The 57671-nt window shown below is 71.6% G+C and carries 49 protein-coding genes (1 of these 49 running past the window's edge); 18 read left to right on the top strand and 31 right to left on the bottom strand.

Features of this window, described 5'->3' with window-relative positions; all coding sequences use genetic code 11:
- Positions 1-959: LLM class flavin-dependent oxidoreductase (locus D8Y23_RS06100; protein WP_164878153.1), on the top strand; the 959-nt coding region annotated here is incomplete at its 5' end.
- Between the two features lie 12 nt (positions 960-971).
- Here D8Y23_RS06100 and pheA read toward each other — a convergent pair.
- Together pheA and D8Y23_RS06110 are read right to left on the bottom strand one after the other, a co-directional pair.
- Positions 972-1934, bottom strand: a complete 963-nt coding sequence (pheA, locus tag D8Y23_RS06105; protein ID WP_128217274.1) for a prephenate dehydratase — start codon at positions 1932-1934, stop codon at positions 972-974.
- A gap of 9 nt (positions 1935-1943) precedes the next feature.
- Entirely contained in the window at positions 1944-2906 is a 963-nt protein-coding gene (locus tag D8Y23_RS06110) for an EamA family transporter (protein ID WP_128217275.1), read from the bottom strand.
- 72 nt (positions 2907-2978) lie between these two features.
- On the opposite strand from D8Y23_RS06110, the gene D8Y23_RS06115 reads away from it, so the two are divergent.
- Positions 2979-3896, top strand: coding sequence for a LysR family transcriptional regulator (locus D8Y23_RS06115; RefSeq protein ID WP_128217276.1), 918 nt, complete (start codon positions 2979-2981; stop codon positions 3894-3896).
- Between the two features lie 96 nt (positions 3897-3992).
- Positions 3993-5636 carry a phosphoglucomutase (alpha-D-glucose-1,6-bisphosphate-dependent) gene (gene pgm / locus D8Y23_RS06120; protein WP_128217277.1) on the top strand — a complete coding sequence of 548 codons (1644 nt, stop codon included), beginning with the start codon at positions 3993-3995 and terminating at the stop codon, positions 5634-5636.
- Between the two features lie 234 nt (positions 5637-5870).
- Here pgm and D8Y23_RS06125 read toward each other — a convergent pair whose 3' ends face one another.
- Complete coding sequence (locus tag D8Y23_RS06125; protein WP_128217278.1) at positions 5871-6911, bottom strand: NAD(P)-dependent alcohol dehydrogenase; 1041 nt, start codon at positions 6909-6911, stop codon at positions 5871-5873.
- A 173-nt stretch (positions 6912-7084) separates the two neighbouring features.
- Here D8Y23_RS06125 and D8Y23_RS06130 point away from each other — a divergent pair, with 173 nt between their 5' ends.
- Positions 7085-8551, top strand: coding sequence for an alanine/glycine:cation symporter family protein (locus tag D8Y23_RS06130; RefSeq protein WP_128217279.1), 1467 nt, complete (start codon positions 7085-7087; stop codon positions 8549-8551).
- Positions 8552-8684: 133 nt separating this feature from the next.
- Here the strand turns inward: D8Y23_RS06130 and D8Y23_RS06135 are convergent, their stop codons facing one another.
- Complete coding sequence (locus D8Y23_RS06135) at positions 8685-9641, bottom strand: LacI family DNA-binding transcriptional regulator (RefSeq protein WP_240663811.1); 957 nt, start codon at positions 9639-9641, stop codon at positions 8685-8687.
- Between the two features lie 49 nt (positions 9642-9690).
- On the opposite strand from D8Y23_RS06135, the gene galT reads away from it, so the two are divergent.
- From galT to D8Y23_RS06155, 4 genes are all read left to right on the top strand, one after another.
- Positions 9691-10866, top strand: a complete 1176-nt coding sequence (gene galT, locus D8Y23_RS06140; RefSeq protein WP_128217280.1) for a galactose-1-phosphate uridylyltransferase — start codon at positions 9691-9693, stop codon at positions 10864-10866.
- Complete coding sequence (gene galK / locus D8Y23_RS06145; RefSeq protein ID WP_128217281.1) at positions 10863-12014, top strand: galactokinase; 1152 nt, start codon at positions 10863-10865, stop codon at positions 12012-12014. The genes galT and galK overlap by 4 nt, the downstream gene beginning before the upstream one ends.
- Positions 12015-12060: 46 nt before the next feature.
- Positions 12061-13023, top strand: a complete 963-nt coding sequence (locus D8Y23_RS06150; RefSeq protein ID WP_128217282.1) for a squalene cyclase — start codon at positions 12061-12063, stop codon at positions 13021-13023.
- A gap of 82 nt (positions 13024-13105) precedes the next feature.
- Positions 13106-14566 (top strand): carboxylesterase/lipase family protein, encoded by a 1461-nt coding sequence (locus D8Y23_RS06155; RefSeq protein ID WP_128217283.1) that lies wholly within the window; start codon positions 13106-13108, stop codon positions 14564-14566.
- 69 nt (positions 14567-14635) lie between these two features.
- On the opposite strand, the gene D8Y23_RS06160 is transcribed toward D8Y23_RS06155, so the two are convergent.
- The 6 genes from D8Y23_RS06160 to D8Y23_RS06185 form a co-directional block, all read right to left on the bottom strand.
- The gene (locus D8Y23_RS06160; RefSeq protein WP_128217284.1) at positions 14636-15619 is read right to left on the bottom strand and encodes an LLM class F420-dependent oxidoreductase; all 984 of its coding nucleotides are present in this window, start codon (positions 15617-15619) and stop codon (positions 14636-14638) included.
- Positions 15620-15749: 130 nt separating this feature from the next.
- On the bottom strand, positions 15750-16991 hold the full coding sequence (locus tag D8Y23_RS06165; protein WP_128217285.1) for a hypothetical protein: 1242 nt from the start codon (positions 16989-16991) through the stop codon (positions 15750-15752).
- Entirely contained in the window at positions 16988-18169 is a 1182-nt protein-coding gene (locus D8Y23_RS06170) for a hypothetical protein (RefSeq protein WP_128217286.1), read from the bottom strand. Before D8Y23_RS06170 ends, D8Y23_RS06165 begins: the two co-directional genes overlap by 4 nt.
- The gene (locus D8Y23_RS06175; RefSeq protein ID WP_128217287.1) at positions 18166-18999 is read right to left on the bottom strand and encodes a heme ABC transporter ATP-binding protein; all 834 of its coding nucleotides are present in this window, start codon (positions 18997-18999) and stop codon (positions 18166-18168) included. Before D8Y23_RS06175 ends, D8Y23_RS06170 begins: the two co-directional genes overlap by 4 nt.
- On the bottom strand, positions 18996-20114 hold the full coding sequence (locus tag D8Y23_RS06180) for a FecCD family ABC transporter permease (RefSeq protein ID WP_128217288.1): 1119 nt from the start codon (positions 20112-20114) through the stop codon (positions 18996-18998). The genes D8Y23_RS06175 and D8Y23_RS06180 overlap by 4 nt, the downstream gene beginning before the upstream one ends.
- Positions 20111-21208 (bottom strand): heme/hemin ABC transporter substrate-binding protein, encoded by a 1098-nt coding sequence (locus D8Y23_RS06185; protein ID WP_128217289.1) that lies wholly within the window; start codon positions 21206-21208, stop codon positions 20111-20113. Before D8Y23_RS06185 ends, D8Y23_RS06180 begins: the two co-directional genes overlap by 4 nt.
- Before the next feature lie 151 nt (positions 21209-21359).
- On the opposite strand from D8Y23_RS06185, the gene D8Y23_RS06190 reads away from it, so the two are divergent.
- Both D8Y23_RS06190 and D8Y23_RS06195 read left to right on the top strand, forming a co-directional pair.
- The gene (locus D8Y23_RS06190) at positions 21360-23180 is read left to right on the top strand and encodes a hypothetical protein (RefSeq protein WP_128217290.1); all 1821 of its coding nucleotides are present in this window, start codon (positions 21360-21362) and stop codon (positions 23178-23180) included.
- Between the two features lie 68 nt (positions 23181-23248).
- The gene (locus tag D8Y23_RS06195) at positions 23249-24250 is read left to right on the top strand and encodes a DUF916 domain-containing protein (RefSeq protein WP_128217291.1); all 1002 of its coding nucleotides are present in this window, start codon (positions 23249-23251) and stop codon (positions 24248-24250) included.
- Here the strand turns inward: D8Y23_RS06195 and D8Y23_RS06200 are convergent.
- From D8Y23_RS06200 to D8Y23_RS06220, 5 genes are all read right to left on the bottom strand, one after another.
- Entirely contained in the window at positions 24238-24891 is a 654-nt protein-coding gene (locus D8Y23_RS06200; protein ID WP_128217292.1) for a heme oxygenase (biliverdin-producing), read from the bottom strand. The genes D8Y23_RS06195 and D8Y23_RS06200 overlap by 13 nt on opposite strands.
- 53 nt (positions 24892-24944) lie before the next feature.
- Entirely contained in the window at positions 24945-25244 is a 300-nt protein-coding gene (locus D8Y23_RS06205) for a DUF2470 domain-containing protein (protein WP_128217293.1), read from the bottom strand.
- Positions 25245-25297: 53 nt separating this feature from the next.
- Positions 25298-26260, bottom strand: coding sequence for a DNA-methyltransferase (locus D8Y23_RS06210; protein ID WP_240663812.1), 963 nt, complete (start codon positions 26258-26260; stop codon positions 25298-25300).
- Positions 26257-27306 (bottom strand): lipoate--protein ligase family protein, encoded by a 1050-nt coding sequence (locus tag D8Y23_RS06215; RefSeq protein ID WP_128217294.1) that lies wholly within the window; start codon positions 27304-27306, stop codon positions 26257-26259. The genes D8Y23_RS06210 and D8Y23_RS06215 overlap by 4 nt, the downstream gene beginning before the upstream one ends.
- A 139-nt stretch (positions 27307-27445) precedes the next feature.
- Positions 27446-28294: an alpha/beta fold hydrolase gene (locus tag D8Y23_RS06220; protein ID WP_128217295.1), complete on the bottom strand. Its 849-nt coding sequence runs from the start codon at positions 28292-28294 to the stop codon at positions 27446-27448.
- Between the two features lie 86 nt (positions 28295-28380).
- Here D8Y23_RS06220 and D8Y23_RS06225 point away from each other — a divergent pair, with 86 nt between their 5' ends.
- Both D8Y23_RS06225 and D8Y23_RS06230 read left to right on the top strand, forming a co-directional pair.
- Positions 28381-28842 carry a MarR family winged helix-turn-helix transcriptional regulator gene (locus D8Y23_RS06225; RefSeq protein WP_128217296.1) on the top strand — a complete coding sequence of 154 codons (462 nt, stop codon included), beginning with the start codon at positions 28381-28383 and terminating at the stop codon, positions 28840-28842.
- Positions 28839-30233, top strand: a complete 1395-nt coding sequence (locus D8Y23_RS06230; RefSeq protein WP_240663813.1) for an MFS transporter — start codon at positions 28839-28841, stop codon at positions 30231-30233. Before D8Y23_RS06225 ends, D8Y23_RS06230 begins: the two co-directional genes overlap by 4 nt.
- A 12-nt stretch (positions 30234-30245) precedes the next feature.
- Here D8Y23_RS06230 and D8Y23_RS17075 read toward each other — a convergent pair whose 3' ends face one another.
- The 5 genes from D8Y23_RS17075 to rhaI all read right to left on the bottom strand — a co-directional run bounded on the left by D8Y23_RS17075 (position 30246) and on the right by rhaI (position 37975).
- The gene (locus D8Y23_RS17075; protein ID WP_128217297.1) at positions 30246-31694 is read right to left on the bottom strand and encodes a helix-turn-helix transcriptional regulator; all 1449 of its coding nucleotides are present in this window, start codon (positions 31692-31694) and stop codon (positions 30246-30248) included.
- 202 nt (positions 31695-31896) lie between these two features.
- Positions 31897-33153: an alpha-hydroxy acid oxidase gene (locus tag D8Y23_RS06240; RefSeq protein ID WP_128217298.1), complete on the bottom strand. Its 1257-nt coding sequence runs from the start codon at positions 33151-33153 to the stop codon at positions 31897-31899.
- 56 nt (positions 33154-33209) lie between these two features.
- Entirely contained in the window at positions 33210-34610 is a 1401-nt protein-coding gene (locus D8Y23_RS06245) for a rhamnulokinase (protein WP_128217299.1), read from the bottom strand.
- Positions 34607-36643: a bifunctional aldolase/short-chain dehydrogenase gene (locus tag D8Y23_RS06250; protein WP_128217300.1), complete on the bottom strand. Its 2037-nt coding sequence runs from the start codon at positions 36641-36643 to the stop codon at positions 34607-34609. The genes D8Y23_RS06245 and D8Y23_RS06250 overlap by 4 nt, the downstream gene beginning before the upstream one ends.
- A gap of 165 nt (positions 36644-36808) precedes the next feature.
- Positions 36809-37975 carry an L-rhamnose isomerase gene (gene rhaI, locus D8Y23_RS06255; protein WP_128217301.1) on the bottom strand — a complete coding sequence of 389 codons (1167 nt, stop codon included), beginning with the start codon at positions 37973-37975 and terminating at the stop codon, positions 36809-36811.
- A 115-nt stretch (positions 37976-38090) separates the two neighbouring features.
- Here rhaI and D8Y23_RS06260 point away from each other — a divergent pair, with 115 nt between their 5' ends.
- Entirely contained in the window at positions 38091-39074 is a 984-nt protein-coding gene (locus tag D8Y23_RS06260; protein WP_128217302.1) for a LacI family DNA-binding transcriptional regulator, read from the top strand.
- A 227-nt stretch (positions 39075-39301) separates the two neighbouring features.
- Here D8Y23_RS06260 and D8Y23_RS06265 read toward each other — a convergent pair whose 3' ends face one another.
- From D8Y23_RS06265 to D8Y23_RS06275, 3 genes are read right to left on the bottom strand one after another with little or no spacing between them, the layout of a single operon-like run.
- A complete protein-coding gene (locus D8Y23_RS06265; protein WP_128217303.1) occupies positions 39302-40147 on the bottom strand; it encodes a transglutaminase family protein in 846 nt (281 codons plus the stop codon).
- Positions 40144-41076, bottom strand: coding sequence for an alpha-E domain-containing protein (locus D8Y23_RS06270; protein ID WP_128217304.1), 933 nt, complete (start codon positions 41074-41076; stop codon positions 40144-40146). Before D8Y23_RS06270 ends, D8Y23_RS06265 begins: the two co-directional genes overlap by 4 nt.
- The gene (locus tag D8Y23_RS06275; RefSeq protein ID WP_128217305.1) at positions 41070-42797 is read right to left on the bottom strand and encodes a circularly permuted type 2 ATP-grasp protein; all 1728 of its coding nucleotides are present in this window, start codon (positions 42795-42797) and stop codon (positions 41070-41072) included. Before D8Y23_RS06275 ends, D8Y23_RS06270 begins: the two co-directional genes overlap by 7 nt.
- A gap of 104 nt (positions 42798-42901) precedes the next feature.
- Between D8Y23_RS06275 and D8Y23_RS06280 the strand changes: the two genes are divergently transcribed.
- Positions 42902-44125, top strand: coding sequence for a carbamoyl-phosphate synthase large subunit (locus D8Y23_RS06280; protein WP_128217306.1), 1224 nt, complete (start codon positions 42902-42904; stop codon positions 44123-44125).
- 72 nt (positions 44126-44197) lie between these two features.
- Here D8Y23_RS06280 and D8Y23_RS06285 read toward each other — a convergent pair whose 3' ends face one another.
- The 6 genes from D8Y23_RS06285 to D8Y23_RS06310 form a co-directional block, all read right to left on the bottom strand.
- On the bottom strand, positions 44198-45373 hold the full coding sequence (locus tag D8Y23_RS06285) for an alcohol dehydrogenase catalytic domain-containing protein (RefSeq protein WP_128217307.1): 1176 nt from the start codon (positions 45371-45373) through the stop codon (positions 44198-44200).
- 94 nt (positions 45374-45467) lie between these two features.
- A complete protein-coding gene (locus D8Y23_RS06290) occupies positions 45468-46187 on the bottom strand; it encodes a glycosyltransferase (RefSeq protein WP_128217308.1) in 720 nt (239 codons plus the stop codon).
- Positions 46184-47581: a PIG-L family deacetylase gene (locus tag D8Y23_RS06295; RefSeq protein WP_128217309.1), complete on the bottom strand. Its 1398-nt coding sequence runs from the start codon at positions 47579-47581 to the stop codon at positions 46184-46186. Before D8Y23_RS06295 ends, D8Y23_RS06290 begins: the two co-directional genes overlap by 4 nt.
- The gene (locus D8Y23_RS06300; protein WP_240663814.1) at positions 47575-48618 is read right to left on the bottom strand and encodes an acyl-CoA dehydrogenase; all 1044 of its coding nucleotides are present in this window, start codon (positions 48616-48618) and stop codon (positions 47575-47577) included. Before D8Y23_RS06300 ends, D8Y23_RS06295 begins: the two co-directional genes overlap by 7 nt.
- A 78-nt stretch (positions 48619-48696) precedes the next feature.
- Complete coding sequence (locus D8Y23_RS06305) at positions 48697-49863, bottom strand: alpha/beta fold hydrolase (protein ID WP_128217310.1); 1167 nt, start codon at positions 49861-49863, stop codon at positions 48697-48699.
- 103 nt (positions 49864-49966) lie between these two features.
- Positions 49967-50806, bottom strand: a complete 840-nt coding sequence (locus D8Y23_RS06310; protein ID WP_128217311.1) for a helix-turn-helix transcriptional regulator — start codon at positions 50804-50806, stop codon at positions 49967-49969.
- 145 nt (positions 50807-50951) lie between these two features.
- Between D8Y23_RS06310 and D8Y23_RS06315 the strand changes: the two genes are divergently transcribed.
- From D8Y23_RS06315 to D8Y23_RS06325, 3 genes are all read left to right on the top strand, one after another.
- On the top strand, positions 50952-51887 hold the full coding sequence (locus tag D8Y23_RS06315; RefSeq protein ID WP_128217312.1) for an SDR family oxidoreductase: 936 nt from the start codon (positions 50952-50954) through the stop codon (positions 51885-51887).
- Between the two features lie 135 nt (positions 51888-52022).
- Positions 52023-52871: an ATP-grasp fold amidoligase family protein gene (locus D8Y23_RS06320; protein WP_128217322.1), complete on the top strand. Its 849-nt coding sequence runs from the start codon at positions 52023-52025 to the stop codon at positions 52869-52871.
- A 143-nt stretch (positions 52872-53014) separates the two neighbouring features.
- A complete protein-coding gene (locus D8Y23_RS06325) occupies positions 53015-54550 on the top strand; it encodes a molybdopterin-dependent oxidoreductase (RefSeq protein WP_128217313.1) in 1536 nt (511 codons plus the stop codon).
- A 60-nt stretch (positions 54551-54610) separates the two neighbouring features.
- Here the strand turns inward: D8Y23_RS06325 and rocD are convergent, their stop codons facing one another.
- Complete coding sequence (rocD, locus tag D8Y23_RS06330; RefSeq protein ID WP_128217314.1) at positions 54611-55825, bottom strand: ornithine--oxo-acid transaminase; 1215 nt, start codon at positions 55823-55825, stop codon at positions 54611-54613.
- Complete coding sequence (gene ddaH / locus D8Y23_RS06335) at positions 55822-56706, bottom strand: dimethylargininase (RefSeq protein WP_128217315.1); 885 nt, start codon at positions 56704-56706, stop codon at positions 55822-55824. Before ddaH ends, rocD begins: the two co-directional genes overlap by 4 nt.
- Before the next feature lie 309 nt (positions 56707-57015).
- On the opposite strand from ddaH, the gene D8Y23_RS06340 reads away from it, so the two are divergent.
- On the top strand, positions 57016-57671 hold the 5' portion of the coding sequence (locus tag D8Y23_RS06340) for a methylthioribose-1-phosphate isomerase (protein ID WP_128217316.1). Its footprint extends 514 nt past the window's final position; only the first 656 of its 1170 coding nucleotides appear in the window; its start codon is at positions 57016-57018; its stop codon lies beyond the right edge, outside the window.

The following is a 57671-nucleotide window of genomic DNA, read 5'->3' on the forward strand; positions in this document are numbered from 1 at the left end:
AGCGCGCCGACCGGCTCGGCTACCGCCGCTACTGGTTCGCCGAGCACCACAACATGCCCGCGGTCGCCTCGACGACTCCGCCGGTGCTCATCGCGGCCGCCGCGGCCCGCACCGAGCGCATCCGCGTCGGCTCCGGCGGCGTCATGCTCCCCAACCACTCCCCGCTCATCGTGGCCGAGCAGTTCGCCGCCCTGGAGGCACTCGCGCCGGGCAGGATCGACCTCGGTATCGGCCGCGCTCCGGGCAGCGACCCCGTGATCACGCAACTCCTGCACCGCTCCGGTGCGACGAGCGACGTCTCGCGCTTCCCCGACCACGTGACCGACATCCTCGCGCTCACCTCCCCCGACGGGGCGACCGTGCGGTTCACCTCCGGCACCGAATACCAGGTGAAGGCGACACCGCTGGCATCCGGGATGCCGCAGGTGTGGCTGCTCGGCTCGAGCGACTACTCCGCCCAGCTCGCGGCGAGCTTCGGTCTGCCCTACGTCTTCGCGAACCACTTCGCCGGCGAGGGCCTCGAGCACGCGCTGCGGCTGTACCGGGACCAGTTCCAGCCGAACGAGTCCGGCGACGGGCCCCGCACCTTCGTGACGGCGAACGTCGTGGCCGCCCCGACCGCCGAGGAAGCGGAGGAGCGCGCCCTGCCGCAGCTGCGGATGATGGCGCGGTTGCGCACGAACCGTCCCCTCGTGCCCCTCGAGACGGTCGAGCAGGCGAAGGCCGACCCGTTCGACGCGATGGCGGAGTCGATCATGGCATCCAGCCGCCAGAAGTGGTTCGTCGGGACCGGCGACGACGTGCGGGCTCAGCTCGCGGCCTTCGCGACGCAGTACGACGTCGACGAGATCATGCTGTCGCCGGTCGCCGGGTCGTACGACGGGGAACCGCTGGACTCGGCCGGTGGGCGCGCCCAGACCCTGGAGCTCGTCGCCGCCGGGGCGGCCGTCGCGGCCTGAGCCCCGCGCCGGCTAGGACTCGGGCTCGCCGCTCAGCAGGCCCCGCAGCCAGTCGCGCGCCTCGACGAAGACGTCGTCGGAGTAGCGCTGCGGGTAGCGGATGATCGCGCGATCGGCGCGAGCGTACGACCCGAGGAAGATCACCTTCGGGCTGAACCGGCGGAGGCCGAGGAGGGCGTCGGCCATGCGCTCGTCCTGGACGTGCCCGTCCGCGTCGATGACGAAGCGGTACCGCCCGAGCGCGTCACCGATCGGTCGGGATGCCAGCAGGCTCAGGTTGATCCCCCGGGTGGCGAACTGCTCGAGCAGTTCCAACAGCGCGCCGGGGTGGTCCTCGGGCAGCTCGACCATGAGAGAGGTCTTGTCGGCGCCGGTCGGCGGGGCGGGAGCGACCGTCCGGCTGACGAGCACGAAGCGCGTGACCGCGTTCGGGTTGTCGCCGATCTCCTCCGCCAGGACCTCGAGATCGTGGTGCGCGACGATCCCGGGCGCCGCGATCGCGGCATCCGCCCCGCTCGATCCGTCCAGCACGCCGAGCGCGCTCGCGACGTTGCTGGCCGCGGGCAGGTGCGCGTGGGTGGGCACGTGTTCGCGGAGCCACCGCAGGCACTGGCCGTACGCGACGGGGTGGGCGGCCACGAGTGAGACGTCCGCGAGCGTCATTCCCGGACGGCCGACCAGCACGAAGTTCACCGGCACCAGGTACTCGCCCACGATGCGCAGACCCGGAACGGTGGCCAGGGCGTCCTGCGCCGTCGAGACGCCACCGTCGACGGAGTTCTCGATCGCGATCATCGCGGCATCCGACCGGCCCTCGATCACGTCGGCGAGAGCCTCGGCGACGTTGCGCACCGGCCGCCAGATCTGGTCGCGCGCTTCGGGGACCTGGGCCAGGGCCGCCTCGGTGAACGTCCCGGCCGGCCCCAGGTAGCTGTAGGTACGGCGGGCGGACGCGGAGTCGGTGTCGGGCAGCACCGGCTCAGCCTAGTCCTCCCGTCCGGCCGGACGAGGTTCGTCGTCGCCGACGGGTACGGCCACCTTCCCCGTCGCCGGGTGTGCGGTCCGCGCCTTCCAGCGGTCCCGAGCACCGACCGAGGTCACCAGCACACCGACGACGAGCAGCACGCCCCCGATGGCTTCGGCGGGCGCCGGTACCTGACCGAGCAGAGCGGCGGCCGCGACCATCGCGACGACGGGTGCCAGGAGAACCCACGGAACGACCGCCGCGGAGGGGTTCCGCGCGAGAAGGCCGTTGAAGATCGCGTAACCCACGAGCGTGCACAGCCCGGCGGTGTACAGCGTCGACAGGGCGGCCGGCCACCCGAATGCGCCCAGACCGGAGGCGATCGCGGACGGCCCCTCGACGACGAAGGCGAGCGCCAGCGCCGGAACCGGTACCACCAGCGCCGACCACACCGTGAGCGACAGCGCACCGAGTGGCCCACGCCCCGCGACGACACCGGCGCGCCGCGAGATGACGTTGCCGACGGCCCAGGACAGCGCGGCGGCGAGCGCGAGCACCACGGCGAGCGCGGGGGCATCGCCACCCCGGCCGAGCGCGACCGCCGCCAGGCCGACGACCCCGATCGTGACGCCCACGGTCTGCCCGAGCGTGGGTCGTTCACGCAGCACCCCGGCCGCGATCACCACGGTGAACACCGCCTGCGCCTGCAGCAGCAGGGCGGCCAGGCCCGGCTGCAGACCCAGTGCCAGCGAGGTGTAGAGCAGGCCGAATTGGCCGAGGCTCATGAACAGTCCGACGCCGACGATCGTGGCCCAGGATGCCACGGGGCGCGGCACGATCACGACGAATGCCGCCACCACGGCGAAACGGACGGCGACGAACAGCAGAGGCGGGATGCCGGGCATGCCCCAGTCGATGACGAGGAAGTTGAAGCCCCAGGCGGAGGCCACCCCGGCGGCCAGGATCATGTCGCGTCGACTCACCCGCTCAGTCCAGCGCCGAAGAGGATGAAGCACCAGCGAATGTTTCTTCACGGAAAACGGTAGCTTGGCTACATGATCGATCTGGAAGCCGTGCGTTCGCTGCGCACCGTGGCCCGCGAGGGCAGCGTGTCCGCCGCGGCCGCGACGCTGGGCTTCACCCCCTCGGCGGTGTCGCAGCAGATCAAACGCCTCGAGCGCGAGACGGGGGTCGCCCTGCTCGAACGCGTCGGCCGGGGCGTCGCCCTCACCGACGCGGGGACGCAGCTCGTCGTCGGGTCGACGCCGATCCTCGCCGAGCTGGAGCGTCTGCGCGCCGACCTGCAGGCGAGCGCTCCCGGCGACGGCACGGTCAGCGGCGAGGTGCGCATCGCCGCGTTCTCCACCGTCGTGCGCGGGCTCCTCGCGCCGCTCCTCGCCGACCTCGGCCGGACGCACCCCGACCTGCGCCTGCTCGTGCGCGAGAGCGAGCCGTGGGAGACCGTGGCCCTCATCGCCTCGGGTCAGCGCGATCTCGGCATCGCCCACCAGTGGGGTGGGGTGGCCCTGGCCATTCCCGACAACGTGGTAGTGACGCCGCTGTTCACCGACGTCGCCGACATCGTTCTGCACCGCGACCACCCGCTGGCCGACCTCGACGCCCTCCACCCGCGCGATCTCGCCGATGAGGCGTGGGTGGCGACGTTCGAGACGACGATCTGCCGCCAGTGGCTTCGTCGACTGTTCGACGGGGTGAGCAATGCCCCGCGCGTCGTGTACGAATCCATGGAGTTCGAGAACCACCTCGAGCTCGCGCGCACGGGCGCCGTCGTCGCACTCGTCCCGCGCCTCGGACGCGCAGCTCTCGGCCCCGATCTCGTGGCGATCCCGACGATCGACCCGGCCTCCACCCGCGACGTCGTCGCGGTGCACCGCCGGTCGCAGGGCGATTCCCCGGCGCTGCGGGCGACGCTGACCGCGCTCCGCGAGCGCGGCGCCACCCTCGGGGACTGATCGCCCGGGGCGGTCTGGGCACATTCCCGGGATCTTCTGCCCTGCCGGTACGCCGGTGCGCATGCGCGACGGCGTCACAGCGGGCAGACTGTGGGCATGAGCAGTCGCGCAGGACAGCCCGCCGAGGCATCCGATCTCATCGACATCGACGACCTGATCGCCGCCTATTACGACCGCAAGCCGGATGCCACGGTGCCCGAGCAGCGCGTCGCGTTCGGCACGAGCGGACACCGGGGCTCGTCGCTGAGCACGAGCTTCAACGAGGATCACATCCTCGCCACGACCCAGGCGATCGTCGACTACCGCGCCGCCCAGGGCATCACCGGACCGCTCTTCCTGGGCCGCGACACCCACGGCCTGTCGCTGCCCGCCGAGCGCAGCGCCATCGAGGTGCTCGTCGCGAACGGCGTCGACGTCCGCGTCGACGCGCGCGACTCGTGGGTGCCGACCCCCGCCCTCAGCCACGCGATCCTCACCTACAACCGCGGCCGCGCGACGGATGACCCGGGCCGCGCGGACGGCATCGTCGTGACCCCCTCGCACAACCCGCCCCGCGACGGCGGGTTCAAGTACAACCCGCCGCACGGCGGCCCCGCCGACACCGACGCGACGGGGTGGATCGCCGACCGGGCGAACGACCTCATCGCGGCGGGCCTGGACGGCGTCGCCCGCACCCGCCACGCCGACATCGACCTCGACGGTCTGGGCCAATACGACTTCCGTGACGCGTACGTGCGGGATCTGGCATCCATCATCGACATCGACGCGATCAGGAACGCCGGCGTCCGCATCGGCGCCGACCCGCTCGGTGGGGCGTCGGTGGAGTACTGGGCGCTCATCGCCGAGGTCTACGGCCTCGACCTCACCGTCGTGAACCCCGAGGTCGACCCGACGTGGAAGTTCATGACGCTCGACTGGGACGAGAAGATCCGCATGGATCCCTCGTCGCCGTCGGCCATGGCGTCGCTCGTCGCGGCCCGCGCCGATTACGACATCCTCACCGGCAACGACGCCGATGCCGACCGGCACGGCATCGTCACGCCCGACGCGGGGCTGATGAACCCCAACCACTACCTCGCCGTCGCGATCGACTACCTTTTCTCGCACCGCGAGGGATGGCCGACGGATGCCGCGGTCGGCAAGACCCTCGTCTCGTCGATGATCATCGACCGCGTGGCATCCGCTCTTGGCAAGACGCTGCTCGAGGTGCCGGTCGGGTTCAAGTGGTTCGTCCCCGGCCTGCTGGACGGCTCGGTCGCGTTCGGCGGCGAGGAGTCCGCCGGTGCGTCGTTCCTGCGCAAGGACGGGACCGTCTGGACCACCGACAAGGACGGCATCCTGCTGTGCCTCCTCGCCGCGGAGATCCTCGCCGTGACCGGGAAGACGCCGTCGCAGCGGTACGCCGAGCTCGAAGCCGAATTCGGCGCGTCGGCCTACCAGCGCGTCGACGCCCCCGCGACGCCCGCCCAGAAGGCCACGCTGTCGAAGCTGTCACCCGAGGCCGTCACCGCCACCGAGCTCGCCGGCGAACCGATCATCGCGAAGCTGTCGCACGCGCCCGGCAACGGCGCCGCGATCGGCGGCCTCAAGGTGCAGACGGAGTCGGCGTGGTTCGCCGCCCGTCCCTCGGGCACCGAGGACGTCTACAAGCTGTACGCCGAGTCGCTCCGCGGCGAAGAGCACCTGCGCGCGGTGCAGGAGGAGGCCCGAGCGGTCGTCTCCGCCGCGCTCGGCGAGTAACGCTCCAGCCCTGGCGGCGCCGCTCCCCCGGGGCGGCGCCGCTTTCGCGTGCGGTGCGGCGCGCCCCGGCATTCGGCTCTCGCCCGCACCGCCCACCCTCGGCATAAACGCTCTCCCTCGCGGACACGCTCAGACCGGGCGTTCACGCCGAGCCCGAGCGTTTCTGCACGTGTCGGGCGACGGGATGCCGCGGCCCCGGCGCTCGGGAGAACGTCGGGGCCGTGGCATCCGGGATCAGGCGAGGGTCGCGGCGTCGATCACGAAGCGGTAGCGCACGTCGCTCTTGAGAACGCGCTCGTAGGCCTCGTTGATCTGGTCGGCCGAGATGACCTCGACCTCGGGCGCGATGCCCTTCTCGGCGCAGAAGTCGAGCATCTCCTGGGTCTCGCGGATGCCGCCGATCGACGACCCCGCGAAGGAGCGCCGGTTCGTGAACAGCGTGAAGACCTGGATCGGCAGCGGCTCGGGCGGGGCGCCCACGTTCACCATGGTGCCGTTGAGCGTGAGCAGCCCGAGGTACTTCTTCAGCTCGAGCGGTGCGCTGACGGTGTTGACGATCAGGTCGAAGGTGTTCTTCAGCTCCGTGAAGGTGTCGTCGTCCTTGGTCGCGTAGTAATGGTCGGCGCCCATCGCGAAGCCGTCGTCCTTCTTGCTGAGCGTCTGCGAGAGCACCGTCACCTCGGCGCCCATGGCGTGCGCGATCTTGACGGCCATGTGGCCGAGGCCACCGAGTCCGACGACGGCGACCTTCTTGCCGGGCCCGGCGTTCCAGTGGTTCAGCGGCGAGTACGTCGTGATCCCGGCGCAGAGCAGGGGCGCGGCCTTCTCGTACGGGATCGACTCGGGCACACGCAGCACGAAGTGCTGGTCGACGACGATCCTCTCGGAGTAGCCGCCCTGCGTGACGGTGCCGTCGCGGTCGATCCCGGCATAGGTGCCGACGTTGCCGTTGAGGCAGTACTGCTCCTCACCGGCGAGGCAGTTCTCGCACTCGCGGCACGAGTTGACCATGCAACCGACGCCGACGCGGTCGCCGACCTTGTGCGTCGTGACGTCGGAGCCGACCTCGGCGACCGTCCCGACGATCTCGTGCCCGACGGTCAGCGGGTAGGGGACCTCGCCCCATTCGCCGCGGATGGTGTGGATGTCGGAGTGGCAGATGCCGGCGTAGGCGATGTCGATCAGGACGTCGGCGGGACCGACGTCCCGCCGCTCGATGGTGGTCGGTTCAAGGGGCGATGTCGCGGACGACGCCGCGTAGGCATTGACGTGCATGGGGCTCCTCACCAGAGGGGGATGTCGAACCTCTCCATCCTTCCCTGGTTCGCGGCTCGGAGGGCGGGAGGGGCGAAGAGGGATGCCACCGGCTCGATGATTCGGGCTCGGGTGACGGTGCCGCAATCCGCGACGAAGTGGCGAACGGCGGCCTCGCCAACCAGACTGTCCGGATGGATGCTGTGAACGCCTGGCTGCTGACCTGGGGCGACAACCTGTGGACCTGGATCGTCCTCCCGATCGTCGTCGTCCTCGGCGTGTACTTCACGGTGCGATCCGGCGTCGTGCAGTTCCGCCTGATTCCCGAGATGTTCCGCACGCTGAGAGATCGCACTCCGCGCACGGACACCGGCGAGCCGCAGTCCATCTCCTCCTTCCAGGCGTTCACGATCTCGGCGGCCTCCCGGGTGGGCGTCGGCAACATCGCGGGGGTGGGAACGGCCATCGCGATCGGCGGCCCGGGGGCGATCTTCTGGATGTGGCTGATGGCGTTCGTGGGTGGCGCGTCCGCCTTCATCGAGTCGTCGCTCGCGCAGCTGTACAAGACGCGCGACAAGGACGGGTTCCTCGGGGGTCCCGCCTACTACATGCAGCGCGGGCTCGGTGCACGGTGGATGGGCGTGCTGTTCGCGGTCATCCTCATCGTCTGCTTCCCCATCGCCTTCAGCTCCCTGCAGGCGAACACCATCCAGGCGACCATCTCCGGAAGCTTCGGCGGGGAAGCAGCGGGGTGGCTCCCGGCGGTGATCGGGGCCGTCCTCGCCGTCCTCATGGGGCTCGTCGTCTTCGGCGGCGTGCGCCGGATCGCATCGGTCACGCAGACGCTGGTGCCCGTCATGGCGCTGCTGTACCTGCTCCTCGGACTCGTGATCGTCGTCATCCACATCGAGCGTCTGCCCGAGGTCTTCGCGTTGATCTTTACCTCGGCGTTCGGACCGAACGAGGTGGTCGGCGCCACCCTCGGCTACATCATCCTCACCGGGGTGAAGCGCGGCATGTTCTCGAACGAGGCGGGGCTCGGCTCGGCTCCCAACGCGGGCGCCAGCGCGGCGGTGACCCACCCGGTGAAGCAGGGTCTCGTGCAGACCCTCGGCGTCTACTTCGACACGTTCCTGGTGTGCTCGATCACGGCGTTCCTGATCCTCGTCTCGGTCCCCGATCTCGCGACCGCCGAACGCGGCATCGGGCTGACGCAGGGGGCCGTGGTGGACGCGCTGGGCAGCTGGTCGAACGTCCTCCTGGTCGTGATCATCTTCCTGCTCGCCTTCAGCTCGATCCTCGGCAACTACTACTACGGCCAGACCAACATCGAGTTCATCACGTCGAACCCCTCCGTCCTCCTCGGCTATCGGCTGTTCGCCATCGCGGCCGTGTTCGTCGGAGCCCTCGTCTCGGCCGACGTCGTCTGGAACTTCGCGGACGGGGCGATGGGATTCATGGCCATCGTCAACCTGGTCGCGATCGCGCTGCTCTCGGGCGTCGCCTTCAGGCTCTTGAAGGACTACACCCAGCAGCGGCGGGAAGGCCTCGACCCGGTCTTCACCCAGGCGCGGCTGCCCGGGCTCCGCGGAGTCGAGGTCTGGGAGGACGAGCTCTCGGTCACGGGCCCGATCGACCTTCCCCCGATCCGACGACGCTGACGGCGCGCGGGCCCGCCTCCGCCGCGGCCAACCCGCGTCCTCGAAGCAGGCGATGAGCCGAGAACAGGCCGATCCCGCGCGGATCGGCCTGTTCTCGTGACATCCCCTGTTCTGGGCGCGCCGCGAAGCAGCGTCAGCGCGCGCTGGCCCGCACGACGAGCGTCGCCGGAACCGTCTGCGCCACCGGTGCGCCGCCCTCGATCGCGGCGATGAGCGCCGCGACCGCGTCGCGACCCAGGGCGTCGAAGTCCTGCCGCACGGTCGTCAGGGGCGGGCGGTACTCGGCGGCATCCACGATGTCATCGAAACCGACCACGGCGACGTCCTCCGGAACGCGGCGACCCGCGTCGGCGAAGGCGCGCAGCGCACCGAGGGCCATCTGGTCGTTGGCCACGAAGACGGCGGTCGCGTCGGTCAACGCCGAGACGGCGGCGTGACCGGATGCCGAGGTCCAGTCGCCCCGGACCGGTTCGGGCGTCGGGCGACCGGCGTCGGTGAGCGCGGCGCGCCAGCCCCGCTCGCGTTCGGTCGCGGCGAAGGACCGCGCGGGACCGCCAATGTGGTGCACGGTGTCGTGCCCCAACGCGATGAGATGGTCGACGGCCGCACGGGCACCGCCCGCGTGGTCGGTCTGGACGATCGAGAAGCGCTCGTCCGGCGGGGAGTCGACCACCACCAGGTGAAGATCGGCGGGCGGGGCGTCGCGCACCAGTTCGGTCGCCTCGTTGAGCACCACGGCACCGTCGACGCCCTGCGAGCGCAGGCGGGCGAAGGCGTCCCGGATGCCGCGCTCCCCCACCGTGACCACGGCGAGGGCGTAGTCGCGGGCGGCGGCCGCTTCCGAGATGGCCTGCAGCATGCGGGAGTTGCCGACGGATGCCAGGGTCGACACGACCAGCCCGATCGTGGACGTCTGCCCGGTGCGCAGCGCTCGGGCAGCGCGATGCATGCGGTACCCGAGGTCGCCCATCGCCTTCTCGACGCGGGCGCGGGTGGCGGGGTCCACGCGCGGACTGCCGTTCGCGACGCGCGACACCGTCTGCGCCGACACGCCAGCGGCCGCGGCCACATCGGCCATCGATACAGGCATCGAACCCCCTCGTGTTGACGATATCACGCCTGATCTGTAGCGTGTTATCGTGAACACGGACAGCCCCACCGCAGTGGCCCTCGGCGCCGGAGTCGTCAAGCGCCCCACGCGCCTGGCCGACGGCCGCGAACTGATCTACTTCGACGACGCCGACACGACGCTCGGACCCGAGCGCGCGATCGACGCCCGCACACTCGACCCCCGACCGACCACCGCCTCCATGCGGCAGGACGTGCTCACGGGCGACTGGATCACCGTGGCATCCAATCGCCAGAACCGGGCGTTCCTTCCCCCCGCGCACCTCGACCCGCTCGCTCCGCAGACGGCAACGAACCCGTCCGAGATCCCGTCGCGCTACGACGTCGCGGTGTTCGAGAACAGGTCGCCGTCGTTCGGTCCCGCGCTCGACGCCGCCACCGGCGACGCTCCCGCGGCGACCGACCCGCCCCGGGGCGCGGACGACCTCGAGCACCTCGGTCTCGGCCGCACCCGCACCTCGGTCGGGCGCTGCGAGGTCGTCTGCTTCAGCCCCGCGCACGAGGGCTCGTTCGGCACACTGTCCCGCACCCGTGCGCGGACGGTCATCGAGGCGTGGGCCGACCGTACGGCCGCGCTGTCGGCGCTCCCCGGCATCCGCCAGGTGTTCCCCTTCGAGAACCGCGGGCGGGAGATCGGCGTCACCCTCCCCCACCCGCACGGGCAGATCTACGCCTACCCGTACGTCACGCCTCGGACGCAGCGCCTGCTCGACACCGTCGCGCGCACGTCGCCCGACCTGTTCCACCGGATCCTCGAGTTCGAGAGCGCCGGCGATCGCGTCGTCCTCCGCGGCGAGCACTGGACGGCGTTCGTCCCGTTCGCGGCGCGCTGGCCGATCGAGGTGCACGTGCTGCCGCACCGTCACGTCGCCGACCTCGCCGAGACGACGGATGCCGAGCGCGACGAGCTCGCACCGTTCTACCTGCGGCTGCTCCGCGGCATCGACGCGCTCTACGACACCCCCACGCCGTACATCGCCGCGTGGCACCAGGCCCCCGTGGCTCGAGCACGCGACAGCGTGCGCCTCAACCTCCAGATCACGTCGCCGCGCCGCGCCGCCGACAAGCTGAAGTACCTCGCCGGGTCCGAGGCCGCCATGGGCGCCTGGATCGGCGACATCACCCCCGAGGCGCAGGCCGAGCGCCTGCGTGCCGCCCTCGACACCGTTCCGGAGGTGACGGCATGACCGCCGTCGACGACGCCCGCGCCCTGCTCGCTTCACCCGCGGTGGGGGTGTGGTCGGCCCCCGGGCGCGCCAACCTCATCGGCGAGCACACCGACTACAACGAGGGCTTCGTCCTTCCCTTCGCCATCGCCCAGCGCACCGTCGCCGCCGTCGCGGTCCGCTCCGACGACGTGATCCGCGTGCGCTCGACCTTCGCCGACGAGGCCGTCGAGGTGCGACTGTCCGAGCTCGACGCCCGCATCGCCGAGGGCGGCCTCGACTGGGCGGGCTATCCGCTGGGTGTGGCGTGGGCGCTCCGCGCAGCGGCCCCGGATGCCACGCCCCGGGGCGTCGACATCGCCCTGGCCTCCGAGGTGCCGGTGGGTGCCGGCCTGTCCTCGTCGGCCGCGATCGAGGGGGCCGTGGCCTCCGCCCTCAACGACGTCTGGGGCGCGGGCCTCGACAAGGTGGCGCTGGCCCGCGTGGGCCGGACCGCCGAGAACGACGCCGTGGGCGCCCCCACCGGGATCATGGACCAGATGGCATCCATGCTGGGCGAGGCCGACGCGGCCACGTTCCTGGACTGCCGCACGCTCGAGACCCGACCCGTCGCGCTGGGCTTCGCGGAGGCCGGGCTCGCGATCCTCGTCGTGGACACGCTCGTCAAGCACGCACACTCCTCGGGCGGGTACCGCGAGCGCCGCGCGTCGTGTGAGAAGGGGGCCGCCGCCTTCGGCGTCCCGGCTTTGCGCGACCTCACCGTCGACGATCTGCCCCGCGCCGCCGAGATCCTCGACGACGTGACCTTCCGCCGCGTGCGGCACATCGTGACCGAGAACCAGCGCGTGCTCGACACCGTCGCGGCCCTCGACGCCCACGGCCCGCGCGCCATCGGCGATCTGCTCACGGCCTCGCACGCGTCGATGCGCGACGACTTCGAGATCTCGGTGCCCGAGCTCGACCTCGCCGTCGAGACGGCGCTGGCCGTGGGCGCGCTCGGCGCGCGGATGACCGGCGGCGGCTTCGGCGGCGCGGCGATCGCGCTGATCCCCACCGAGCTCGTGCCCGCGGCGACCGCGGCCGTGCACGCCGGCTTCGCGGCATCCGGTTTCCGCGCCCCGAACGTGTTCACAGTCACGCCGTCGGAGGGTGCCCGCAGAGACGCGTGACGTCGCGTCGCCGTGCGGTGAGAGTAACCGGAGTAGCGTGCGAGGCATGGAACCGGATGCCGCCGTCCTCGCCTGGCTGCACGACAGCGATCCCGCGCTGCGGTGGAAGGTCGAACGCGATCTGCTCGACGCCCCCGCGGCGCAGTGGGAGGCGACCCGCGCCCGGGTCGCACGCGAGGGGTTCGGCGCGCAGCTGCTCGCCCGGCAAGACGAAGACGGGCAGTTCGCCGGTGGTGCGCACTTTCCCGCCGGGTTCGACTTCGGTGGCGACGAAACGGGCCAGCCGTGGACGGCCACATCCTGGTCGCTCATGTCGCTGCGGGAATGGGGAGTGGATGCCACGGCCCTCCGCCCCGACACCGCCGGGCTCCTCGAGCGCAACGCGCGCTGGGAGTACGACGATCTGCCGTTCTGGGACGGGGAGGTGGATGCCTGCATCAACGCGTTCACCCTCGCGAACGGCGCGTGGCTCGGGGCCGACGTCGCCGGCATCCGGGACTGGTTCGTCGCACACCGCCTGTCCGACGGCGGCTGGAACTGCGAGTGGGTGGAGGGCTCGACGCGATCGTCGTTCCACTCGACGCTGAACTCGGTCATCGGGATCCTCGACGACGAACGGCGGACGGGCGGGACGCCCGACCTGCACGCCGCGCGGCGCGGCGCCGAGGAGTACCTGCTCCAGAGGCGGCTGCTCTACCGGCTGTCGACCGGCGAGAAGCACCCGTGGGCGGACCACCTCGGATACCCGTTCCGGCACCGCTACAGCGCGCTCCGTGCCCTCGACCACTTCCGCGCCGCCGCCCTGCACGACGGGACCCCGCCCGATGCGCGCCTGGCGGACGCGATCGAGCGGGTGCGGGCCACCCGCGACCCCGACGGCACGTGGCACCAGGCGTTTCCGCCTCGTGGCCGCGAGTGGTTCCCCGTCGACGTCCCCGCGGGTGAGCCCTCCCGATGGCTGACCTTCTTCGCGCTCCGCGTGCTGCGGTGGTGGGACACCCACGCGTGAGACGACGGCATTTGTCGCCACGGGCTCCGATGCGGCGACGATTCTTCGCGACTCACGCGGGTGGGACGAGAGGATGACGGGTATGGATGCCATGCAGCCCGTCCTCGCGACCACCCGGGGCCGCGTGCGCGGCTTCACCCGCGGGGGGACGGCTGTGTTCCTCGGCATCCCGTTCGCGCAGGCGCCCATCGGACCCTTGCGCTACGCCGCGCCCGAGCCGGTGGAACCGTGGGAGGGCGAGCTCGACGCGACGGCCTACGGTGCGACGGCGCAGCGGGGCGACACGGGCATCACGCTCATCCCCGAGCCGAGTGTGCCCGGGGACGCCACGCTGAACGTCAACGTCTTCGCCCCGGCCGGCGCGGCCCCGGATGCCGCCCTCCCGGTGTTCGTCTGGATCCACGGCGGCGGCTTCGTGTCGGGGTCGCCCGCGAGCCGGTGGTACGACGGCGACGCGTTCGCGCGCGACGGGGTGGTGACGGTCGTCGTGTCGTACCGGCTCGGGTTCGACGGCTTCGGCGCGATCGACGGCGCCCCCTCCAACCGCGGGCTGCGTGACCAGATCGCGGCGCTCGAGTGGGTGCGCGACGAGATCCGCACGTTCGGCGGCGATCCCGCGCGCGTGACGATCGCCGGACAGTCGGCCGGCGGTGGATCGGTGCTCGCGCTCCTCACGACACCCGCGGCATCCGGGCTGTTCGCGCGAGCGATGGCGCTGTCTCCCGCCTTGGGGGCCGTCGCGGCGCCGGACGCGCGCCGGTTCGCCGAACGGATCGCCGCCCTGGCCGGCGTGCGCCCGGATCGCGAGGGCTTCGCCACCCTCCCTGAGGAACGGCTCCTCGAACTGCAGCGGCAGTCTCAGAAGCCCGAGCGCCGGGCGCGGCTCGCGGGGCTGACCGCCCTGCTCGACGACGGACTCCCGCTCGGGCCGGTCATCGACGGCGACCTGCTCCCCCGCTCCCCGATCGACGCCCTCGCGGACGGAGCGTCCGCGAACCTCCCGCTCGTCGTGGGGGCGACCGACGATGAGTTCACGATGGTGACCGCCCGCGCGCGACGGCTCCTGGATCTGGTGCCGGTTCCGCTGGCACTGGCCGCCCTGGGGCTGGGCCGCTCGCGGCGTCGGGCGTACCTCGCGCGGTCCCGGCGGCGCGGTGGAGCGGCCCGCCTGGGCGGGTACGTCTCGGATCGCGTCATCCGCTCCGTCGTGCTGCGCACCGCCCGCGCCCGGCCATCCGCCCCGACCTGGGTGTACCGCTTCGCGTGGGCATCGCCCTCGATCGGTTACGCGTGCCACTGCCTCGACGTGCCGTTCTGGTTCGACCACCTCGACGCGGACGGCGTGACCGCGATCGCGGGCGAGGTTCCTCCCGCCGACCTCGCCGCCGCGATGCACGCCGCCGCGGTCCGCTTCGTCCGCGACGGCGATCCGGGCTGGCCCGCGTGGGATGCCACGGCCCGCCGCGCGCGGATCTTCGACGCCCCGGCATGCACCCCCGACGTCGTCCCCGACGCGTACGCCGACGTCGCCCCCCTCATCTGAGGCGTGAGGGGTCGATATCTGTCGCTTCCGCCGTCCCGAAGCGACACATTCTGACCCCTCCCGCGGGGGTCAGAGCGCCGGGACCACCTCGCGCTCGAACAGCGTGATGCCCGAGGTGTCGTACGCGGCCTCGGGGAAGTAGTGGATCGCGTAGCCGAGGCCGTGCTCGGCGCGGGTGCGCAGGCGCTCGACGATCTGCTCGGGCGTGCCGAACGTGTCGGAGGAGCGGTAGTCGGCCTCGATGGCATCCGCCCGCTCGTCTCCGACGTGGGGCCGGAGGCGAGCGACGACCGCGGCCAGACGCTCGTCGGCCTCGGCTTCGGTCGACGCCACGATCGTGTTGAAGTTCGTGGACCGCGTGATCTCGCCGAAGTCGCGGCCCAGGGCCTCGCAGTGATCGCGCAGCACCGCCGACTTGTGGTCGAACTCGTCGAGCGAGCCGCCGAAGTTCGTGTACGACGCGTACTTTGCCGCGACCTTGAGCGTCACCTTCTCGCCGCCACCGGCGATCCAGAGCGGGATGCCACCGGGCTGCAGCGGCTGCGGCTGGACGATCGCCCCGTCGACCTCGTAGTACTTTCCGGCGAGGGTGGCGGTGCCCGTGGTCCACGCCTGGTGCATGATCTCGACGCCCTCGCGGAGGCGTCCGAGACGCTCGGCGATCGGCGGGAACCCGTAGCCGTAGGCGCGCCACTCGTGCTCGTACCAGCCGCCGCCAATGCCCATCTCGGCGCGACCGCCCGAGATGAGGTCGACGGTCGCCGCGACCTTGGCGAGGTAGGCCGGGTTGCGGTACCCCATGCACGTGCACATCTGCCCGAGGCGCACGCGGTCGGTGACCGCGGCGAACGCGGCCATGAGCGTCCAGGCCTCGTGCGTGGCCTCGGCGCTCGGCACGGGGGTCGTGTGGAAGTGGTCGTAGACCCAGATCGACGACCACGGTCCTTCGTCGGCGCTCTGAGCGAGCGAACTCATCACCCGCCACTGCTCGGCGGGCTCGATGCCCACCAGATCGAAGCGCCAACCCTGCGGGACGAAGATGCCGAATTCCATGCGCTTCACCCTAGGGCCGCGGCCCGACATCCGCGCGCTGTTGCGGACGTTCCGCGCAGGCTCGGCCGGGGTCCGGACCGACCTCCCCGCCGCGAGACGGCATCCGCCGGTGCAGCGTGCCGCAGTGTCGTCAGGCCACTGCGGTCTCGGCGACGTCGGCACCCGGACGCCGGCGCTGCCACGGCAGAGCCCGCATCATGCTCAGGACGGCCACGATCCCGACGCCGAGCGCGGCGGCGGAACCGAGCAGGGGCCCGACGACCGCGGGGATGCCGCCTCGCGCCGCGGGCACGAGCGCGCTCCCCTGCGGTTGCGTCGTCAGGGGGGCGTTCGCGGCGAAGAACGCCCGCGCGGGCACGGTGGGATCGACCGCGGCCGGCGCCGCGCGCAGCGGGTTGCTCGGCACCGCCGTCGCCGTCGCGGCGCCGGTCCCCTCCGGGGCGGGAGGGACGACGGGCGTCGCCGCGTCGAAGCTCACCGTGATCGCGGTCGCGGGCTTCGCGGCATCCCGGATGCCACCCGACGTCAGCCAATACCCCTGCTGACCCGTGAGTCGGTGGAAGTCGACGAAGGACTGCGGGAACGATCCCCAGAACGCGGCGTTCGCCGCCGACCTCGCGACCTGGCCCGCGCCCTCGACGGCCACCCCGCGGTACTCGGGCGTCACGGTGAACCCGCGGTCGGCCGCCGCGTCCGCCGATCGGATCTCTGCGAGCACGACCTCGCGCGGGGCCACGGGATTCCAGCTCGTCAGATCGTCCATCGATGTGCCGTATCCGCTCGCCGTACCGACCAGCCGTCCGTTCCCCACCCCGTCGAGCGTCAGCTTCGGGTCCGTCACGCTCCAGTACGTCATGCCTCCGTAGAACACCACGGTGAACGACCCCGACCACCCGATCTCGGTCGTCCCATCGCGACGCTGACCGGTCCCCCCGTCGATCACGACCTGATTGCCCGAGGTGCTGGACGCGGATGCCACGGTCACCGGTGCCCCGCTGGCATCCCGGCACTTCGAGTCCCACGTGGCCGCCGTCCAGCCGCCCGACGCCGTCGGCTTCTCGATCCGCACGCGCCCGTCTTCGGCGCGATAGAGGCCGTCGTTCTGCGTCCAGACGCGCGAGCCCCCGGCGTCCCCCGCGCGCCCCGCGCTGAGGAAGTTGCATCCGCCCGCGAACGCCCCGCCGCCGGCTTCGGCGTTGAGTCCCCAGCGCAGCTGAGCATTCGCGATGGTGCCGTCGGTTCCCGGCGACCCGCCCGGGCCGGGCACGGTGACGATGACGTCGTCGGGACCGGCGGCCGTCGCGGGAGCCGCCCCACCCGCGGCGAGGAGGGCTACGGCCAGCGCGATCCCCGCCCGCACCGCCGCCCTCACCGGCCCGCCCCGACCGTGGTCACGGCGTCGGGTGCGACCGCCGCCGCCCCGGACGCGACCGGCCCAGCCGTGGCCCGCCCCTCGGCGGCCGGCGCCCCGGCTCCAGCCGACCCCGCCCCAGCAGCGCGCGCTGCCCGCCACGCCGCCCGCGCCCGGACGATCGCGGTGACGATGCTCGCGATCACGAGCGCGAGGGAGAGCGCGACACAGGCCAGAAGGAGGACGATCGCCCACGTGGGCACCGGCGGCGTGGCATCCACGACCATGTCCGCGGCGCCACCGGTGACGGTCACCTCGGTCTCGGCGACGCCCCCGGAACCGGCGCCGCGGAGCGTGACGAGATGGGTGCCGTTGCGGATGTCGCGCGGCACGGGGAGCGCGGCCGCCACCTCCCCCTGCGCGCCGGCGGTCAACGGGCCCACGGCGGTCAGGCCGCCGTCGAGGGCCGCGACCACCTGCTCCCCCGGGGTGAACCCCTGACCGGTGAACACGATCGACGACCCCGCCACCACGCTGCTCGTCTCGACCCCGACGCGCACCGTCCCGACGGCCGCGGGGGCGGGTCCGGCCTCCGCGCCGGTGGCGGTCGCCTCTTCCGGCGGTGTCGCCGCGGCGAATGAGACCGGCGTGAACGTCTCGTTCGTGGCGTTCTTGACACCGTGCGCCCCGATCGTGATGACGCCGCACGTCACCTCGCGACAGTCGACCGTCGTGACGCGGCCGGCGCGGTCCTGGCTCTCGAACACGGCGCCCGGAACGTTCATCTCCACCGACCACGAGCCGTCGGCGCCGAGCGTGCCGTTGGCCGATGCCTCGGTCTCCCCGCCGGGGAAGGCCAGGAAGCGCTGGTAGCCGTTGTTGTCGGCGGACTCGGCATCCGGGACGTAGCGGTAGTCCTCGCCCGCCACACCCCCCGCGCTCGGACGCCACGAACCGCCCGCGGGGTCGTCGACCCACCCGAACATCACGTAGATCCCGCCGAAGCCCTTCGGGATCGACTGGAATCCCGAGCCCGACACGGTGATCGCGCTGGCGTGGTCCGCGGCGAGCGCCGCCCCGCCGTCGGGTCCGACGACCGTCACCGTCCCCGCGGCCCACGCGGGACTGGCGGCACTCCCCGAGACGGAGAGCAGGAGGGCGACGACGGCGGCGAGGAGCACACGGGGCAGGGAGGTCACGGCGACGGTTCTCCGGGTTCGGCGGGTGGGAAAGGGAGGGCGGGGGCCGCGGGTCGCGGCACCGAGGTGTCCGCCAGGACGAGGAGACTGCCGCGCGGACCCTCGACGACATCGATGGGATGCCGGTAGACCCGGCTCAGTCGTTCGGACTCGAGCACGTCGCGGGGCGGCCCGACGGCCACTACCCTCCCACCGTCGAGGAGGGCGATGCGATCGGCGTAGGCGGCGGCGAGGCCGAGGTCGTGGAGCACGACGATCGCCGCGCCCCCCGCGTTCACGCGCTCGCGCGTGCGCGCGAGGACCCGATGCTGGTGGCGGATGTCGAGGCTCGCGGTGGGTTCGTCCAGCAGTGCGATCTCGCACTCCTGGGCGAAGGAGCGCGCGAAGGCGGCGCGAGCGCGCTCTCCCCCCGACAAGCCGGTGACGGGCCGATCGGCGAAGGCCGCGACCTCGCCGGCATCCATCGCCGATGCCACGGCCTCGTGGTCGCGCGCCGCGGCGGGATGCCGACGCCACGGCGCCCGCCCCATCGCCACGACGTCGCGCACCACGAAGGGGAAGGACACCTCGTTGCTCTGCGTGAGCACGGACCGTCGGCGCGCCCGCTCCGCGATCGGCCACGACCCCAGTGCCGCGCCGTCCATCTCGAGGGACCCGGCGGAGGGGAGACGATCGCCCGCGAGTACGGCGAGAAGTGTCGATTTCCCGGCGCCGTTCGGACCCACCAGCACGAGCATCTCCCCGGCCCGCAGGTCGAGGTCCACGCCCTCGAGGACGCGGCGACCCCCGACGTCCACCGAGAGGCCCCGCGCGCGCAGCACCGTCGTCATCCCCATCCTCCCGACCGGCGCCGCGTTCTGCGCAGGAGCCAGAAGAAGAACGGACCGCCGATGAGCGCGGTGAGCATGCCGATCGGCAGCTCCGATCCCGCGATGGCGGTGCGGGCGAGGAGGTCGGCGACCACCAGCAGCACCGCCCCGCCCAGGGCGCTGGCCGGCAGCAGCAAGCGGTGGCCGGGGCCGAGGGCCATCCGCATGAGGTGGGGTACGACGAGACCGACGAATCCGATGATGCCGCAGAAGGCGACGGCCGCGCAGGTGAGGAGTGCGATCACGACGATCGCGGCGACCCGCAGACGCTCGACGCGCACGCCGAGATGCTCCGCCTGCCGCTCCCCCAGCGACAGGAGGTCGAGATCCCCGGCGAGGAAGAGGCACACCGTGATCCCGATGACCGCGAGCGGGGCCACGACCGCGAGATCGTCCCACCGCGTGCCGTTGAGCGAGCCGAGTTGCCAGAACACGATCTGCTCGCGCTGCTGAGTCGATCCGAGGTAGGTGAAGAGGGCGATCGCGGCCCCGCCGACGGCGTTGACGGCGATCCCCGTCAGCACGAGGGTGACGACCTCGGTCCGTCCGTCGGCTCGGGCCGAGGCGTAGACGATCACGGTCGCCGCGAGTCCGCCGACGAACGCGAGCACGGGGAGGGTCAGCGGACCGAGGAACGTGAGCCCGAAGACGATGGATGCCGAGGCCCCCACGGCGGCCCCCGAGGAGATGCCGATAACCCCGGGCTCGGCCAGCGGATTGCGGAAGACGCCCTGCATCACCACGCCGGCCGTCGCGAGCGTCGCCCCGACCAGCACCGCCATGAGCAGGCGCGGCATTCGGATGAGCCAGAGCGTCGCCTCACCGTTCACGTGCTCGACGGCGGCACCCGGAGGCACCGACAGGAACCCGAGCCCGATTGCCCGTACCGCGTCGTTCCACGCGCGCGTGAACGCGCCCACGACCTGGTCGGGCGGGATCGAGAGCTGACCGCTCCCCGCGGAGACCACGACGAGGACCACGAGGGCGACGGCGAGGCCGACGAAGATCGCGGGCGTGCGGAGCCCCGCGCGCGGTCGCGGGGGTGCCACGCCCTGCGCGGTCGCGACGGCCGTCACCCCGCGGCCCCGGGCGCGTACACGGCGACCGCGAGCGCGTCGAGGACGTCGGCGGAGGCCGGCCCGAAGCTCAACACGGTGGTGTCCGCCATGTCGACGACGCGACGGTGGCGTCCGGCATCCGTCTGGGCGATCGCCGGGAGATGCTCGAGCAGGCCGTCGACGCCGCCCACCGACTCGAGACCCTTCGACATCATGATCAGCAGGTCGGGGTTCGCCTGGACGAGCGCCTCGTCGGTGATCGGCCGCATCCCCGTCCAGCCGATCTCCCCCGCGACGTCGGTGCCTCCGAGCGCGTCGATGAGGCTGTCTGCCCCGGACTCCTCGCCGAAGAGGTAGTAGACGCCCGACTGCCCGCGCACGTAGAGGAACATCATCCGGAGCTTCTGCGCGGGATCGGCGGGCGCGATCGCCGCGATCTGGGCGATCTTCTCCTCGGTGGCGGTGTTGCTGCGCGCGGCGAGAGCGGCCGCGCGCTCCGGGACGCCCAAGGCGTCGCCGACCTGCTGGATCAGCGCGCCCACGGACTCCAGCGACCGGCGCGAGTCGACCACGACGACCGGGATTCCGGCATCCCTCATCTGAAGGATGGTGTCCCACGGCCCGAGGCTCGTGTCGGTGAGGATCACGGTGGGGGCCGCGTCGAGGATCGCCTCCGCGTTCAGGTCATGGCCGTTCTCGGTCACCACCGGCAGGTCGGCGGCCTCGGGGAAGGCGGTCGAGACGTCGCGGGCCACGACCGCGTCGCCCAACCCCAGCTCGAAGACGATGCGCGAGAGCGAGCCGTAGACGTCGAGCGTGAGGATGCGCGAGGTGTCCGCCACGGTGACCGCGGTGCCCTGCGCGTCGGTGACGACCGCCGGCAAGGTCTGCGCCCCCTCGGTCACGGGATCGATCGGGGTGGATGCCGCCACGGCGGTGGAGGGACCCTCCCAGGCGAGGGGGTCGGCCACGGGCGTGACGTCGGCGAGCGCCGTCGTCGCACGCGCGTCCGCCGGGGACGCACCGTCGACGGCAGCGCAGGACGAGAGCGCAACGAGGGTGGCGAAGGCCAGGGCGAGCGCGGCGGATCCGCGCACTGATCGACGAGTCATGAAGACCTCCAAGTTAGGACAGCCTATCCTTAACATTGCCGCCGAGCGGGACTTCATGCTTAGGTAAGCCTAACCTGCCCTTCACGCCCGACATCGGGCGCGGCCGACGCACGCCGTCGGAGACTTCCGGGGGCGGGAGAAGGGAATGAACGTGGACTCCACAGCTCGACACCGCCGCCGACGGCCCCGCGCCGTCGCCGCCGCAACCCTCGCGGCCGCGGCACTGACGCTGGGCGGCGCCCTCGTCGCGGTGCCCGCGCACGCCGCGGGATCGCCGATCGACGGCGCGGTCTTCCGATGGGGCGTGAGCGCCGAGGCGAACTCCGCGGCCTTCGCACCGGGAACAGTGAACCTGCTCTCTGCCGGTATCGTCACCGCCGCGTCGTCGGCCGACCGCGTGACGTCGACGAACTGGAAGCAGAGCGACGGCAACGTCGAGATCCTCAAGCTCCAGGCGGACGGCACGTACGCCGACGCGACGTTCGCGGGCCTGCGGACGGATGCCGACGGCACGACGATCACCACCGGCAACGGACTCGACTCGGGCCACATCGTCGAGATCGACGGCGGGACCGGAACGGTGGATGTCGACGCCAATACGGCCGTCATCCAGTGGACGGGCTCGTTCACGTCGGCGTTCTACTCCGGCATGAGCCGGTCGTGGATCACCGACCCGAAGCTCACCGTCGCCTCCGACGGCACGGGCACCGTCACCGCGACCCTCGGGGGCTACGGAACCTCGATGGACGACCCCGACAAGTTCGAGAGCCTCACTCCCGTGCCCGACGTGGTCATCGCGACCCTGACCGGTGTGGATGTCACCCCCACCGGGTTCAGCGTGACGCCGGACTACCTCGGACGCACCGTCACCGTGCCGGCCGGTTCTGTCGCGCAGGTCACCGGCGGAGCGTTCTCCGGCGCCTTCCCCCAGTCGTTCGTCGACTTCCAGATCGCGACGGGCCAGGGCTCGTACTGGTACTCGTCGGGCGGAGCCGCGGACTCGCGTAAGCCCGCGACCCCGCTCTCGATCGCGTACACCGCCGCCGTCCCGTCCGGCCCGAGCGTGACCGTCTCGAAGACCAGCGGGCTCGCCCAGGGCGAAACCGTCACGGTGAGCGGCAGCGGCTTCCTGCCGTCCGGCACCGCCACGAACGGCACCCGCCCGCCGTTGGCCGGGAAGTTCAGCGGCGCGTACGTGGTGTTCGGGAAGTTCGCCGACACGTGGAAGCCGTCCGCGGGCGCCCCGTCCTCCTCCCGCTCGGTGATCACCCAGAAGTGGGCCGTGCCGGCCGAGAGCATGTCGACGATCGGCGGCACGAACAGCGGCGCGATCGAGCTGAAGCCCGACGGCACGTTCTCGGTCGACCTCGCGCTGACGACCACCGAGGCCCAGAACCTGGCCGCCGGCACGTTCGGTATCGCCACCTACGGCGGCAGCGGTGCGGTCCACGCCCCCTTCGAGACGTTCACCCCGGTCACCTTCGCGGCGGCCTCCGACGTGATCGTCGACGTTCCCGCCTGGGTCGACAACCCGACCGGCTCGTTCGGCTGGGCCTTCGCCGGCACCTCGCCCGCCAACCTCGGCACCGCCGTCCAGGACGGCGCGAACTTCGTGGCATCCGGGTCGCTCACCGACATCGTCGTGACGGACACCCGCGCCGGCGGCACCGCGCCGTACACGTGGAGCATCTCCGGACAGGTCGGCGACTTCGCGTCGTCGACGGGCGAGACGTTCTCGGGTGATCTGCTCGGCTGGAAGCCGAAGCTCGTCTCGGCGGGCTCGAGCGTCGCCGCGGGTGCCGAGGTCTCCTCGACGCGCCTCGGCGGCACGGGCCTGGGCTCGTCGCGGGTGCTGGCCTCGTCGACGGCCGCCGCCAGCGCCACGATCGGGGCCGACCTCGCCCTCGTCATCCCGGGGACGACCCCCGCGGGCGACTACGCGAGCAAGCTCACCATCACCGCCCTCCAGTAATCACCGACGCGGGGTCGCGGCACCCGCCGGGACCCCGCGCTCCACCGACCCGAAAGACCCTCGTGACCGTGATCCGACACGTCCGCCTCCTCGCCGTCGCCGCGGCGCTCGCCCTCGCCCTCTCCGCCTCTCCGCCGGCGCACGCCGAGGACGGCGGCATCGCCTGGAGCGTGCAGACCGGTGACAACGCGAACGGCACCGGGCGAGCGAACTTCGCCTACACGGTCGACCCCGGCGCGGTCGTGTCGGACACCATGATCGTCGTCAACACCGGGACCGAACCGCTCCCCCTCAGCGTCTACGCGGCCGACGCCTTCACAACGGCGAGCGGTGAGATCGACGTGCTCGCCGATGGTACCCCCTCCCAGGATGCCGGGACCTGGGTCTCGGTGGAGCGCACCGGCCTCGACCTGGCACCGGGGCAGTCCGCGGAGATCCCCTTCACCCTCACGGTGCCCGCGGACGCGCGCCCGGGCGACCACTCGGCCGGGATCGTGACGTCGCTCACGAGCCGGGATGCCGCGAGCTCGCTGTCCGTCGAACGGCGCCTCGGCACCCGCATCACCGTCCGCGTCGCGGGCGACCTCGTCCCCGCCGCGTCGATCACGGCCGTGACGGCGCGGTACGAGGGGTCGTGGAACCCGTTCGAGTCGGGTCGTGTCGTCGTGCAGTACGCGCTGCAGAACACCGGGAACACCCGCCTGACCGGCGTCGAAGCCCTCACCGTCGACGGGATCGCGCCCGCCGCCGCGGCGCGGACGCAGCTGCCCGAGATCCTGACGGGGTCGACCATCGAGGTCACCCGGGAGATCCCGGCGTTCTCGCTCGGATGGCTCGGCGGCCGGGTCGCGATCGAACCGGAGGGCGTCGGCCTGGGCGCGGGGGTCGTCGCGCCCCTCGTCGCCGAATACGGGGTCGTGGCCCCGCCCTGGAGCCTCTATGCGCTGATCGTCGCCGTGATCGGCGGGGTCGTCGTGCTCGTGATCGTCGCGCGTCGTCGCGCGGCCGGCCGTCGCTCGACGACGGACACCGCCGAAGCGCGGGACCCCGAGGTCGCTCAGGCGATCTGAGCGGCCTTGGCGCGCGCCAGGTCTTCGAACAGCTCGGTATTGAAGCGGTACGCGACGAGCACCTCGTCGATCACGCGCTCCTTCTCGTCGGCGCTCCACGGAGCGGCATCCAGCTTGTCCCGGTACACGTTCTTGAACTCTTCGGGGTTGGCGATGTCACCGAAGAGGTAGAAGCCGATGCCGTTCGTCTCGAAGCCGAACCGACGCCGCATGAGACGCCCGATGAACTGCCCGCCCGACAGGTCGCCGAGGTAGCGCGTGTAGTGGTGGGCGACGAATCCGCCCGGCCACGTCGCCGCCACGCGACGGATCCGCGCGACGTAGGCCTGCGTCGTGGGAAGAGGCGTCACGATCTCGCGCCACTCGGGGCCGATGAGGAACGCGAGGTCGGCCTCGATGGCGGGGAGCCGCGTGAGCTTGTCGCTGAGGAACACGGATGCCACCGGGTCGAGGCGCATCCGATCCGTGGCCTCCTCGAGGGCGGCGTAGATGAACCAGTGCTGCGTGACGAGGGCGACGTAGTCCTCGCGCGTTCCGGCACCGCTCATCAGATCGGCCATGAAGCCGGCGTGCTCGCTCGTGGAGTGGGCGCTGCGGGAGCGCTCGCGGAGGGCGGCGGAGAAGGAGAGGACGTCGCTCATGAGGACATCATACGCAAAAGGTTAGGTAACCCTAACCTTTAATTCTGTCGGCGTCAGTGCGGGCGAGCGGGCACTCCGAGACGACGGCACGCCTCGTCGTACAGTGCGACGATCTCGCGGCGCACCTCGGCGCGCTCGGTGATGGATCCGCCGAGCCACGGAACCCGCAGCGCCACGGCGTCGGGTCCGACGACCCAGTCGCCGCCCGCGCCGTCGAAGCCGGTCATCTCCGCCGTCGTCGCCTCGGGATCCGGACCGAACGCCCGCGCGATGAGGACGTTGTCGTCGTGGTGGTCGCCGTTCATGTGCGCAAGGACGGCGCGGCGGACCTCTGGGGCGAATTCATGGCTCATTAGGTAACCCTAACTTCCTGGCCGGACGTGCCGCACTGCCCGGGCGCGCGCGCTCAGCCGCGGAACGCCGCGAGCCGCTCGCGCATCACGGCCACGGCGTCGGCGTTGTCGTCGATCAGCACCGAGTGCCGACCGAGGGGCGCGGCGACAGCCCCGAGCGTGCCGCTGCCGGCGAACATGTCCAGCACCCGGTCGCCTGGACGACTGGATGCCTGGACCATCCGCCGCAGCACGCCCTCGGGCTTCTGTGTCGGGTAGCCCGTCTTCTCGCGACCCGTGGTCGGCACGATCGTGTGCCACCAGACGTCGGTGGGCATCTTGCCGCGGGCGGCCTTCTCGGCGGTCACGAGGCCCGGAGCCATGTAGGGCTCGCGGTCCACGGCATCCGAATCGAAGAAGTACCGCTGCGGATTCTTCACGTAGACGAGGATCGTCTCGTGCTTCGTCGGCCACCGACGCCGGGTCTTGGCCCCGTAGTCGTACGCCCAGATGAGCTCGTTGAGGAAGCGCTCACGCCCGAACAGCGCGTCGCACATGACCTTGGCGTAGTGCACCTCGCGGTAGTCGAGGTGGAGGTAGAGCGTGCCGTCGTCGGCGAGGAGGCGCCACGCCTCCTCGAGACGCGGCTCGAGGAACGCCCAGTAGTCGTCGAAACGGTCGTCGTAGGTGCGCAGGTCGCCGCGGAGCCGCGAGTATTCGCGCCCGTGGAATCCGCGGTGCACGACCGGCGCCGCGGCGGGTTCCTCCTCGCCGGGGAAGACGAGCATCGCCGGGTCGTGGGGCGGTTCGGATGCCAGGATCAGCGGTTCCTCGGCCTCCGCAGCCTCGTCGACCGCCGGAGCCCGGCGGGCGGACTCCACCGCCTTCGACCGCGTGCGGCCGGTGTTGAACGGCGGGTCGAGGTAGACGAGCGTGAACGAGCCGTCGGGCAGACCGGGCGTGATGGCGAGGTTGTCGGCGTGGTGGATCTCGACGGTGCCGTGGTCGAAGACACCGTCCAGGGTCGTGCCGCTCACGGAACGCGCTGGAGCCACGCGTCGGTGGCGAACTTCGCCGCGACCAGGGCCTCGGCCTCGGCGTATTCCTCTTCGGTGACGTGGCCGGTCGTGGCGCCGTAGAGGGTCGTGAACGTGTCGATGAACCGCTGGATCACGGCATCCCGGGCCAGGCCCGTCTGACTCCGGAGGGGATCGACGCGCTTCGCCGCCGAGACCGTGCCCTTGTCGCTGAGCTTCTCGCGGCCGATGCGGAGCACCTCGGTGAGCACCTGGCCGTCCATGTCGTAGCTGAGCGTCGCGTGGTGGAGCACGCCGCCGTTGGCGAGCCGCTTCTGCGCGGCACCGCCGATCTTGCCGTGGGGGCCGGCGATGTCGTTGAGCGGCTGGTAGACCGCGTCGATGCCGAGCGAGCGCAGCGCCTGCAGCACCCAGTCGTCGAGGAACGCGTAGGAGTCGGCGAACGTCATGCCCGCGACGAGCGAGGCGGGGACGTACAGCGAGTACGTCACGATCGAGTTGGCGGCCATGAGCATGGCGCCGCCGCCGGAGATTCGTCGCACGACGTCGAAGCCGTGCTTCGCGGCACCCTCGGGATCGACCTCGTTGCGCAGCGACTGGAACGACCCGATGACGACGGCGTTCTCGTTCCACTCCCAGAGGCGCAGCGTCGGCTTCCGCAGTCCCGCGCCGACGCGCGCGGTGAGCACCTCGTCGAGCGCGAGGTTCATGCGTGGCGACACCGGGGCGTCGTGCACGACCTCCCATTCGAAGTCGGCCCAGCCGGGCGCGGTCACCAGCGCGCGACGGATGGCGGTGGCCACCGCCTCGGGCGTGAAGCCGAGCAGCTGCGCGCCCTCCGGGAGAGCCGCGCGGATCGCCGCCGCGATCGTCGGGACGTCCGACTCCACCGGGAGGCCGTTCACGGCGGCGTCGATGTCGTCCAACGCGTCGTCGGGCTCGAGGAAGAAGTCGCCCGCGAGGTGGAAGCCGGCGATGCGGCCGTCGCGCTCCTCGAGGTCGACGACGACCAGCTTTCCGCCGGGGACCTTGTACTCGCCGTGCATGCCCCCAGCCTACGGCGGGTGCGCGGCGAGCCCGCCCCGCGGCGCGAGAACAGGCGATGCGCCCAGGACAGGCCGATCCCCCGCGGATCGCCCTGTTTCCGTGGCATCCCCTGTTCTCAGAACATGGATGCCACGCCCTTCAGCCGCGCCGAGGGAACCTCCGGTCGAGCCAGGCCGCGAGGTCGGCGCGCACCTCGGCCTGCTGGGCCTCGGCGAAGATCTCGTGCCGTGCGCCGGGATAGACCAGCGTGGTGACGTCGGTGAAGCCGGACCGCGTCCGATACGCGTCCGCGAGGAGGTGCACGCTGCGCGGGCCGCCGACGGTGTCGTCGCGACCGACCATGAGCAGCGTCGGGATGTCGCGCCCGAGGTTGCGACGCGGGCGCCCGATGAGCTTCACCGTCTCGACGGGCCCGAACAGGCGCAGCAGCGGCGTCGAGGTCGTGAGGGGGTCGGCGACGAAGTCGTGGGCGACCTGCTCCACGCTCGACAACCACTCCATGCCCGTTCCCCCGAGGTGCTTCCACGGGGCGTTCAGGTCGCCGGAGTTCAGTGCACCGGGCCAGCGGAGCGCCGAGCCGCTCAGGACGAGGGCGTCATAGGCATCCGGATGCCGGTCCACCAGCATCTGCGCGAGGAACGAGCCCCACGAGTGTCCGAGCAGGACGAGCGGCAGGTCGGGGTGCGTCTCGCGGATGACCTGGGTGAGGGTCCACACCGCGTCGCGTGCGGCCCCGAGGCCGCCGGGCCCGAGGCGTCCGAGTTTCGCGCGCTCGCCGTTCCACTGCCGAAGGCCCGTGCGACCGTGTCCGCGGTGGTCGTCGGCGTAGACGGTGTAGCCGTCGGCGACGAGCGCCGCGATGAGAGCGCCGTAGCGACCGGCGTGCTCTCCCACCCCGTGCAGCAGCTGGACGACCGCCCGCGGCGACGCCGCCTCGTACACGTCGTAGACGATCGGAATGCCGTAGGCGTCGACGAACTCGGGCATGCGGCGAGTCTAGGGGCGGGTGTGGGCCGGAAAGCGACGGATCGAACCGTTAGCAAGGCTAATGAGCTATGCTAACTATCGACATCATGAACGACCGCGTCGACGAATCCCCCCGATCCGACTCGCGTGACGACCTCACCGCCGCCGCCTCCGAGCTGCGGATGTCGACGTTCCGCCTCGCGCGGCGCCTCCGGGCGCAGCGCGCGGTCGACACCATGAGCGACGCCCAGTTCGCGGTGCTCGCAGCCCTCACGGTGCACGGCGCGCACACGCTCGGCCAGCTCGCCGACCGTGAGCGCGTCACGGCGCCGTCGATGAACCGGACGGTGTCGCTCCTGGAGGAGGCGGGTTACGTCACCCGCACCCCCGATGACGACGACCGCCGCAGGGTGACGATCGCGCTGACGGATGCCGGTCGACTCGTCGTCGACGAGACCGTGCGGCGCCGCGACGCCTGGCTCGAAGAAGCCCTCGCGGCCCTGGGCGACGACGAGCGGCGGACCCTCGCGACGGCGGCCGAGATCATGCGAAAGGTGGCAGACACATGAGTGCGATGTTCCGCTCGTTCTCGGTCTACAACTATCGCGTCTGGTTCATCGGCGCCCTCGTGTCGAACATCGGCGCGTGGATGCAGGCGACGGCGCAGAACTGGGTCGTCCTGACCGAGCTCACCCCCAACGACGCCGCCGCGATGGGCGTGACGATGGCGCTGCAGTTCGCCCCGCCGCTGCTGCTCGTCGGCGTCACGGGATGGGTGGCCGACCGCTTCGACCGCCGACGGCTCATCATGTGCACGCAGAGCGCGATGCTCGTGCTCGCCGTGACCCTCGGCATCCTGCTCGTGACCGGTGTCATGACCCTGCCGCTGATGTTCGGGTTCGCCCTCGCGCTCGGTGTCATCACCGCGTTCGACAACCCCGCGCGCCAGGCCTTCGTCTCCGATCTCGTCGCGAAGGAGAACGCGTCCAACGCCGTCGCGCTGAACGCCGCGTCGTTCAACACCGCACGCCTCATCGGCCCGGCGGTCGCCGGCCTCATGATCGTCGTGGTCGGCACCGGGTGGGTGTTCCTCGCCAACGCCGTGACGTTCCTCGGCATGATCGCGGCGCTGCTCGCCATGCGGCCGCACGAGCTCGTCGTGCACCACCGCCGCGGCGGACCGGCACGCCTTGCCGACGGGTTCCGCTACGTCGCGAAGCGCCCCGACCTCATGGTGACCTTCGCGATGGTGTTCCTGCTCGGGGCGTTCGGCATGAACTTCCCGATCTTCGCATCGACCATGGCCCTCGAGTTCGGCCGCGGCGCCGACGGCTTCGGCCTGTTGAGTTCGTTCGTCGCGATCGGGTCCCTGGCCGGCGCCCTGCTCGCCGCCCGGCGCGAGCGGGCCCGCATGCGCCTGGTCATCCTGGGTGCGGGCGGTTTCGCCGTGGCATCCACGCTCTCCGTCTTCGCACCGTCGTACGGGACGTACGCCGCGACCCTCGTGCTCACCGGCTTCAGCGTCGTCACCATGCTCACCACCGCCAACGGCTACGTCCAGACCACGACCGATCCGGCTCTTCGGGGTCGCGTCCTGGCGTTGTACATGGCGATCCTGCTCGGGGGCACGCCCGTCGGCGCGCCGATCGTCGGATGGGTCGCGGGCGAGTTCGGCCCGCGCGTCGCGATCGCGCTCTCCGCGATCGTCGCGTTCGCGGCCTGCGGGATCGGCGTCGCGTGGACGCTCGCATCCGGCCGAGTGCACCGGCACGAGACGAAGCGGTTCCGGCTCACGCTCGACGAGACGCGTCCCATCACGACGGTCGCCCCGGAGCCCGAGGACTTCAGCGACGAGATCGCCGGCACGACCCCGATCCCGCTGCCCTCCGCGGAACGGTCGCGTCCGGCAGGTTCCCCGCACCCGGTAGGGCAGACTCACGCACCACGCCCCACGGCCTGAGCACGGACGACCTCAGACGTAGAAGCCGTGCGCTTCGAGCACGGCCACGGCGGCATCGCGTCCCGAGACCTGCAGCTTCGCGTAGATCGAGCGCAGCTGCGATTTGACGGTGTTGAGCGACACGTCCAACTCCTCGGCGATCTGCGGCAGGCTCCGGGGTCCGCGCAGCGCCAGCGCGAGCCGCTCCTCCCGCGGACTCAGGGTCGGAAGCGGAGGGCGATGCTCTGGCGTGGGGACGAGCGCGAGCATCGCGGACACGCGGGCGACGGCGTCGACCGAAGCCGAATGCCGCTCGGCCATGCGCTGCAGGAGGGTGAGCAGTTCCGGCTGCGGCAGCGTGAGATACGGGGTGAGGGATCCCCCGAGGTTCTCCGACAGGTGGAAGCCCTCGGCGAACGCCGCGTCGGCGGCCTGCGCGTTGCCCAGCCGCGCGTGAGCGACGGCGCGGCGGAGCAGCAGCGGACTGAGCGTGCGCACGCAGTGGTGGGTTCCCATTCGGATGCACGGGTCCGTCGATTCCAGGACCTCCCGCTCGCGCCCGAGGGCGATGAGGGCGGCGGCGCGTTGCATGGCGAAGCAGAGCGCATGCCCGGGTGGGGACACGCGGCCCTCCAGCACCGCCAGCGCGCGGCGGGGCTCGCCGCGGGCCAGCAACAGGTCGGCGTACACGCCCTGCGCGAACCCGCGCACCATGGTGTGACCGGAGTGCGCCTCCGTGCCGCCGGCCAGGGCTGCGACGAGGACCATGCCGCGGTCGTAGTCGCGGCGGATGAGGGCGCACATCGCCTCGGCCGCGCGCGCGGAGTACTGCCAGTAGGGGTCTGCGGGAGCCCCCGCGCGGAGCGCACCGGCCACGTCCGTCAGCGTCGCGGCGTCGAGCGCCGCCGAGGCGACCAGGATGCGGGCGAGGAGCAGGTCGTAGTCCGGGTGCGTCAGCGCGCCCGGGGAGGTGGATGCCAGCTCGTCGCAGATGCGCAGGCTCTCCCCCGCCAGGATGTACTCACCGTTGATCGCGGCGGCGAGCGCGCGCACCGCGTGCGCCCGGAACCGGGTCACGGCGTCGTCGGCGTACGCGATCGCGGAAGCGGCGTATTCGCCGGCCCGGCGCGGCCACCCGGCGGCCGCGTAGACCTCGCCCACCGCCGAGAACAGGGTCGACCGGGTCGCCGTCTCCAGCCGGCCCGGGGCCAGCAGCCGGCCGTCGGCGAAGTGGAGCTCGACGAGCCGCAGCGCATCGTCGATGCGGTCGAGCCGGGAACGGGCGATGAGCAGAGCCTCGAGCGTCTGCGCACTGGCATCCACCCAGATCCGGGGGGCCGGGCCAGCCTCGAGGTCGGCCAGAAAACGCAGGTCGGCCATCTCGGGCGCGGGGGAGGTCGGAAGCACGCTCGCGACCACGCGTTCGGCGACGGACCGCACGTTCATCAGCGGCGACGCATCGATCACGGCCTCGTCCCCCATGCAGCGATGCTAACCACGCTATTGCGCCTATCGGCCGATTCGCGTCACAAAGGATCTCCCACCGGCCGGCTTCCAGGCTGCGGAGGGTCGCTGACCCGGGTGAGTTGACGCGCGCAATCTCAGCGATTCGCGTCGGATCAGCGGCATCCACCGTTTCCGAGCTGAGATTGCGCACATCGCTGAGGTTGCGCGCACCCCCGGGTCAGACGTGCGCGTCGGCCGCGGCGTCAGACACGGGCACCAGCCGGGTCAGCTGCGTGACGTGACGGGGCTCGAGCTCGGCGAGGCTCGAGACGCCGAGCAGCGCCATCGTGCGCTCGATCTCGCTGCGCAGGATCGCGATCGTCCGGTCGACGCCCTGACGGCCCCCGGCCATGAGGCCGTACAGGTAGGCGCGGCCGATGAGCGTGAACTTCGCGCCGAGGGCAATGGATGCCACGATGTCGGCGCCGTTCATGATGCCGGTGTCGACCATGATTGTCGCGTCCTTGCCGACCTCGCGCACGACGTGCGGCAGGAGGCGGAACGGGATCGGCGCGCGATCGAGCTGACGGCCACCGTGGTTGGAGAGCACGATGCCGTCCACGCCGAGGTCGACCAGACGCGCGGCGTCGGCGACGTTCTGCACGCCCTTCACGACGAGCTTGCCCGGCCACATGCCGCGGATGATGTCGAGGTCGTCGTAGCTGATCGTCGGGTCCATCGCCGCATTCAGCAGCTCGCCGACGGTGCCGCCGGTCGTGCTGAGGGAGGCGAACTCGAGCTTGGGCGTGGTGAGGAAGTCGTACCACCACCACGGGCGCGGGATGGCGTTGACGATGGTGCCGACGGTCAGCTGCGGCGGGATCGAGAAGCCGTTGCGCTTGTCGCGCAGGCGCGCACCGGCGATGGGCGTGTCGACCGTGAACTGCAGGGTGTCGAACCCCGCCTTCGCCGCGCGCTCGACGAGACCGTAGGAGATCTCGCGCTGCTTCATGACGTACAGCTGGAACCAGTTGCGACCGACAGGGTTGGCGGCCTTCACTCCCTCGATCGAGGTCGTCCCGAGCGTGGAGAGGGTGAACGGGATGCCGGCGGCCGCCGCCGCGGAGGCGCCGGCGGTCTCGCCCTCGGTCTGCATGAGGCGCGTGAATCCGGTCGGGGCGATACCGAACGGCAGCGCCGACGGACCGCCGAGGATCTCGCACGAGGTGTCGACGTTCGCCGCCGGCCGAAGGATATCGGGGTGGAACTCGACGTCCTCGAACGCCCGGCGGGCACGGTCCAGCGAGAGCTCGCCCTCAGCGGCGCCGTCGGTGTAGTCAAACGCCGCCTTGGGCGTGCGGCGCTTCGCGATCGTGCGGAGGTCGTCGATCGTGAGCGCGGCGTCGAGGCGGCGCTTGCGGGCGTCGAGTTCCGGCTTCTTGAACTGCATGAGCTCGAGGAGCTCACCGACCTTGGGGAGCTGACGCTGCACCATGGAATCTCGCTTTCGTGTGGTCTGACCACAGCCTACGCCCGATCGGGGCGGGGTGGTCAGGAACGGGGGTCGTAGCGGAGGGGAGGGAACGCGCGGGCGACCCGCGCACGCAGGCCTTCGAGGCTCGCGTCGGCGCCGAAGCAGCCGAGCGCGCGTGCCTGCACGAGCACATTGCCGAGGGCCGTGGCCTCGACGGGACCGGCGAGGACCGGGACGCCGACGCGATCGGCCGTCGCCTTGCACAGCAGCGCATTGCGCGCCCCGCCCCCGACGAGGTGGATGACGTCGATCTCGCGCTCCGCGAGCGCGCCCGCGGCGCGCACCGCGTGAGCGAACGCCGCGGCGATGCTCTCGACGATGATGCGCGCGAACATCGGCCGGCCAGCGCGGCCGGGTCGATCGACGCCGAGCAGCGCCGCGATGCGTCCGGGCATGTCGCCCGGCGCCGCGAGCTCGGGAGCGTTGGCATCGAACAGGCGCGCGGGCGGCGACACAGCGCCGGCCGAGGCGAGGAGCAGCGGGAGGTCGATCGCGGAGCCGTCCTCCTCCTCCCACGCCCGCACCGTCTCGCTGAGCAACCAGAGACCGGTGACGTTGTGGAGGAAGCGCACGCGCCCGTCCACACCGCCCTCGTTCGTGAAGTTCGCCGCGCGGGCGGCATCCGTCACGATCGGTTCCGGAAGCTCGAGGCCGACGAGACCCCACGTGCCGCACGAGATGTACACGGCGTTCGGCGACGACAGCGGAACGGCCACGATGGCCGACGCCGTGTCGTGCGACCCGACCGCGACGACGGGCACCGCGCCCAGGTCGGCGGGCGTCGCACCGATCGTCTCGCCGGGGTCCACCAGCGGAGGCAGAACGGATGCCGGGATGCCGAGAGCCTCGGCGAGAGCCGTGTCCCACTCCCCCGTGCGGACATCGAGCAGGCCGGTCGTCGACGCATTGGTGCGTTCGGCGACCGCGCGCCCGGTCAGGCGCTGCGCGATGAGGTCGGGGATGAGGACGCTCGTCTCGGCGTCCGCGAGACGGGCGTCCGCGGCGTACTGGTACAGCGTGGTGAAGGGCAGGAACTGCAGACCATTGCGGCGGTACAGCTCCTCGAACGGAACCCGCGCGTGCACGGCTTCCACGCCGCGGGCGGTGCGGGAGTCGCGGTAGTGGAACGGCTCGGCGAGCAGCTCCTCACCGCGCACCAGCCCGTAGTCGACCGCCCACGAATCGATGCCCACGCTCTCGATGCCGGGCTCGCGTCGCAGTGCTTCCGCGAGCCCGGCGCGCACGTGGCCCCATAGCGCCTCGATGTCCCAGTGCCATCCGTCGGCACGCTCGACGGGACCGTTCGGGAAGCGGGCGACCTCCTCGAGCTCGATCGTGTCGCCCCCGACGCGCCCGATCATCACGCGTCCGCTGGTCGCGCCGAGGTCGACGGCCGCGACGACGCGCGCCGCCGTCATCGCAGGAACGCCGCGGCGACGCCCGAGTCCACGGGCACGTGCAGACCGGTGGTACGCGAGAGCTCGGGACCGGTGAGCACGTACACCGCATCGGCGACGTTCTCGGGCACGACCTCGCGCTTGAGGATCGTGCGGTTGGCGTAGAACTGGCCGAGGTCTTCTTCCTTGACCCCGTAGGTCGCGGCGCGGTTGGCGCCCCAACCTGCGGCGAAGATGCCCGAGCCGCGCACGACGCCGTCGGGGTTGATGCCGTTGACGCGCACGCCGTGCTCGCCGAGTTCGACCGCGAGAAGACGTACCTGGTGCGCCTGGTCGGCCTTGGTCGCCGAGTAAGCGATGTTGTTGGGCCCCGCGAAGACGCTGTTCTTCGACGAGATGTAGATGACGTCGCCGCCCATCTTCTGCGCGATGAGCGCCTTCGCCGCGGCTTTGGACACGAGGAACGAGCCCTTCGCCATGACGTCGTGCTGCAGGTCCCAGTCCTTCTCGGTGGTCTCCAGCAGCGGCTTCGACAGCGACAGCCCCGCGTTGTTGACGACGAGGTCGATGCCGCCGAACGCGAGCAGCGTGGCGTCGATCGCGGCCTGTACGCCCTCGGCATCCGCAACGTTCGCCGCGACGCCGATCGCGACGTCGGTTCCGCCGAGCTCGGCGGCCGCGGCCTGCGCCTTCTCGAGGTCGAGGTCGGCGACGACGACGCACGCGCCCTCCGCGGCGAGGCGGGTGGCGATGGCCTTGCCGATGCCGGATGCCGCGCCCGTCACGAACGCGATGCGTCCCTGGTGCGTCTTGGGCTTCGGCATCCGCTGGAGCTTGGCCTCTTCGAGCGCCCAGTACTCGATGCGGAATTTCTCGGCATCCGAGATCGGCGCGTAGGTCGACAGGGCCTCGGCGCCGCGCATGACGTTGATCGCGTTGACGTAGAACTCCCCTGCGACGCGCGCCGTCTGCTTGTTCGCGCCGTACGAGAACATGCCGACGCCGGGCACGAGCACGATGAGCGGGTCGGCGCCGCGGATCGCCGGGGAGTCGGCATCCGCGTGCGTGTCGTAGTACGCCTGGTAGTCGGCGCGGTACTCCTGGTGGAGTTCCTGCAGCCGCGCGATCGCATCCTCGACCGAGGCGTCCGCGGGGAGGTCGAGGATCAGCGGCTTGACCTTGGTGCGCAGGAAGTGATCGGGGCAGCTCGTGCCGAGCGCGGCCAGGGCCGGGGCCTTCTCGGATGCCAGGAAGTCGAGCACCACGTCGGAGTCGGTGAAGTGGCCGACCATGGGCTTGTCGGTCGAGGCGAGGCCGCGGATCGTCGCGGCGAGGGCCGCGGCCTTCGCGCGGCGCTCGGTCTCGGGCAGGGCCGCGAAGCCGGGGCGGACGCCGCCGAACGGCTGGGCTGCGCCGTTCGCGTCGATGTAGGCCTGGGCGGTGTCGATGATCCACAGCGAGTTGCGCTCGGCCTCCTCGGACGTGTGGCCCCACGCGGTGATCCCGTGTCCGCCGAGGATCGTCCCTATTGCCTGCGGGTTGGCGGCCTTGATCGCGGCGATGTCGAGACCGAGCTGGAAGCCGGGGCGACGCCACGGCACCCACACGACCCTGTCGCCGAAGATCGTGGTCGTCAGCTCCTCGCCGTCGGCGGCGGTCGCGATCGCGATGCCCGCGTCGGGGTGCAGGTGGTCGACGTGGGCGGCGTCCACGAGTCCGTGCATCGCGGTGTCGATCGAGGGGGCAGCTCCCCCCTTGCCGTGCAGGCAATAGTCGAACGCGGCGACCATCTCGTCCTCGCGGTCGATGCCGGGGTAGACGTCGACGAGGGCGCGCATGCGGTCGAGCCGCAGTACCGCGAGGCCCTTCTCGGTGAGCGTGCCGAGGTCGCCGCCGGAGCCCTTGACCCACAGCAGCTCGACCGGCTCGCCGGTGACGGGATCGATGTCGGCGCCCTTGGCGGAGGTGTTGCCGCCGGCGTAGTTGGTGATCTTCGGGTCGGAGCCGAGGCGGTTGCTGCGCGCGACGAGGTCGGCGGCGGTGGAGCTGGTCATGTGAGGAGGTTCCTTTCACCATTCGGTGTCCAGAACACGCGGATGCCGACGGGGCACATCCGCGCGTCTTGGACACTCAAGCCATGTGGGGGCCGCCCGGCGCGGGGCGGCAGCGGGATGAACACCGGGGCGGCGGATTCAGGGCGCCGCCCCGGTGGGTCTGGATCAGGCGCCCCAACCGGCCTGGGTGCCGCCGACGCGCTCCTCGGCGATACGGGGCAGGTACCCGGATGCCGCGAACGCGGCCATGGGGTCGGCGGGGAGGCCGCGCGACTCGCGCCACTCGGCGAGGGCGGGACGCACGTCGGTGTAGAAGGCATCCATCAGGACCGCGTTGGCGGTGAGGACGTCGTTCGCGTGCTGCGCTGCGGTCAGCGCGTCACGATCGACGAGGAGGGCGCGAGCCGTCATCTCCTGCACGTTCAGCACCGAGCGGATCTGCCCCGGGATCTTGTCCTCGATGTTGTGGCACTGGTCGAGCATGAACGCGACGTCGGGGTTGTTGAGGCCTCCGCCGCGCACGACCTCGGTGAGGATGCGGAACAGCTGGAACGGGTCGGCAGCGCCGACGATGAGGTCGTCGTCGGCGTAGAAGCGCGAGTTGAAGTCGAACGAGCCGAGCTTGCCGAGGCGCAGCAACTGCATGACGATGAACTCGATGTTCGTGCCCGGCGCGTGATGGCCCGTGTCGAGGCACACGAGCGCCTTGTCGCCGAGGGCCGCCACCTGCGCGTAGGACGTACCCCAGTCGGGAACGTCGGTGTGGTAGAACGACGGCTCGAAGAACTTGTACTCGAGCACGAGGCGCTGGTCGTCGCCGAGGCGGGCGTAGATCTGCTGCAGCGAGTCCTGCAGTCGGTCCTGCCTGCCGCGCATGTCGTTCTGGCCGGGGTAGTTCGACCCCTCGGCGAGCCAGATCTTCAGATCGCGGGAGCCCGTGGCATCCATCACGTCGATGCACTCGAGGTGGTGGTCGATGGCCTTGCGGCGGATGCGCTCGTCGTGGTGGGTGAGGGCGCCGAACTTGTAGTCCTCGTCCTGGAACGTGTTGGAGTTGATCGTGCCGAGCTTCACGCCGAGGTCTTCGGCGTGGCGGCGAAGGGCCCCGAAGTCGTCGACGAGGTCCCACGGGATGTGCAGCGCCACGGTCGGGGCCAGGGCCGTCAGGCGGTGCACCTCGGCGGCATCGGCGATCTTCTCGAACGGATCGCGCGGCGTGCCCGCCGTCGGGAAGACCCGGAAGCGCGTGCCGGAGTTGCCGAATGCCCACGAGGGCAACTCGATCGCCTGGCCTTCGAGGGCCGAGAGGATTTCGGGGGTGAGGGTGCTCATGGGCGGTCCTTTTCCACGACGGTGGGGTCGACCGAAACGTGTGAATCGTTTCAGATAATGAATCGTTTCAGACTGTAGTGTGGGAGCTTCGACTCGTCAAGCGGAGGAGACACCGGTGTCGGCAAGCATCAAAGACGTGGCGGCCGCCGCCGGGGTGTCCGTCGGGACCGTGTCGAACGTGCTCAACCGGCCCGAGAAGGTCTCTCCCGCGATCCTGGAGCGCGTCCACGCAACGATCGAGGAGCTCGGGTTCGTCCGCAACGACGCCGCCCGCCAACTGCGCGCGGGGCGGAGCCGCTCGGTCGGCCTCATCGTCCTCGACAGCGCGAACCCGTTCTTCGCGGAGGTCGCGCGCGGGGTCGAGGAGCGCGCCGACGCCGAAGGCCTCTCGGTGCTGCTCGGCAACAGCGGGCAGCACGGCACGCGCGAGGGCGCTTACCTCGACCTCTTCCGCGAGCAACGCGTGCGCGGTGTGCTTCTGACCCCGAGCGACCCCTCCGCCGCGGCGCTGGCGCACGCCGGCATCCCTCTCGTCCTGGTGGACGGCGACTCGCCCGACGGGAACCTCTCCTCGGTCGCGGTCGACGACGTCGAGGGCGGCTATCTCGCTACCCGCCATCTCCTCGAGAGGGGTCGGCGCCGCCTCGCCTTCGTCGGCGGACCGCTCGCCGTGCGTCAGGTGGCCGACCGCCTCGCGGGCGCACGACGCGCCCTGGCCGAAGTGCCGGGCGCGCACCTCGAGATCGTCGAGAAGCCCGCCCTGACCGTCCTCGCGGGGCGCGAGGTGGGCGAGGAATTCGCCGCCCGCAGTCCGGAGGATCGACCGGATGCCGCCTTCTGCGCCAACGATCTGCTCGCCGTCGGCGTGCTGCAGGGGTCGGCGATCCTCGGAACGATCCGCGTACCGGAGGATCTCGCGATCATCGGTTACGACGACATCGACTTCGCGCAATCGACGGTGGTGCCGCTGTCGTCGGTACGGCAACCGGCGCACGAGATCGGCGCGACCGCGATCGAACTGCTCCTCGAATCCGACGCAGCCCCCCGACGCGTCCGCTTCCGGCCGGAGCTCGTGATCCGGGCCTCGACCGGCGGCTGACCGGTCGCGACGCCGCGGGCGCACAACTCCTGCACACGCGCCCCCACACCGGTGACCGACGGGGTCTCGAGCCGAAGTCGCCGGAGTTGTGCCGCCCGCGCGCGGCTCCTCCGCGCAGGACAACTCCTGCAGCCAGTCCCGAATCTCGGCAACAGCAGCCCTCCCGGCCGGTATCGCCGGAGTTGTGGCGCTCGCGCCCCGCCGCACACCCCCCTGCGCCGTGAGACCTACGTCTCGCGGGTGATCGTCACCTTCACCTTGAGCTGGCTCCTGCCCGGCCCCGCGTACACGCCCCGCAGGGGCGGGACGTCGTTGTAGTCGCGGCCACGGCCGACGAGCACGTGCCGGTCGCCGATCTCGATGTTGTTCGTCGGGTCGAAGCCCTGCCAGTCGCCGGCGAACCACTCCACCCACGCGTGCGACTCGCCCGTGACCGCCTCGCCGACCTCGGCGGAGGGTTTCGGGTGCAGGTAGCCGGAGACGTAGCGGGCGGGGATGCCGACCTCGCGCAGCGCTCCGAGGGTGATGTGCGCGATGTCCTGACACACGCCCTTGCGGGCCTCCCAGGCGTCCCCCGCCGTCGAGTGCACGCCCGTCACGCCCTGCATGTACTCGATCGCGTCCCCCACGGCCTCGGCGATCGCGTGCGCCGCGGGCCCCGGCCGGTCGTGCTGCGCCGCGATCGAGCGCGCGAGCTCGACGACCTCGGGGTGCGGGGTGGTGCGCCGCGTCTGCGTCAGCTGCTCGACGGTCGTGATCGATCGGGAGGCCTCGTCGTGCAGCGCGTCCCACGTGATGTCGGCGTGCTCGATCGGGCGCGGCCGCACCTCGACGAGCGAACGGGCCGTGATCGTGAGCGCCGCATGGGGCGAGAGCACGTCGAACGCGGCAACGCGGGTGCCGAAGTAGTCGACGTACTGGTTGACCGACGTCGACGGCTCGATGTCGAGCGACGAGCTCAACACGAACTGGCTGTCGGTCGAACCCGGGAGCATCCGCGCCTCGTTGTAAGAGGCGACGACGTCGCCCGGGTACACGAACCCGGTCTGGTGCTCGATGCGCAGGCGCTTCACGAGATCTCTCCGATCCACGCGGGCTCGGCCTGCGTCGGGAAGAAGCGCGACCGGATGGCCTCGGATGCCTCGCGGGTCACCGTCTGCACGCGCTGCATGTGCTCGGGCAGCTCGGCGAGGATGTCGCTGATGGGGCGGTACTCCAGGTCGTTGCGGATCTGCCCGAGGGCGCGCAGCACCGTGTTGGAGTGGCCGACACGGTCGGCGCGGGGGTCGATGGCGCTCATGCAGTCCTCGGCGCGCTGGATGGAGTAGATGATCGACCGGGGGAACAGGCGGTCCAGGAGCAGGAACTCGGCGGCGTTGCGGGCGCTCGGCATCCCTCGATAGGTCCGCAGGTACGCCTCGTAGGCGCCGCAGGAGCGGAGGATCGTCGTCCAGGACGGCCCCGACACCTCGGTGAGCGACCGGGTCGCGAGCAGGCGCGCGGTCATGTCGGTGCGCTCGATGCTGCGCCCGAGGGTGAAGAACTGCCAGGCTTCGTCGCGGTTCGTGGAGGAATCCACGATGCCGATCGCGAGGGCGGCGCGCTCGCGCACCCACTGGAAGAACTCGTGCACCTTGTCGGTCTGCAGGCGCCGTGGCATCCGGGAGTTCGTCGTGTTCAGGATCTCCCACAGCTCGGTCGAGACGATCTCGCGGGCGCGGCGGGCGTTCTCCCGGGCGGCGGTGAGGGAGTAGGCGATGCTCGACGGGTTCATGCGGTCGACCGCGAGCCGGGCGAGGACGTCGTCGCGGCGGACCGTGTCGACGTTCTCGGGGAACGCCGACCCCATGACGCTGAGGAGCGAGCGGCACGCGGTGTCCTCGTCGATCCACGGATCCTCGAGGAGGAGTTGCAGGTGGACGTCGAGGATGCGCGCGGTGCCGTCGGACCGCTCGATGTAGCGGCCGATCCAGAACAGCGACTCGGCGATGCGACTCAGCACGAGGACACCTCCCCGTCGCTCTGCTGCTGCTGCTGCTGCTCGGCCTGCGGGCCGTGCTGGACGCCGGCATCGGCCTGCTGCTGCTGTTCCTGCTGATCGCGGTCGGCGCGATGGTCGCGCGGGGCGGTGGCGGGGACGGGCTGCCCGTCGTAGATGATCGGGATCGCCTCGGTCACCGCCGCCTGGTCGGCGACGAGCCCCGAGACGCCGGTGCCCTGGCCGTACTCGACGTGGGACGGGGCGGAACCCCCGACGACCCACGTGTCCTTCGAGCCGCCGCCCTGGCTGGAGTTCACCACGAGCTGCCCCTCGGGGAGGGCCACGCGGGTGAGACCGCCGGGGAGCACCCAGATGTCGTCGCCGTCGTTGACGGCGAAGGGCCGCAGGTCGGCGTGGCGGGGGCGCATGCCGTCCTCCACGAGCGTCGGAATCGTCGAGAGCATGACGACCGGCTGCGCGATCCAGCCGCGCGGGTCGGCGAGCAGCCGCTGCCGCAGCTTCTCGAGCTCCGCGGGCGAGGCGTCCGGGCCCACGACGAGGCCCTTGCCGCCGGAGCCGTCGACGGGTTTCACAACCAGTTCGGGCAGGCGATCGAGCACCTCTTCGAGCGCGCCCGGATCCTCGAGCCGCCAGGTGTCGACGTTCTTGAGGATCGGTTCCTCAGCGAGGTAGTACCGGATGAGGTCGGGCACGTAGGTGTAGAGCAGCTTGTCGTCGGCGACGCCGTTGCCGACGGCGTTGGCGATCGTGACGTTGCCCAGGCGCGCGGCGAGCATGAGCCCGGGTGCCCCGAGCATCGAGTCCGCGCGGAACTGCAGCGGGTCGAGGAAGTCGTCGTCGACGCGGCGGTAGATGACGTCGACGCGCTGCGGACCGCGGGTCGTGCGCATGAACACCTTGCCGCCGATGCACAACAGGTCACGGCCCTCGACCAGCTCGACGCCCATGAGGCGCGCGAGCAGCGTGTGCTCGTAGTACGCCGAGTTGTACACACCCGGGGTGAGCACCACGATATTCGGGTCGTCGATCCCGGGCGGGGCCGACGCGCGCAGCGCCGCGAGCAGCTTGTTGGGGTAGTCGCCGACGGGGCGCACCCGCATCGAGACGAACAACTCCGGCAGCGTCTGGGCCATCACACGGCGGTTCGAGATGACGTACGACACCCCGGAGGGCACGCGCACGTTGTCTTCCAGCACGCGCATCTCGCCGTGCTCGTCGCGGATGAGATCGATGCCCGAGACCTGGATGCGGACGCCGTTGGCGCTGCGGATGCCGGCTGCCTGACGGTAGAAGTACTGCGACGACGAGATGAGACCCGCCGGGAGCACCCCGTCGCGCACACAGTGCTGATTGCCGTACGCATCGTCGAGGAACGCCTCGAGGGCGCGCACCCGCTGCTTCACTCCCGCCTCGATGCGCGACCATTCGTCATAGGCGATCACCCGGGGCACGGCATCCAGGGGGAAAGGACGCTCCTCACCGGCGAAGTCGAAGGTCACGCCCTGGGCGAGGTAGGAGCTGGCGAGCGAGTCGGTGCGCCCTCGCAGCTCTTCCTGCGTCATCTGCGCCAGCGTCTGGTACAGCTCCCGATACGCCTCGCGCGAGGGCGCCGCGTCACCGGAGGTGGCCGGAGCGCCGAACATCTCGTCGTACGCCGGGATGCCGGATGCGGTCTTGCGCGGCGCCAACGTGGAGCCGTAACCGTCGAACAGGTCACCCATGCCCCGAGCCTACCCAGGCCCGTGTTGCGGAAGTGTTTCCCCCGCCCGGAGGGAGTCGTGGCTAGGCTGGCCCGACATCTGCCGCCTCGACCAAGGGTGCCCCCATGCGCGTGCTCATCACCAGTTCCCGCAACACGTTCGCTCTCGACCTGGTCCGCAAGCTCGGCAGCGTCGGCCATACCGTCTTCGCCAGCGACACGTACGACGGAGCGGTCGGCAGCCACTCGCGCTTCCTCGCGGGGCACCTGGTGACGCCGTCGCCCCGCTTCGAGACGGATGCCTTCATCGAGACGGTGAGCGCCTACGTCCGCGCGCACGACATCGACCTGATCATCCCCACGTTCGAGGACGTCTTCTACCTCGCCGCCCGCGTCGCCGACCTCCCCGAGGGTGTCGAGCTCTTCGCCGGGAGCTTCTCGGACCTCGCCCGCCTGCACGACAAGGCGAGCTTCCAACGGCTGGCCCAGGATGCCGACGTCCCGATCCCCGAGACCGTCGTGGTGACCTCTCCCGAGGAGCTGCGCACGGCGATCGAGAGCTTCCCGCGCTACTTCGCCCGCGCCGCGTTCTCGCGCGGCGGCGTCGGGCTGTTGACCAACACCGGACCGCTGGCGGGCAAGGTCCCGATCGAGGACTGCGTGCCGACCCCCGAGCAGCCGTGGCTCGTGCAGCCGTTCGTCGACGGGCCCATGGTGTGCACGTACAGCGTCGTCGTCGACGGCCGCGTCACCGCTCACACGACGTACAAGGCGGGCGAGCAGTGGGCCCACAGCACCGCGATCGCCTTCATCGCCGTCGACAGCACCGACACGCTGCGGTTCACGCAGCAGATCATCGAGACGCTCGACCCGACGTTCACGGGTCAGCTCTCGTTCGACTTCGTCGACCACGGCACCGACGGCACTCCCGACTACAAGATCATCGAGTGCAATCCGCGGCCTACGAACGGCGTCATCCTGCTCGAAGCCGACGATGTCTCACGCGCGATCGAGGGGGCCGTCGATCGGACGGTCGTGGCCGTACCCGGCACCGAGCGCCAGATCACGCTCGCCGTCCTCGCCGACGCGTTCACCGAACCGCTGAAGCACCTGCCCAAGACCCTGCACGACCTGGTGCACGTCCGCGACGTGGGGGCCGGCTGGTGGGACGACGCGGCGATGCTGTGGAGTCCGGCGACCATCGTCCACGGCGCGAAGATCTCGCACGGCGACCGCAAGGAGGTACTCGCGGCGCTCGGCGACGACATCGTCTGGAACGGCGAGCCGATCCAGGGCATGTCCCCAGCGGATGCCGAGGCACTGGAGGCCGTGCACGCCGGCCGCGCGTAGCCGCGTGAGTCGCCTGGATTCGTCGCCTCCGGCCTTCGCCGGGCGACGAATCCTGGCGACTCACGCACGGGGTCAGGGGCGCAGAACCACCTTGATGCAGCCGTCTTCCTTCTTCTGGAACGTCTCGTAGAGACCGGGGGCGTCTTCCAGCGGCGCGTGGTGCGTGACCAGGTCCATGACGCCGAGCGGGTCGGCGGGATCCTCCACCAGGGGCAGCAGGTCGTCGATCCAGCGCTTGACGTTGCACTGGCCCATTCGCAGGTTGAGTTGCTGGTCGAACATCGTCTTCATCGGCAGGATGTCGGCCTCGCCGGCGTAGACGCCGCTCAGTGACACCGTCCCGCCGCGGCGGACGACGTCGATCGAGGCGTGCATCGCGGCGAGGCGATCGAGGCCCGCCGTGTCCATGAGCTTCTGGGCGACGGCATCCGGGAGCAGGCCGATGGCGTTCTGCGCGAACTTGATGCCGCCGTTTCCGTGCGCCTCCATGCCGACCGCGTCGACGACCCCGTCGGCGCCTCGACCCTCAGTGAGGTCGCGGAGTTCGTCGATGACCGTGTCGGTGAGGTCGAAGGTCTCGACACCGTGGCGCTCGGCCATCGCCCGGCGCTCTGCGACGGGCTCGACCGCGAGGACGCGGTACCCGAGGTGCACGCCGACGCGGGCGGCGAACTGCCCGACCGGGCCCAGACCCATCACCGCGAGCGTCCCGCCGTCGGGGACGTTCGCGTACTGCACGCCCTGCCACGCCGTCGGCACGATGTCGCTGAGGAACAGGTAGCGGTCGTCGGGCAGGTCGTCGCCGACCTTGATGTGGTTGTAGTCCGCGAGCGGGACGCGGAGGTACTCGGCCTGACCGCCGGGTACCTGTCCGTACAGCTTGGTGTAGCCGAAGAGCGACGCCCCGCTGCCGTACTCGCGTACCTGCGTGGTCTCGCACTGGGACTGCAGCCCGCGCCGGCACATGAAGCAGTGCCCGCACGAGATGTTGAACGGGACGACGACGCGATCGCCGACCGCGAGGTTCGTGACGCCGGAGCCGACCTCGACGACGACACCCATCGGCTCGTGTCCGAGGACGTCGCCCGGGTCGATGAACGGCCCGAAGATCTCGTACAGATGCAGGTCGGAGCCGCAGATGGCGGTCGAGGTGATCTTCACGATCGCGTCGGTCGGTTCGAGGATCTGCGGGTCGGGGACGTCCTCGACGCGGACGTCGCGCTTGCCCTGCCAGGTCAATGCCTTCATCGTGTGTCTCTTTCCTTCCGGGGGACGCCCAGTCTGCGACGACGCGGACGAGCCACGGAGGTGGTTGACGAATGGGGTTCGAGCCCCACCGATCTCACGAACCCGGCGCGACGACCGGTGCTGCGTCGATCAACGCGTGCACGTGCCGCAGGAATCCCGCGTACCCGCCGGGCGTGCGCCCGCTGAACCGCCCGGACGTCTCGACCTCGTGCACGTCGCTCGCGATCTCGCGCCCCCCGAGGCTCCGCAGTGCGCGCACCAGGGCCACGTCCTCGTGCTCGCGAAGATCCGGGATGCCACCCGCGCGGGAATAGGCGTCTGCTCGCACGCCGAGATTGGCGCCGTGGACATTGCCCGGTGGGCGGCCGCGATGATGGGTCGCGCGCCAGTAGGCGGCGTGACGCGCGCTGAGGTCGGCGAAGTCGGGCCGTACCGTCCCCAGGATCAGGTCGAGGCCGGCATCCATCAGGTCGAGTTGGTGCGTGACCCACTCCGCGGGCACGACCGTGTCGGCGTCCGTCATGGCGATCCAGGTGTCCGTCGGCGGTGCACCCACCAGCGACAGGGCGTGGGCGACCCCGAGGCGCCGAGCGGTACCGACGCTCCGGGCGGCGATCTCGATCGTCTCGACCGGCCAGCGACGCGCCTGCTCGGCCGTTCCGTCCGCGCACGCGTCGAGCACCACGACGACGGTCGTCCGCAGATCCGGTTCGCGCTCCCGAGCCCGCGCGAGGGCACGGGTGACGGATGCCAGGCACCGGCCGATCAGCTCCTCCTCGTCGTGCGCAGGGATCACCACCGCGACCGCTCTCACGACACCAGCCCTGCTTCCGCCGCCACGGAGCGCGCTCCCCGTCGGCCGAAGACCTCGAGCACGAAGTCCTCCTCCTCGTGCCGCGCGAGCCGGACGAGATCCGCGCGGACCGCGAGCGCGTCGTGCACGCTGTCGCCGCTGCGGGGATACTCGGCCACGGGATGCCGCCAGTGGCAGGCGACGAGATGGCCGTCCCCGGTCAGCACCCTCACGCTCGCGGCGAGCCCCCGGTCGAGGTCGTCGCCGCCCCAGTAGTACGCCACCTCCGACAGCACGACGAGGTCGAACTCCCCCTCCGGCCACTCGTCGGGGAGCCGCGCGCGGCGCACCTCGACGTTGTCGCGTCCCGCGAGGCGCCGCTGCGCCCTCTCGACGGCCGCTGGAGCGAGGTCGACGGCGAGGACGCGGTCGCAGCGGTCGGCGAGCTGCGCGGTCACGGCCCCCGTGGAGCACCCCGCCTCGAGCGCCGAACGGTACCGGCGCCGGGGAAGAGCGGCGAGGAGGAGGGCGCGCTTGCGCTCCTCGTACCACCGCGAGTCGAACCCCCAGGGGTCGTCGTGCCGGGCGTACATGTCGTCGAAGTACTCCTGGCCGACGCTGTCCGGCGCGACCCCGGTGCTCGACCGGGCCGCCTCGCGCGAGGTCGTCGGTTCCGGCGCCAAGAACACCTCCACGTCGCGCTCGAAGTGCGCGCGCATACCGGCGTGGATCATCGGCTCGTCACCGGGAGCCGCCGACAGCGGGCGGAACTGACTGGCGTGCGCCTCGAGCGCTCGCGCCTTGGCATCCCGGACGGGTGGGGGAAGCGTCAGACGCTCGGCGTCGCGCCAGGGCACGTCGACGGGCTCGCCCCAGTGCCACAGCCAGATCGGAAACGCGCGGGAACGCACGCCCCGGGCTGCACACACCCCCTCGACGACCTCACCGACCACGCGGTGGTCGCGGTGGCCGTCACCCTGCCAGGTCGAGAGCACGAGGACGCTATCGGCGCCTGCGCGATCCAGAGTGCCGCGCAGCGCCGCAGCGATGGCATCCCGGTGCTCGTCGGTTCCGCCGTCTGGGAGACCCAGGAACAGCGGGTCGGAGGTGAGGCCGACGATGCGTGCGGCGTCGATCAGCTCTCGGCGCCGCATCAGAGCCAGAGTCGCCGGGCTGTGCGTGGGCGAGTCGGGGTGCGACCCCTCGCCGTCGGTCGCGACGATGAGGTCGATCGTGATCCCCCGTGCCGCCGCGGTGGCCAGCAGCCCCGCGGCTCCGAGACTCTCGTCGTCGGGGTGCGCGGCCACGACGACGACGCGGTCGACGTCGAGATCGAGCGCCGGAAGGGGTCGCGCGAGGGCCGGTGCCCACGTGTCCTCGTCGGTGCCGGGGTCGCGGTGATCGAAGCTCACCATGCGTCCGCGCCCTCCGCCACGTCGCCGCCGATCTTCGCCAGATCACGCGCGGCGTGATGCTGCCGCACGTACACCTGCAGGTCGGCCACGCGCCGGGCGTACGCCTCGTCGGCGACGAGCGGGAGCGGCCCGAGGGCGTGGGCGGCTTCGGCGAGCGTGGTCTCGACCGCGTCGACGACGACGGCGCGAGCGCGCGCCGCGCGCAGACCCGTGGATGCCGAGCCCCCCGCGCCGAAGACCCCCGCGGTCTCGACGAGCACGGCGCGCGCGGCCCACAGCGCCGTGTCGGCACGGCCGAGGTGCACACGAGAGAGCTGATCGGCCCGGTCACCCCGCGCCGCCTCGGCGAGCGCCGACCGCAGCGGGAGCGCTCCGCCCCACCAGCACGCCGCCACCCCCACGCCGCCGTGGGCGAAGCCGGGACGGCGGAGGTACCAGCCGGGTTCGCCGACGGGCACCGCGGTCGCGCCGTCGATGTCGATCGGGGCGCTGACCACGCGTTCCAGTCCGCGCGCGTGCCAGGGGCCGGTCCGTGCCGTCACCGCGGGGTCGCGCAGGTCCAGAGCGAACAGCTGCCGGTGGTCGTCATCGACCCAGGCGGTGACGAGGGCGTGGGTGAGGTCGCCGGCGAGCGAGCACCACGGCTTGGTGCCGTGCAGCGTCCACGTCCCGGCATCCTGGCGCGCCCGCACGCGCACACCGGGTCCCTCGGCGGCGAACACCCCCCAGGAACCGTCCCGGTCCACCGGCACCTCGAACCCGGCGGCGGCCGCCTCGTCGAGGATGCCCAGCGCATCCAGGTGGGGCTCGAGCACCCGGGCAGCCGCGACATCGCGCGCGGCGGTGGATGCCAACAGCTCCCACGTCCCCCGCAGGGAACGCGGCCGGGAGATGCCGACGACCCAGGCGAGCGTCGCGGTGAGGTCGGTGCCGAGGTCGGCGATGGCATCCGCCGCCGAGAGAGCGGCGCGGACGTCGTCGAGGCCGTCGTCGTCGGTCAGGAGGAGGGGGAAGGGGGGATGAACGGAAGCGCTCATCCTTCGATTCTTCCGGTGCGGGGGAAATCGACCGAGGCTTGACACCGGCGGTCGGAGCAGACAGTCCCGCGGGAGGGGTCAGCGGCGCGACGAACGGCGGTGCGCGATCGCGTCGAGACCGGCGAGCTTCGTGATGACCGACGGGAAAGATGCGGAGACGCCCGTGCGGGTCAGCCGCTCGAGCGCGGCCTCGTCGTCGGGCAGGCGATGGTGCTGCCCGCGCACGAGCCTCCGCACGGCATTGAGGAGCGCCATCGGGTGGGTGTCGAGCGCGCTGTGGCCGTTGCGGAGGCGGACGAGGGTGGCATCCGGGGCCGTCCGGGCCACGCGCTCGGCGATGGCCGGCGGGGTCCGCAGGTCGCGGTCGCCCGAGAGCAGCACGAGCGGCCATGGGAACCGCCCGACGGCGGCCGTCAGGTCGTACGGTTCGCCCGTGAACGGCGGGTACCGCTCGACGAGCGGAGCGTAGGTGAGCGCCGGGTCGAGGGGCAGCCCGTCCGGCGGGGCACCGTAGTGCAGCTCGCGGAACGCGATCGTGCCGACGACGTCGAACTCGTAGATCCCGGGGATCCGGGCGACCGAGCCGTCCCGCGTCGCGTACGCGGCGAGCGCGTGCCACGCGAGCCCGGGCCGGTGACGCACGAGCATACGCGCCAGGTCGCCGCCCGAGAGCTCGTACGCGGCGCGCACGACGTCGAGCACGACGCGTTCGTCGATGCCGTCATCGACGAGGCGGCGCACACCGTGGGCGAGGTCGTCGTCGGCCTCCCAGAAGAGCGCCCGGAGTCGCGCACGCTCGAGGTCGAGGTCGCCCGTCGACTGCAGGGCGGAGTCGAGCACCATCCCGGCGACCCGGTCGGGATGCCGGACCCCGAAGCTCGAGGCGAGGTAGCTGCCGTAGGACGAGCCGACGACGTACGCGCGGTCGACGCCCTCCGCGTCGAGCACCGCGGCGAAGTCGTCGAGGACCGCCGTGATGCGCATCGCCGCGGGCGGCAGGACGTGCCCCGCCTCGTCGCGGCGGGAACGTCCGATGCCGCGGTGCTCGACCATCAGGACGTCGAGTCCGCCCGCCGCCGCGCGACGGCGGAGTCCGCGATACGGGAGAACGGATGCCAGCCCCGGGCCACCCGGGATGATCAGGGCCGGGGTCGACGTGCGCGGGCCGCCGCGGACGTAGCGGAGGTCGAACGGGGGCACCCCGTCGGCGGCCGGGCGTCGCAACGCCCTCACCTGCTCGTGCATGCCCCTGACGATATCCCGCTCCCGGTCCCCTCCCCGCGCGTGAGGAGTCAGAATGTGTCGCTTGCGGCGGAGCCAAGCGACGAAAAATGACCCCTCACGCGAGTCAGGCCGAGACCGACGGACCCAGCACGGCCAGCAGACGCAGCCTTTCGGCGCTCTCGCTGCCGGGGACCGCGGTGTACACGAGCAGGGAATGCGACGTCTCGGGGTCGACGAGCGACTGGCAGTGCAGCTCGAGCGGGCCGACTGCGGGGTGCACGAACCGCTTCGTCGCGCTCGGCCGCAGCCCCACCTCGTGCGCGGACCACAGGGTCCGGAACTCCGCGCTCCGGTGGAGCAGGTCATCGGCGAGCGCGGCCGCGCGGGAGCCCGGCCCGCGGCGACCCGCGAGTTCGCGCAGCCCGGCGGCGAAGAGTCGCCCGAGGAAGTCGTGCTCCTCGGGCGCATAGAGCGCCCGCGACTCGGGGTCGCTGAACCAGCGGTAGCCGAGGCTGCGCTCGGGTCCCGACCGCAGCGACGCGTCACCGGTCAGGGCGGCTCCGAGGGGCGACTGCCGGAGCGTCTCGCCGAGCTCGGTGACGATCTCGGCGGGCGTGTCGTCGAGGCGGTCGAGGATGCGGAGGAGTCCTGGACTGACGTGCTCCCCCGCGGCGCCGCGGGTGTCCGGCACGTGGCCCGCGAGACGGAATAGGTGGTCGCGCTCGGCGCGGGTGAGGTGGAATCCCTGCGCGATCGCGGCGAGCATCTGCGGCGAGGGCTGGGGGCCCCGCTCGCGTTCCAGCCGCGCGTAGTAGTCGGTCGACATGTGCGCGAGCGCGGCCGCCTCCTCGCGACGCAGGCCCGGGGTGCGGCGACGTGCGCCCCGTGGCATCCCGACGTCCTCGGGCTGGAGCGCCTCGCGCCGGGTGCGGAGGAAGTCCGCGAGGGCGGTTCGGTCGATCATGTTCCCTGTCTACCCGTCGTCGGAGGTTCGAGCCAGGACGTGTCGATCCCCCTTTCGGTGGTCTGCTCAGCCGGGGATCGACGGGTCCTGGATCGGATGCCACCCTGCCGCGCACGCTGGGATCCACACCGACCGAGGAGAAACCATGACCGACATCGATATCCCCCTCCCCTCCCTCACCGGCCGCCGGGCCGTGCTGACCGGCGGCAGCGACGGCATGGGCCTCGTGATCGCCGAACGTCTGGCCGCGGCCGGTGCCGAGGTCGTGCTGCCCGTCCGCAACCGCGCCAAGGGCGCGCGCGCCGTCGAGACCATCCGCAACCGCGTTCCGGGCGCCCGTCTCGAGCTGCACGACCTGGATCTGTCGTCGCTCGCGAGCGTCGCGGCGCTCGGTGACGCCCTGCGCGCCGACGGACGCCCGGTGCACCTGCTCATCAACAACGCCGGTGTGATGACACCGCCCGAGCGGCAGACGACGGCCGACGGATTCGAGCTGCAGTTCGGTACGAACCATCTCGGTCACGTCGCCCTCGTCGGTGGCATCCTCCCGCTGCTCACCGCCGGGCGGGCCCGCGTGGTGACGCAGGTCAGCATCGCGGCACGGAGCGGCCGCATCGACTGGGACGATCTTCAGGCCGAGCGCTCGTACGACGGCCAGCGGGTCTACTCGGCGTCGAAGATCGCCCTGGGCCTGTTCGCACTCGAGCTGCAGCGTCGGAGTGAGGCGGGGGGATGGGGTCTCACGAGCGTCGTCTCGCACCCCGGCGTCGCGCCGTCGAACCTTCTCGCGGCGCGGCCCGAGCTCGGCCGGACGACCGACGTTCCGGCGGTGCGCACCATCCGCTGGCTGTCGCGTCACGGCATCCTGCTCGGCACGGTGCGCTCGGCAGCCCAGCCGGCCCTCCTCGGGGCGACGACCGCGGACCCGCAGAGCGACAGGCTGTACGGTCCGCGCGGGCTGATGAACCTCGGCGGTGCCCCGACCGCGCACGCGCTCTACCGCCCGCTCCGCGACCTCGACGAGGCGCGGCGCGTGTGGGAGGAGTCGCGGCGGCTCGCCGGGGTCACGCTGAGCGCGTGAGGTGCCAGGATTTGTCGCTTCGCGTCCCCCGGAAGCGACGAATCGTGGCGACTCACGCGATGCGGGGCGGTGGATGCCAAGCTGAACGGCGTGGTGAACAGCATCCGTTGGCGTGAGCGAAGCGTGCTTGTGCGGATGGCACGGCTGTGGCGGACGCGGAAGCCGACGACGTTCCGCGAGAAGGTGCGCTACAAGATGCTGCGCGATCACCGCGACCTCATCGTGACCTTCGCCGACAAGGCGGCCGTCCGCGACCACGTCGCCTCCGTGATCGGCGAGCGCTACCTGCCCCGCGCGTACGCGATCGTCGACGACCCGCGCGCACTGGCCGCGATGGAGTGGCCCGACGCGTACGTCGTGAAGCCGACGCACGGAAGCGGCGCGGCGATCGTCGTCTCGCCGACGGCACCGGCGGACGCCCGCCTTCCCGAGTCTCGATGGGGGTGGGTGTACCGGCATGTGCGGCCGGAGCGCGTGACCCCGCAGGCCCTCGCGGCGATCGCCGAGGGGTGGCTCGCCAAGCTGTACGGTCGTGGCCCCAACCACGAGTGGGTGTACGGACGGATGCCGCGGCGGGTCATCGTCGAGGAACTGCTGGCGGGTGCCGACGGCGCGATCCCCGACGACTACAAGTTCTTCGTCTTCCACGGTCGATGCGCGTTCATCCAGGTCGACAGCGGCCGATTCGGCACCCGGACGCAGGACTTCTACCGCCCCGACGGGAGTCGGGTCCCGATGAGCGGCGGCCCGCCGTGGGCCGATCCCGAGCGCCCCCTCCCGGCGCACCTCGGCGAGATGGTTCGCCTCGCCGAGCGGCTGGGGGCGGAGACCGACTTCGTGCGCGTCGACCTGTACGACGTCGACGGCCGGATCGTGTTCGGCGAGCTGACGAGCTTCCCGGCCGGGGGCGACAGCCCTTTCGACCCCGAGGAGTTCAACACCGAGTTCGGCCGTCCCTGGACGGTCCCGCGCCGCTATCGCTGACCCGGCCCTCGCGTGAGGGGTCAGAAAGTGTCGCTTAGCCGCGGCGCAAGCGACACTTATTGACCCCTCACGCGACTCGGGGTTTGGCTGTGAGTTCGGGCGGCGACGGACCGCGTGTCCGCTGCGGTCTTTATGCTCCGAACGTGGCCTCCCCGTCGTCCCGCACCCCCGACTCCCTCGCCGCGGTCGCCGGCGTCGCGGCCACCGTGCTCGGAGCGGGGCTGGGCGAGCTGACCGCCGCACTCATCGCACCGTCCGCGAGCCCGTTCGCCGTCATCGGCGGCGGGATGATCGACATCGCCCCATCGTGGGCGAAGGACCTGGCGATCAGCCTCTTCGGCACGAACGACAAGGCCGCGCTGCTCGTCGGCATCGCCGTGCTCCTCCTCGCCGTCGCCGCGGTCGCCGGCATCGTCGAGAGGCGACGGCCGCCCTGGGGTCGCGTCATCCTCGCCGCGCTGGGCGCCGTCGGAGCGGTCGTGTCCCTGACGCGCGCCGACGCCGACCTGCTGTCACCGGTTCCGTCGCTCGTCGCCGGGGCCGCGGCCGCGATCGCGGGGGCGATGCTGATCGCGCGTCTGCGTCGCCCGGCGGCCGGTCCCGCCGACGCGGGCCTTACGCGCCGCACCGTCCTGGTCCTGTCGGGCGTGGCCGTGGTCGCGGGTGCCCTCGCGGCGGTGGGGTCGGCGGCGATGAGCGGCGGAGCGCGAGCGGTATCGGCGGTCCGGGCGGCGCTGCGCCTTCCGCCCCCGTCCACGACGACGCCCGTTCCCGCCACCGCCGAGCTGGGCGTCGACGGACTCGCCCCGGTGATCACGCCGTCGGCGGATTTCTACCGCATCGACACCGCGCTCGTGGTGCCGCAGGTCGACCCGTCGACGTGGAGTCTGCGCATCCACGGACTCGTCGATCAGGAAGTCGTGCTGCGGTGGGACGACCTCGTCGCCCTCCCCCAGCGCGAGGTCGCCGCCACCCTCGTGTGCGTGTCGAACGCGGTCGGCGGTGAGCTGATCGGCACCGCCCGCTGGCTCGGCGTCCCGATCCGCGACCTGCTCGCGCGCGCCGCGCCGACGGCGGATGCCGACATGGTGCTGTCGCGCTCGATCGACGGCTTCACCGCCTCGACTCCGCTCGAGGCACTGACCGACGAGCGCGACGCGCTCCTCGCGATCGGGATGAACGGCGAGCCGCTCCCCCTCGCGCACGGATTCCCGGTCCGGATGGTCGTCCCGGGCCTCTACGGCTACGTCTCGGCGACGAAGTGGGTGACCGAGCTCGAGGTGACGCAGTACGCCGTGGCCGAGGGGTATTGGACCTCGCGCGGGTGGTCGGCGCGCGGCCCCGTGAAACTGGCATCCCGGATCGACGTGCCGCGCGCCGGTGCCCGCGTCACCGCCGGCCCCACCACCATCGCCGGGGTCGCCTGGCAGACCCACGTGGGTGTCTCGGGCGTCGAGGTGCAGATCGACGACGGCGCGTGGCAACCGGCGACGCTCGCGACGGCGATCTCGTCGGACACGTGGGTGCAGTGGAGCCTGTCATGGGATGCCACGCCGGGTACGCACACCGTCCGCTGCCGCGCCACGTCCGCCACCGGCGAGCTCCAGACGCCGAACCGCGCCGCTCCCGCTCCCGACGGCGCGACCGGCTGGGACGAGCTGACGCTTTCGGTCGCGTGAGTCGCCAGGATTTGTCGCCCCCGGACTGGCTGAAGCGACGAACTCTGGCGACTCACGCCCCTAAGACAGGACGTGCCGCAGCTGCTCGATCGCCCAGTCGATCTCGGTCGCCCGGATCGTGAGCGGCGGCGCGATGCGGATCGTCTGCCCGTGCGTGTCTTTCACCAGCACACCGCGGGCAAGGAGCTTCTCGGCGATCTCGCGGCCCCGGCCCGCGGCCGGGTCGATGTCGACGCCTGCCCAGAGCCCGGCCACGCGCACGGCGGTCACGCCGTGGCCCACGAGCGACTCGAGCCCCTGCGCGAGATGCTCGCCGAGCGCCTTCGCGCGGGTCTGGAACTCTCCGGATGCCAGCATCTCGACGACCCGCAGACCCACCGCGGCAGCCAGCGGGTTTCCGCCGAACGTCGAGCCGTGCTCGCCGGGGCGGATCACGCCGAGGACGTCCTCGTTCGCGACGACCGCGGACAGGGGCAGGATGCCACCGCCCAGCGCCTTGCCGAGGAGGTAGACGTCGGGCACGACGCCTTCGCGGTCGCACGCGAACGTCTCGCCCACCCGGCCGAGGCCCGACTGGATCTCGTCGGCGATGAACAGCACGTTGTTCGCCGAGCAGATCTCCCGCACGCGGCGCAGGAACCCCTCGGGCGGAATCACGACGCCGGCCTCGCCCTGGATCGGCTCGATGAGCACCGCGGCGGTGTTCTCGTCGATCGCCGCGGCGATGGCATCCGCGTCTCCGTAGGGCACGTGCACGAACCCCGGCGCGTACGGACCGAAGTCGTCGTGCGCGGTCGGGTCGTCGCTGAAGCCGACGATCGTCGTGGTGCGGCCGTGGAAGTTGCCGTTGGCGACGATGATGGTCGCCGCGTGCGGGGCGATGCCCTTCGACCGGTAGCCCCACGCGCGGGCGACCTTGATGCCGGTCTCGACCGCCTCGGCCCCGGTGTTCATGGGCAGCACCAGGTCTTTGCCGCACAGCTGCGCGAGTGCGGTGGCGAACGGCCCGAGCTTGTCGTTATGGAACGCGCGGCTCGTGAGCGTCAAGCGCTCCAGCTGCTCGCGGGCGGCGGCGAGGATCGCCGGGTGCCCGTGGCCGAAGTTGAGGGCGGAGTACGCCGACAGCAGGTCGAGGTAGCGCTTGCCCTCGACGTCGGTGACCCAAACGCCCTCGGCGCGCGCGGCGACGACCGGCAGCGGGTGGTAGTTGTGCGCGAGGTGGGCACCCTCGAGAGCGATGAGCTGCCCTCCGAGGTCGTCGACGGCGGTGCTCATCGGGCGCCCCCGCGCAGCTCCAGCGTGCAGCACTTGATGCCGCCGCCGCCGAGCAGCAGCTCGGACAGGTCGACGAGCACCGGGGTGTAGCCGCGCTCGCGCAGCTGCGCCTCGAAGCCCTTCGCGCGCGGCGAGATGATGACGTTCTTGCCGTCGCTCGCGGAGTTCAGGCCGAACACCGAGCCATCGGCGTCCGAGACGCGGATGGCATCGGGGTAGCGCTCGCGCAGGATCGCCTGGCTGCGCTCGTCGAACGCATTCGGCAGGTAGGCGATGTTGGCGTTCTCGACGCCGCCCGGGCCCTCGACGGGATCGAGCACGGCGATCGCGGTGTCGAGGTGGTAGAACCGCGGGTCGATGAGCGTCAGCGACACGACCTCGCGCGAGAACACCTCGCCCACCTCGCGGTGGCTGTCACCGGTGGAACGGAACCCGGTGCCGGCGAGGATCGTGTTGCCGACGAGCAGGAAGTCGCCCTCGCCCTCGTTGACCTCGACCGGCTCGGCGACCTCGAAACCGTTGGCGGCGAACCAGTCGATGAACGCGGGTGCCTCGTCGGCGCGCTCGCGGAAGCGGAACTTGGGGCCGTACGCCACACCGTCGATGACGAAGCCGCCGTTGGCCGTGTAGACCATGTCGGGCAGGCCCTCGACCGGGTCGATGAGCTCGATCTCGTGGCCCAGCGCAACATAGGTGTCGTACAGCGACTGCCACTGCCGCAGGGCGAGGTTCGTGTCGGTGGGGCGCGACGGCTCCATCCACGGGTTGATGCTGTAGCTGACGGTGAAGTGCTCGGGCCGGCACATCAGGTACCGGCGATGCTGCTGCACACGCTCGACCGTGTCGGTCTCGGCAGGGGCGGCGGTGGGGTTCGCGGACATCTCTGCTCCTCAGGAGAAGGTGCGGCGGACGCTGTCCTCTGGGCCCGGTGGCCCTTCGACCCGGCGGCGCCTGTCGCGCCGTGCGGGGAAAGGTCGGTCCGAGCACGCCGTCGCCATTGTCTCACGCGGGCGCGCGGGCGCGCGAGCGCGGCGCCGGCGGGTGCACAACCTCAGCGATGCGCGCGAAGTCAGTGGCATCCATCCCCCTCCGACTGAGGGAGCGCATGGCGCGGAGCGAGTGCACGGCGCTGGCGTCGCCGGGCGTCATCGACGCCACCCGTGTCTTCTGCTCGTGGGAGGATGGCGGCGATGTCTGCCACCCTCGAGAACTCCGTCGTACTGGATCCCTCCGCCGGTGTCGTCCGCATTCTCGATCGCCGCGTGTTCCCCGCCCGCGTGGAGTGGGTGGATGCCACGACCCCCGACGAGGTCGCTGCGGCGATCCGCGACATGGTGACCCAGAGCTCGGGGCCGCTGTATGCCGCGACCGCCGGCATGGGTCTGGCCGCGCTGCAGGTGCGGGGGCTGCCGCTCGGCGAAGCGCGCACGGCGCTCGGCCGGGCGGGCCGCACCCTCGCCACGGCCCGCCCGACCAACGCCCACCCCCGCGACGCGGTCGCACGGATCCTGGCGGCCGGACGGGATGCCGACGACACCGACGCCCTCGTGTCCGTCACGCTCGAGACGGCCGCGGCCGTCGACCGCGACTACCGCGAGGCGAGCCTGCGCCTGGGCCGCGCGACGCTGTCGCTGCTGCCGGAGGCGCCGCGCATCCTCACGCACTGCTGGGCCGACGCCTACCTGTTCGGGCTCGTCGCCGCCGCCCGCGAAGCCGGCCGCGAGATCGAGTGGATCGCGACCGAGACCCGGCCGTACCTGCAGGGTGCACGCCTCACCGCGCACTCGCTGCGCGAGCTCGACCAGAGGGTCACTCTCATCACCGACGGCATGGCCGCCGCCGCCCT

Source organism: Microbacterium enclense, assembly GCF_004022425.1.
Classification (GTDB): Bacteria; Actinomycetota; Actinomycetes; order Actinomycetales; family Microbacteriaceae; genus Microbacterium; species Microbacterium enclense_A.

Excerpts from the sequence above, each read along its gene's own strand:
- D8Y23_RS06115 (WP_128217276.1), top strand. The coding sequence starts at position 2,979 with ATGATCGATCTGGAAGCCGTGCGTTCGCTGCGCACCGTGGCCCGCGAG.
- pgm (WP_128217277.1), top strand. The coding sequence starts at position 3,993 with ATGAGCAGTCGCGCAGGACAGCCCGCCGAGGCATCCGATCTCATCGAC.
- D8Y23_RS06125 (WP_128217278.1), bottom strand. The coding sequence starts at position 6,911 with ATGCACGTCAATGCCTACGCGGCGTCGTCCGCGACATCGCCCCTTGAA.
- D8Y23_RS06130 (WP_128217279.1), top strand. The coding sequence starts at position 7,085 with ATGGATGCTGTGAACGCCTGGCTGCTGACCTGGGGCGACAACCTGTGG.
- D8Y23_RS06135 (WP_240663811.1), bottom strand. The coding sequence starts at position 9,641 with ATGCCTGTATCGATGGCCGATGTGGCCGCGGCCGCTGGCGTGTCGGCG.
- galK (WP_128217281.1), top strand. The coding sequence starts at position 10,863 with ATGACCGCCGTCGACGACGCCCGCGCCCTGCTCGCTTCACCCGCGGTG.
- D8Y23_RS06150 (WP_128217282.1), top strand. The coding sequence starts at position 12,061 with ATGGAACCGGATGCCGCCGTCCTCGCCTGGCTGCACGACAGCGATCCC.
- D8Y23_RS06155 (WP_128217283.1), top strand. The coding sequence starts at position 13,106 with ATGGATGCCATGCAGCCCGTCCTCGCGACCACCCGGGGCCGCGTGCGC.
- D8Y23_RS06160 (WP_128217284.1), bottom strand. The coding sequence starts at position 15,619 with ATGGAATTCGGCATCTTCGTCCCGCAGGGTTGGCGCTTCGATCTGGTG.
- D8Y23_RS06175 (WP_128217287.1), bottom strand. The coding sequence starts at position 18,999 with ATGACGACGGTGCTGCGCGCGCGGGGCCTCTCGGTGGACGTCGGGGGT.
- D8Y23_RS06185 (WP_128217289.1), bottom strand. The coding sequence starts at position 21,208 with ATGACTCGTCGATCAGTGCGCGGATCCGCCGCGCTCGCCCTGGCCTTC.
- D8Y23_RS06200 (WP_128217292.1), bottom strand. The coding sequence starts at position 24,891 with ATGAGCGACGTCCTCTCCTTCTCCGCCGCCCTCCGCGAGCGCTCCCGC.
- D8Y23_RS06205 (WP_128217293.1), bottom strand. The coding sequence starts at position 25,244 with ATGAGCCATGAATTCGCCCCAGAGGTCCGCCGCGCCGTCCTTGCGCAC.
- D8Y23_RS06215 (WP_128217294.1), bottom strand. The coding sequence starts at position 27,306 with ATGCACGGCGAGTACAAGGTCCCCGGCGGAAAGCTGGTCGTCGTCGAC.
- D8Y23_RS06220 (WP_128217295.1), bottom strand. The coding sequence starts at position 28,294 with ATGCCCGAGTTCGTCGACGCCTACGGCATTCCGATCGTCTACGACGTG.
- D8Y23_RS06225 (WP_128217296.1), top strand. The coding sequence starts at position 28,381 with ATGAACGACCGCGTCGACGAATCCCCCCGATCCGACTCGCGTGACGAC.
- D8Y23_RS06230 (WP_240663813.1), top strand. The coding sequence starts at position 28,839 with ATGAGTGCGATGTTCCGCTCGTTCTCGGTCTACAACTATCGCGTCTGG.
- D8Y23_RS17075 (WP_128217297.1), bottom strand. The coding sequence starts at position 31,694 with ATGGGGGACGAGGCCGTGATCGATGCGTCGCCGCTGATGAACGTGCGG.
- D8Y23_RS06240 (WP_128217298.1), bottom strand. The coding sequence starts at position 33,153 with ATGGTGCAGCGTCAGCTCCCCAAGGTCGGTGAGCTCCTCGAGCTCATG.
- D8Y23_RS06245 (WP_128217299.1), bottom strand. The coding sequence starts at position 34,610 with ATGACGGCGGCGCGCGTCGTCGCGGCCGTCGACCTCGGCGCGACCAGC.
- D8Y23_RS06250 (WP_128217300.1), bottom strand. The coding sequence starts at position 36,643 with ATGACCAGCTCCACCGCCGCCGACCTCGTCGCGCGCAGCAACCGCCTC.
- rhaI (WP_128217301.1), bottom strand. The coding sequence starts at position 37,975 with ATGAGCACCCTCACCCCCGAAATCCTCTCGGCCCTCGAAGGCCAGGCG.
- D8Y23_RS06275 (WP_128217305.1), bottom strand. The coding sequence starts at position 42,797 with ATGGGTGACCTGTTCGACGGTTACGGCTCCACGTTGGCGCCGCGCAAG.
- D8Y23_RS06280 (WP_128217306.1), top strand. The coding sequence starts at position 42,902 with ATGCGCGTGCTCATCACCAGTTCCCGCAACACGTTCGCTCTCGACCTG.
- D8Y23_RS06285 (WP_128217307.1), bottom strand. The coding sequence starts at position 45,373 with ATGAAGGCATTGACCTGGCAGGGCAAGCGCGACGTCCGCGTCGAGGAC.
- D8Y23_RS06295 (WP_128217309.1), bottom strand. The coding sequence starts at position 47,581 with ATGGTGAGCTTCGATCACCGCGACCCCGGCACCGACGAGGACACGTGG.
- D8Y23_RS06300 (WP_240663814.1), bottom strand. The coding sequence starts at position 48,618 with ATGAGCGCTTCCGTTCATCCCCCCTTCCCCCTCCTCCTGACCGACGAC.
- D8Y23_RS06305 (WP_128217310.1), bottom strand. The coding sequence starts at position 49,863 with ATGCACGAGCAGGTGAGGGCGTTGCGACGCCCGGCCGCCGACGGGGTG.
- D8Y23_RS06310 (WP_128217311.1), bottom strand. The coding sequence starts at position 50,806 with ATGATCGACCGAACCGCCCTCGCGGACTTCCTCCGCACCCGGCGCGAG.
- D8Y23_RS06315 (WP_128217312.1), top strand. The coding sequence starts at position 50,952 with ATGACCGACATCGATATCCCCCTCCCCTCCCTCACCGGCCGCCGGGCC.
- D8Y23_RS06320 (WP_128217322.1), top strand. The coding sequence starts at position 52,023 with ATGGCACGGCTGTGGCGGACGCGGAAGCCGACGACGTTCCGCGAGAAG.
- rocD (WP_128217314.1), bottom strand. The coding sequence starts at position 55,825 with ATGAGCACCGCCGTCGACGACCTCGGAGGGCAGCTCATCGCTCTCGAG.
- ddaH (WP_128217315.1), bottom strand. The coding sequence starts at position 56,706 with ATGTCCGCGAACCCCACCGCCGCCCCTGCCGAGACCGACACGGTCGAG.